The following is a 54,982-nucleotide window of genomic DNA, read 5'->3' on the forward strand; positions in this document are numbered from 1 at the left end:
GCGAGGATCGGCGTCTCGGTGAACGCGCGGGAGTCCAGCGCGCGGCGGATGGCCGCGACCTGCCCGTCCATCATCCCGCTGGGGGCGATGACGTGGGCCCCGGCCTGCGCCTGGGCGATCGCCACGGACGCGTAGCGGTCCAGCGTGGGGTCGTTGTCGACGACGCCGGCCGGCGTGACCACCCCGCAGTGCCCGTGGGAGGTGTACTCGCACAGGCACAGGTCGGCCATGAGCACCAGCTCGTCGCCGAGGTCGGCCCGCAGCTCGCGCAGCGCGACGTTGACGATCCCGTCGGCGGCGTCGGCCTGCGAGCCCACCTCGTCCTTCTCGGCCGGGACGCCGAACAGGATCAGCCCGCCGATGCCGGCCTCGGCCGCCTCGTGCGCGGCCTTGCGCAGCGAGTCGACCGTGTGCTGGACGACGCCGGGCATCGAGCCGATGGGCTGGGCCTCGGTGATGCCCTCCTTGACGAAGACCGGCAGCACCAGGTCGGCCGGGGCCACCCGCGTCTGCGCGGTGAGCCGGCGCAGCGCGGGCGTCGACCGCAGCCGGCGCCCGCGCGCGAAGCCGGGGTGCGACCCGCCCTGCGCCGGGGTCACTGCCCGGCCTCCGCCCGCTTGGCCTCGGCGTACTCGGCCAGCGCGTCGACCAGCGGGCCCACGGCGGCGGTCTCGGGCTGCACGTCCACCCGCAGCCCGAACTCCTGGGCGGTGGCCGCGGTGGCCGGGCCGATGACCGCGACGACGGTCTTGGCGTGCGGCTTGCCGGCGATGCCGACCAGGTTGCGCACGGTGCTCGACGAGGTGAAGCACACCGCGTCGAAGCCGCCCCCCTTGATCGCCTCGCGCACCGGCGCCGGCGGCGGGGCCGCCCGGACGGTCCGGTAGGCGGTCACGTCGTCGATCTCCCAGCCGCGCTCCTGCAGGCCCGCGGCGAGGGTCTCGGTGGCGATGTCGGCGCGGGGCAGCAGCACCCGGTTGATCGGGTCGAGGACGTCGTCGTACTCGGGGAAGTCGGCCAGCAGTCCCTCGCTCGACTGGGCGCCCGAGGGCACCAGCTCGGGCACGATGCCGAAGGCGCGCACCGACTCGGCGGTCTGCTCGCCGACGCAGGCCACCTTGACGCCGGCGAACGCGCGGGCGTCGAGGCCGAGCTCGGCGAACTTCTCGCGGACGGCCTTCACCGCGTTGGCCGAGGTGAACACGATCCAGCCGTAGCGGCCGGTGACCAGACCCTTGATCGCCCGGTCCATCTGGGCGGCGCTGCGCGGGGGCTCCACGGCGATGGTGGGCACCTCGACCGGCACCGCGCCGTAGGCCCGCAGCCGGTCGCTCATCTCACCGGCCTGGTCCTTGGTGCGCGGCACCAGCACCCGCCAGCCGAACAGCGGCCGGCTCTCCCACCAGGAGAGCTTCCCGCGCTTGTCGACGGCCGCGCCGACGGTGGCCACGACCGTGCCGGTGAGCGCGTCGACGCCCGCGGTCTTCTCGGCCACGGCCGACAGCTTCGCCACGACGCTCTTCTGGCCGGTGCCCGAGCCTGCCGCGGTGACCACGACGGGCGTGGCGGCGGACAGGCCGCCCTCGACCAGCCGGGCGGCGGCGTCGGGGAGCTGCTCGGCGCCGGCCTGCAGCACCACCGGGGCGCCCAGCGCGGCGGCCGCGCCGGCCAGCGCCGGCAGGTCGGCCGTGCCGTCGCGGAGGTCCGCGGTCAGCGAGGTGCCGCCGAGGGCGACCCCGGCGTAGGCGGGGACGGCGGTCGCGGGCGCGACGCCGGGGACGACGTCGAAGGCCACCGAGGTGCGGCCGACGGCGAGCACCTCCTTGACCGCGGCGTCGGAGGTGAACGGGTCTCCGGCGACCAGGCGGACGACGACGTCGCCGCCCTTCGCCGCGGCGACCGCACCCTTGGCGACGTCGGCCGGCTCCCCGCTGACGGGGGTGAGCTCGAGGCCGGGCCGGCTCTCGCGGACGGCGTCCTGCACGGCGGCGGGGACGTCGGGGTCGACGAGCACGACCGTGGCCTCGGCCAGCGCGGCCGTGGCCCGGGCGGTCAGCATGCCGGGGTCGCCGGGGCCGGCGCCGACGAAGACGACGCGGCCTGGGGTCTTGCGGAAGCGCGTCATCGCGTGCTCCTGGTCCTTGTGGGTGTCGTGCCCCTCGGGAGGGCGTGGGCGGGGGTCGTGGGGGCCGGGGCGGGCTGCCCGGCGGAGGGGGTCACCGGGACGCCGCCACCAGCTCGGCGGCGCCGCGGTCGAGCAGCTCGGCGGCGATCTCGCGGCCGAGCCGCTCGGCGTCGCCCACCGGGCCGGTGACCGAGCCGCGGACGCCGTCGCTGCCGTCGAGCGCGGTGACCGAGGCCCGCAGGTAGAGCTCGGGACCGTCGTCGCCCTCGGCCAGCTCCGCGTACGCGGCGACCGGCGCGCTGCACCCGGCCTCCAGCGCGGCGAGCGTGGTGCGCTCGGCGAGCACGCAGGCACGGGTGGCGGCGTCGTCGAGGGCGGCGAGCACCTCCAGTGTGCGCTCGTCGTCGACCCGGCACTCGACGGCCAGCGCGCCCTGGGCGGGGGCGGGCAGCACCTGCAGCGGGTCGAGGGTCTCGGTGATCGTGCCGAGCCGGCCCAGGCGGGCGAGCCCCGCGCGGGCGAGCACGACGGCGTCGAGGTCGCCGGGCACGACGCGGGCCATCCGGGTGTCGACGTTGCCGCGGATCGGCACGACGTCCAGGCCCAGGCCCAGGGCGCGCAGCTGGGCGACCCGGCGGGGGGCGCCGGTGCCCACCCGGGCGCCGGCGGGCAGCTCGCCGAGGGTGAGCCCGTCGCGGGCGACGAGCGCGTCGCGCGGGTCCTCGCGGGGCGGGACGGCGGCCAGCACCAGGCCGGCCTCCGGCGCGGTGGGCAGGTCCTTGTAGCTGTGCACGGCGACGTCGACGGTGCCCTCGAGCAGGGCTTGCCGGATGGCGGTGACGAAGACGCCGGTGCCGCCGAGCTGGGCGATGGCCGCGGCCGACCGGTCGCCCTCGGTGCTGATGTGCACGAGCTCGACCGGCAGCCCGCTGGCCGCGGTGATGGCGTCGGCGACGGCCTGCGACTGGGTGCGGGCCAGCTGGCTGGCGCGGGTGCCCAGCCGCAGCGTGCGGGTGGCGGTGGTCACGCGGCGCCGCCCGGGCGCAGCTCGTCGGGGTCGACGCCGACCGCCTCGGCCAGGTGCGACCCGTCGGCGGGCACCTCGGCGTCGATGCCCAGCCCGAACAGCGCGCGCAGCGCGTCGGCGTAGTCGACGCCGCCCGGGGTGCTGGCCAGCTCCTTGACCCGCACGGTCGGCTCGTGCAGGAGCTTGTCGACGACGCGGCGCACGGTGCGGGTGATCTCGCTGCGGGCGCGGGCGTCGAGGTCGGGCAGGCGGGTCGACAGCCGCAGCAGCTCGGCGTCGACGACCTCGGCGGCCTGGCTGCGCAGCGCCGACACCGTCGGGGCCACGGCGGCGGCCTGCCGCTCGGCGCGCAGCAGCGCGGTCTCGGCCTCGATGAGCGCGTGCGCCGCCGAGACGTCGTCGGCACCGACGGCGCCGGCCTCCGGGTCGGCGCCGGTCGCCGGGCGGTCGCCGTGCAGGAGGGCGCCGTTGCGCTCGCCCTGCAGCAGGGCCAGGTCGACGACGTGCACGCCGGGCAGCGCGGCCACGCCGGGGTCGACGTCGCGGGGCAGCGCCAGGTCGACGACGGCCAGCGGGCGGCCGGGGCGGCCGGCCATCGCGGTGGCGACGGCGTCGGTGGAGACGACCAGGCCGGTGGCGCCGGTGCAGGTGACCAGCACGTCGACGTCGGCGATGGCCTGCGGCAGGTCGGCGAGCTCGGCGGTGCCGCCGTCGACGGCCGCGGCCAGCCGGGCCGCCGACTCCGGGGAGCGGCTGGCGACGGTGACCAGCGCCCCGCGGCGGGAGAGCGTGGTGGCGGCGAGCGCGCCCATGGAGCCGGCGCCGACGACCAGCACCGGGCGGCCGGCCAGCGGGCCGACACGGGCCTCGGCGCGGTCGAGGGAGACGGTCACCAGCGACTGGCCGGCCCGGTCGATGCCGGTCTCGGCGTGCACCCGCTTGCCCACCCGCAGGGCGTGCTGGGCCACCGGGTGCAGGGCGCGGGCGACCGTGCCCTCCTCCTGGGCGAGGGCGTAGGCGGTGCGCAGCTGGCCGAGCACCTGGGTCTCGCCAACGACCATGGAGTCCAGGCCGGCGGCCACGGTGAACAGGTGGGCGACGGCCTGGTCCTCGTAGTGGACGGTGACGTAGGGCGAGAGCTCCTCGACGGTGGCGCCGGCCTGGCGGGCGAGCACCCGGCTGACCTCGGCGACGCCGCCGTGGAAGCGGTCGACCTCGGCGAAGACCTCCACCCGGTTGCAGGTGGCCAGCACCAGCGCCTCGCTGACGTGGTCGCTGCCGACCAGCTCGTGCAGCGCCTTGACCTGGTCGTCGCGGGTCATGGCGAACTGCTCGAGCAGCGCGACCGGCGCGGTCTGGTGGCTGATGCCGACGGCGAGCAGGCTCATGCCATCCCCCCGGCGGGGGTGAGGACGGTCGCGGCCGGGCCGCGCTGCTTGTCGAGGAACGCGAGGACCTGGAGCTCGACGGAGAGGTCGACCTGGCGGACGTCGACCCCCGCGGGCGCGGTGAGCGCCACCGGTGCGAAGTTCAAGATGCTCCTCACCCCGGCCGAGGTCAGCCGGTCGCAGACCCGCTGGGCCACCTCGGCCGGTGTCGCGATGACCCCGATCGTCGCCCGGGTGGCGGTGACGACCTCGTCGAGCTCCTCCATCGGGCGGACCACCCGGCCGCCGACCTCCTGGCCGACGCGGGCCGGCGAGGCGTCGAACAGGCCGACGAACTCGAACCCGCGGCTGCCGAAGCCGCCGTAGCCGGCCAGCGCCGAACCGAGGTTGCCCAGCCCGACCAGCACGCAGGCGTGCGCGGTCTCCATCCCGAGCACCCCGGCGATGCGGTCGCGCAGGGTGGCCACCTCGTAGCCCACCCCGCGGGTGCCGCAGGGCCCGAGGTGCGAGAGGTCCTTGCGCAGCCCCGCCGGGTTGACGCCGGCCGCCGAGGCCAGCTCACCGGAGGAGACGGTGCCGCGACCGCCGTCGGCGAGGCTGCTGAGCACCCGCAGGTACACGGCCAGGCGCGCGACGGTGGCCTCCGGGATCCGGGGCCGCGACTGCATCACGGGTCCACTCCACAGCGGTCGCGCCCGGACGACGGCGGGAGCCGAGGGGGGCGGACGACATCGGGGATCCGGGCGGACGACCGCCCGGCGTCTGCCACGGTAACCGCTTGTGAACGCAGGAACAAAGTCGCGGCGACCGCACCGGCCGCCTGGCCAGCAGGGACGCGCGGTGCTGTGTCCGACACCATAGCCGGACGGGACCGGGTCGGCGCGCGCCGGGCCTAGCCGAGCCCCAGGTCGCGGCGCAGCCGCGGGACGTCGACGGTGAAGTAGGAGTGCTCGCGGCCGTTGAGAAGCACCACCGGCACGCGGTCGCCGTACTCGGCGCGCAGGTCGGGGTCGGTGTCGACGTCGACCTCGCGACTGGCCACCCCCGCCTCGGCGGCGATCCGGGCCACCGTCTCGGCGGCGGCCACGCACAGGTGGCAGCCCTCGCGGGTGAGCAGCTCCAGCCTCGGCGGTGCCGCGCCCGTGGCGGCTGCGGACGTGTTCACGGCGCCTCCTCCCGGCCGCTGCACCCGCTTCCCGGGGGAGGCGCGGGAGCGACCGGCCGACGTGGACGGTTCGCAGTCATGTTGTCACCATGGGACACGACCCGCAGCAGCGCGGGCACCCGCCGAACCGGGAGCGACCCCCGTCGGGCGAGCCGCCGCGGCTCGGCTGGCCGACGAGGAGGTCGACGCCCGCATGCCGCAGCCGCGCCCGGTGGACGACGGCGCGCTCGCGGCCCTCGAGGAGGAGCTGCCGGCCGACGGGGTCGACGTCTGGGGCCTGGTCCGCCGCGCCCAGGACGGCGACGCCGAGGCGTTCGGGCAGCTCTACGACCACTACGTGACGGTGGTGCACCGCTACCTGCTGCACCGGGTGGGCGACCGGGCGCTGGCCGAGGACTTCACCAGCGAGACCTTCGTGCGGGCGCTGCGGCGCATCGACTCGCTGTCGTTCCAGGGCCGCGACGTCGGTGCCTGGCTGGTGACGATCGCCCGCAACATCGTCCGCGACCACGTGAAGAGCAGCCGCTTCCGGCTGGAGGTCACCACCGCCGACATGCGCGACGCCGACCGGGCCACCGACGGCGTCGAGGACGCCGTCGTCGCCCGGCTGACCACCGAGCAGCTGCTGGCCTGCGTCCGGCAGCTGGGCAGCGAGCAGCAGGAGTGCATCTCGCTGCGGTTCCTGCAGGGCCTGTCGGTGTCGGAGACCGCCGCGGTGATGGGCAAGAAGGACGGCGCGGTCAAGGCCCTGCAGCACCGGGCGGTGCGCCGCCTGGCGAGCCTGCTGCCGGAGGGGCTGCGGTGACGGTCGGGGATCCCGGGGTCGCCCCCGACAGGGACCCCGTATCGGCTCGGGAGCGGCCTCGTTGCTCCGGTCGACGACGTCCCGACCGACGCACCGGAGGACCCGGGTGAACCCCTCGCACGACGCCGCGGGCAGCCGCCGCGCGTCCGTGCGGGACCGCGAGGAGGCCCTGGAGACCCGCCTGCGGGCGCTGGCCGCCGACCTCGACACCGGGCCGGCACCGGACTTCCGCGCCGCCACGCGCGCCCGGCTGGTCGCGATGGCCGCCGTCCGCCCGCGCGGGCCCGTGCCGCGCCGCGGCCTGCGCGCCCTCCTCGGGCCGCGCCGCGCCGCCCGGCGCTCCCGGCTGACCGCCGCGGTGGCCGGCGCGGCGCTGGCGGCCACCGCGACGGGCGCGCTGGTCGCGCTGTCGGCCGACGCCCGGCCCGGGGACGCGCTCTACGGGCTCAAGCGCGGCACGGAGCAGACGGAGCTGGCGCTGGCCGGCGACGAGCGGGGCCCGACGCTGCTGGAGCTCGCCTCGACGCGGCTGCAGGAGCTCGACGGGCTGGTGGACGGCGGCGCCCCGGCCCCGGTCGTCCGCGACACGCTCGCCACGATGGACGCGCAGACCACCGAGGGCGCCGCGCTCGTGTCCACCGCCGCGCTGGACGCCCGGGACGCCGCGCCGCTGTCGGCGCTCGGCGACTGGGCACGGCAGCAGGGTGCCGGGCTCGCCGACCTGCGGCCCACGCTGCCCGGCGGCGCGGCCACCGACTCGATCGACCTGGTGGGCCGGATCGGGGCCCGCGCCCAACGGTTGCGGACGGCGCTGGCCTGCCCCGCCGGCCCGGCCATCAGTGGCCGCGACGAGCTGGGCCCGGTGCCCGCGCCGTGCGCCGCCCCCGAGGCGCCGGTGCCGACGACCCCGTCCGCGGTCCCGGCCGACCCCGGCACCCCGACCGGCGACTCCCCCGCGGGCGAGGTGTCCCCCGCCGCGCCACCCCCGGGGCCCGCGGCGCCCTCCGGTGGGAGCAGCGGCGGGGCGGCCGGCTCCGGGCCGGCACCGGACGGGTCGGCGCCCACGGGCAGCGCCCCGGCGCCGTCGACGACCACGCCCGACGGCGGTCCGGTGCCCTCCCTCCCGGTGCCCGGAGGGGGCGGCACGGCCCCGTCCCCGTCGCCGACCAGCACTCCCCCGCCGGTCCTCGACACCCCGCTGCCGACCTGCCTGCTGCCGCCGGTCCTCTGCTGAGGTCCCGCTCCGGAGGGGCCGCGCGCCCCCGCTAGGGTCGCGGGCGGTGTCCCCCCGCGGGGAGCGACGGACCAGGGAGGTGGCGGTGCCGCGACTGCCGTTCCGCAGGCGCGGTGCGCGGGCTGCCGACCCCCATGTCGAGGAGGAGATCCGGGCCCACGTCGCCGGCGTCGCCTCCGCGGCGGCCGCCGAGGTCGAGCCGATCCCCGCCGTCGTCCACGACCGCACCGCGGCCGCGTTCTTCGACGTCGACAACACGATGATGATGGGCGCCTCGCTGTTCTGGTTCGCCCGCGGCCTGGCCTCCCGCAAGTACCTGACCTCGCGGGACATCGCCCGCTTCGCGTGGCAGCAGGCCAAGTTCCGCGTGGCCGGCAACGAGAGCGCCGGCGACATGCTCACCATCCGCGAGACGGCCCTGGCCTTCGTCGCCGGCCGGGAGGTCGCCGAGATCGTCGACGCCGGCGAGGAGATCTACGACGAGCTGATGGCCGACCGGATCTGGTCGGGCACCCGCAACCTCGCCCAGCAGCACCTCGATGCCGGCCAGCGGGTGTGGCTGGTGACCGCGACGCCGGTCGAGCTGGCGCGGATCATCGCCCACCGGCTGGGTCTGACCGGCGCCCTGGGCACCGTGTCCGAGGTGGTGGAGGGCCGCTACACCGGCCGGCTCGTGGGCGAGCTCATGCACGGCGAGGCGAAGGCCGAGGCCGTGCGCGCGCTGGCCGAGCGCGAGGGCCTGGACCTGGGCCGCTGCACCGCGTACAGCGACTCGGCCAACGACCTGCCCATGCTGTCGCTCACCGGCACGGCGATCGCGGTCAACCCCGACACCGAGCTGCGCGCCGTCGCCCGCTCGCGCGGCTGGACGATCCGCGACTTCCGCACCGGACGCAAGGCCGCCCGGATCGGCGTGCCCACGGTGGCGGCCGCGGCCCTCACCGGCGGCGTCGTCGGTGGCGCCCTCGCCCTCCGCCGCCGCCGGCTCGTCTGAGGAGCGGCCCCGGCGGGAGTGCGCTCCTCGGGGTCACCCGGACCTCCGACGCCCCGGGGAGTGCCCGCTCGGCGGCCCCGCGGATCACGTCGGGTGCACGGGCGTCCGGCTCAGGAGAAGACGGAGCTCCGCTGGAGCAGCAGCTGGTAGATCGACTGCTGGATGGTCTCGCGGACCTGGTCGGTCAGGTTGAACACCAGCATCGGGTCCTCGGCGGCCGCGGGCCCGTAGGACGCCGTCTCGATCGGCTCACCGAACGCGATCAGCCACTTCGACGGCAGCGGCACCAGACCGAGCGGGCCCAGCGCCGGGAACGTCGGCGTGATCGGGAAGTAGGGCAGGCCGAGGAGCCGGGCGACGGTCCTGGCGTTGCCGACCATCGGGTAGATCTCCTCGGCGCCGACGATCGCGCAGGGGACGATCGGCTTGCCGGTGCGCAGTGCGGCCGTGACGAAACCACCGCGGCCGAAGCGCTGCAGGGTGTACCGGTCGCGGAACGGCTTGCCGATCCCCTTGAACCCCTCGGGGAAGACGCCGACCAGCTCGTCGCCGCACAGCAGCCGCTCGGCGTCCTCGCTGCAGGCCAGCGTGGCGCCGAACTTGCGGGCGAACTCGCCGACGATGGGCAGGTCGAACACCAGGTCGGCGCCCAGCAGCCGGAACCGCCGCTGTGCCGGGTGGTCGTCGTGCAGCGCGACGGTGGTCATCAGCGCGTCGACCGGCACCGTCCCGGAGTGGTTGGCCACCACCAGGGCGCCACCGGAGGTGGGGACGTTCTCGATCCCGTGGGTCTCCACCCGGAACCACCGGCGGAACAGCGGCCGCAGCAGCGGCAGCAGCACGTGGTCGGTGAGGTCGGGGTCGAAGCCGAACTCGTCGGTGGCGTACTCGCCGGTCAGCCGGCGCCGGAGGAACTCGACCCCGCCGACCACCTGCTCGTCCCAGCTCGGCTCCCCGGCCGGCGGGACGTGCGACTCGTCGTCGGGACGCAGCTGGATGACCCGGGCCTCAGGCATCGCGCACCGCCCGCAGGCCCGGCGCCGCCGGGGCCGGCCGCAACCGGCCGTGCACCGTCGAGCCGACCGAGGCGGCCACCGACCCGGCCCGGGAGACCACCTCCTCGACGCCGGCGGCGAGCTCGCCGATCAGGTCGGGCGGCACCACCGGCGACACCGTCTGGGCGTAGTCGGCCAGCGCCGCCTCGGTGGTGTAGCGCGGCGTGTAGCCGAACTCGGTGCGCAGCACGGTCGTGTCGACGACCCGGCCGAAGTTGAGGAAGCGCATCTGTTCCGGGGAGTAGTCGACGAAGCCGAACCGGCGGGTGAGCCGGCCCAGGGAGCCCAGCGCGGGCGAGGGTACGGGCAGCTGCAGGCGGCCCAGCCGGCGGATGACCTGCGAGAGCAGCAACGTGCCGGTCCCCCCGACGTTGACCGTGCCGGTGAAGTCACCGGTGGTGGCGCGGGTGAGCACGCCGAGCGCGTCGGCCTCGTGCAGCAGCTGCACGCGGGCGTCGTAGCCCAGCGCCGTGGGGACCACCGGCATGCGCAGGAACCCGGTGAGCACCGAGTCGATGCGCGGGCCGATGAAGTTGGTGAACCGCAGGGCGGCGACCCCGACGTCGGGACGGCGGCGCGAGAACGACCGCACGTAGCCCTCGATGTCGAGGCTGTCCTTGGCGAAACCGCCCGCGGGCACCCGCCGGGCCTGCATCGTCTCGGTGAAGACGGCCGGGTCGCGCGGCGAGGCGCCGTAGACGGCGCTGGTGGACTTGAGCACCAGCCGGCGCACCGAGGGGGCGCGCTGGCAGGCGGCCAGGAGCTGCATCGTGCCGATGACGTTGAGCTCCTTCATCGGCCCACGCCCGCCGGAGCCGGCGGGCGTGGAGCTGATGTTCATGTGCACGACGGTGTCGACCGCGGCGGTGCTGATGACCTTGCCGATCAGCGGGTTGCGGATGTCCGCGCGCACGAACTCGGTGCGACCGAGGCTGCGGAGCAGGTCCGCCGACGGGGGGACGGTGTCCACCCCGATCACCCGCTCGACGGCGGGGTCGCGAGCCAGCTCGGCCGCCAGGGCACCCCCCAGCCACCGGCTGACACCGGTGACCAGGACGACGGCAGGCGGCACGAGCGTCAGCTCACTTCTTGTTGCGACGCTGCACGCGGGTCTTCTTGAGCAGCTTGCGGTGCTTCTTCTTCGCCATCCGCTTGCGCCGCTTCTTGATGACCGAACCCATGTCCTGCTCCCGACGTCGTGGCCGCGGGGCGCCGGCCGGTGACCGCAGGGGGCGGAACCGGGCGCCACGCGAGTGTGGATCAGCTCGTGTGCGACGGCTCCGGCCGGGGCCGGGGTGTCGCTCGGCGCCCGAGCCTACCCGGCGCCCCCGTGGCGACGCTGCCACGGGAACCGGCCGGGTGGATCTCCCTCTGGCGAGGGGGTGGAACGGCCTCCCTGCAGGGGCCCGCGCCGAGCGGAGCGAGGCGTGCGGGCCAGGGAGCGGCCCCTCCGCAGGGTCCCGCCGCGAGCGTGCGAGCGGCGGGGGGCAGAGGATGGCCTCCCTGCAGGGGCCCGCGCCGAGCGGAGCGAGGCGTGGGGGGCAGGGAGGTCCTTTCTCAGGCGATGTCGGTGTAGGCGTCGCGCAGGTAGTCCTGGACGGCGCGCTCGGGCACCCGGAAGGAGCGGCCGACGCGGACGGCGGACAGCTCGCCGGCGTGGACGAGGCGGTACACGGTCATCTTCGAGACGCGCATCATGCTGGCGACCTCGGCGACGGTGAGGAAGGTGACGGCGGCGCGGGGCTGCGGGACGACCGCGCGGCCGACCGGGACGGCAGCCGGGTGCTGCGGGCCGACGGGGCGGGCCATGGCGGCGGCCGGGATCGGGCGGGCCATCGGACGCGGGCCGGGGACGGCCGGGCGGACGTAGGCGGCGTTGGTGCGCTGGGGCATGGTCATGATCAGTTCTCCGGACCTAGCACGCGTCGGGCGTCGGCTTCCCCACCGACTACGGGACACGCACGTGCTGATACAGAGAGTAGGGGGACCGGCGTGACAGAAGCGATGGAAGAAACGGACAGGGGGAACGGTCCGTCCTAGGCAGAACTACACCTAGGCAACTCGCTTCCCAGCCGTACCGGCGCGTCGGCAAGACATCGTGTCGACTTGGTGACGCTGCGTCCCCCCACCGGCCCCGCCGCCGCGTTACCGTCACCGGCTCCCGTCGGCCCGGCCGAGCTCGACCGAGCGCTGCGCCGCCGCCTCGATGGCGGCGATGAGTGCCGAGCGCACCGAGTGCCGCTCCAGCTCGCGGATCCCGGCGATCGTCGTCCCGCCCGGGCTGCTGACGGCGTCGCGCAGCTGGGCCGGGTGCTGACCGGACTCGCGCAGCATCACCGCCGAGCCCAGCGCCGTCTGCACCACCAGCTCCGTGGTGAGCGCCCGCGGCAGGCCCAGCAGCACGCCGGCGTCGACCATGGCCTCGACCAGGTAGAAGAAGTACGCCGGGCCGCTGCCCGACAGCGCCGTCACCGCGTCCTGCTGGTACTCGGGCACCCGGGCCACCCGGCCGACGGTGGCCAGCAGCGCCGCCGCCTCGTCGAGCTCCGGCTCACCGGCCGACGCCCCGGCCGACAGCACGCTCATCCCCTCGTCGACCAGCGCGGGCGTGTTGGGCATGACCCGCACCACCGGCACCCCCGACGGCAGCGCGGCCTCGATGGTGGCGGTGGAGATGCCCGCGGCGATGCTCACCACCAGGTGGCCGGTGTCCACCGACGGCGCCAGCAGGCCGAGCAGGCCGGGCAGGTCCTGCGGCTTGACCGCCAGCAGCAGCACCCGCGCCCGGGCCGCGGCCTCCGCCAGCCCGACGACGGCCACCCCGTAGCGCTCGGCGAGCTCGGCGCCCCGCTCGGGGTGCCGCTCGCAGACGACGACCCCCTCGGGACCCGACCGCCGCACCAACCCCGCCAGCAGCGCCTCGCCCATCTTGCCGCCGCCGAGGACCGCCAGTCCCTGCCGCTCTCCCACGTGGTCCTCCTCGCTCCCGGTGTCGCCCGGACCGTAGTGCCGGCGGGTGTGCCACCCGGACGCCCCGGGTAGCCGCCGCCGCATGGCAGGAGAACTGGACGGGATGAAGGTGGCCGTGCTCGCGACCGACGGCGTCGAGCAGGTCGAGCTCGAGCGGCCGTGGCAGACCCTGGAGGAGGCCGGGGCCGAGCCGGAGCTGGTGTCGCTCGAGAGCGGGACGATCACCGCTTTCCAGCACATCGACCGGGGCGAGGACAAGAAGGTCGACGCGGTGGTCAGCGTGGCCGACCCCGAGGACTACGCGGCGCTGGTCCTGCCCGGCGGCGTCATCAACGGCGACTTCATCCGGGCCGACGCCGACGCCGTCGCCTTCGTCAAGGCGTTCTTCGACGCGGACAAGCCGGTCGCCGCGATCTGTCACGCACCGTGGGTGCTCGCCGAGGCCGACGTCGTCCGCGGCCGGCGGATGACGTCGTGGCCCTCGCTGCAGACCGACCTGCGCAACGCCGGCGCCACGTGGGTCGACGAGGAGGTCGTCGTCGACGGCAACCTGGTCACCAGCCGCAACCCCGACGACCTCGACGCCTTCGGCGCCGCGATCGTCGAGCAGTTCGCCTCGGCGTCGTCCGACGGGGACGACGAGGACGAGTGAGCCGGCCGGGCTGCCCGTCCCGCCTCAGGTGGCGGCGGCGAGCAGCCCGGCGGCCGGGGCGATGGTGAGCAGCGTGCCGGCGAACACCAGGACGGCGACCAGGCGCACGCCGACGGGCTCGCGGCCGGTGCGCTGCCGCCAGGCGGCGACGCCGGCGACCAGGCCGGTGACCGCCAGCGGGACGAGCACCACCGCCACCTGGGGCACCTGCTCCCAGACGACCGTGGCCAGGAAGTAGATCCCCACGCCCGCGGCGAGGGCCAGCACCAGCTCGCCGGCGAAGCGCAGCCAGGCGACCACGCCCTCCTTGGCGCCGAGCGGCTCGTCCTCGAGCACCGCGGCCTCGTCCCCGCGGACGACCGGGATCGGGCCGGTGGCCGGCGCGGGGGCGCCGGGCACGCCGGGCTTGCCGCCGGTGGGCCGCAGCCCCGGGATGGCCGCCGTCGACGGCTCGACCGCGCCCGTGGCGGCGGCGGCACCGCGGCCGGTGACCCGTCCCGTGTCGCGGGACACCCGGCCGGTGTCCCGGGGGACGCGGCCGGTGTCGCGGTCGGTGCGGGCCGGGTGCGGCGCGTCGGCGACCCGGCCGGTGTCCCGCGACAGCCGGCCGGTCTCGGACACCCGCCCGGTGTCGCCGATCCGGCGGCCGGGGTTGGGCCGGTCGGCGCCGGCGTCGGTGTCGGCCTCGCGGCGGCGCTGCCGGATCGGCGTCTCGCCGGTCTCCTCCCCGCGGCGCCGGCGGACGCTGCGGGGGGCCTCGATGCCGGCCTCGCGCAGGATGTCGGCGAGCGGCCGGCCGCCGGTCTCGGGGTCGTTCCTGGGGTGGGCCATCACGCACTTCCCAACGAGTCGAGTCGCCGGAGGATGACGCCCTCCCGCAGCGCCCACGGGCAGATCCGCACGGAGGGTAGATCCAGGGCCTGCATCGCCGCCTGCGCCACGGCCGCGCCGGCCGGCACCTGGTGGGCGCGGTCGGGCGACACGCCGCGCAGCTCGGCCAGCGCCCGCGACTCGATCCGCGACACGAAGCCGATCAGCTGGCCCAGCCCGTCGGCGGTGAGCTCCCGCGGCACCCGCAGCCCCGCCGAGTAGGGCGCGGCGCCGGTCAGCCGGGCCAGCGTCCGGAAGGTCTTGCTGGTGGCCGCGACCAGGTCGGGCGGCCCGGCGTGCCGCAGCTTCTTGGCGGCGGGCCGGAGCACGTCTGCGGCGTGCTCGGTCAGCGCCTCGAGCGCGGCGAGGTCGGGGCGCCCGCCGGTGGCGGCCTCGGGCAGGAAGCGGCGGGTCATCCGGCCGGCGCCCAGCGGCACCGACAGCGCGACGTCGGGGTCCTCGTCCACGCCGCTGGCCAGCTCCAGCGAGCCGCCGCCGATGTCGAGCACGAGCAGCCGCCCGGCGCTCCAGCCGTACCACCGGCGGGCGGCGAGGAAGGTCAGCCGGGCCTCCTCCTCGCCGCTGGTCACCTGCAGCCGGACGCCGGTGCGCTGCCGGACCCGGTCGAGCACCTCCATGCCGTTGCGGGCCTCGCGGATGGCGGAGGTGACCAGCGCGAGGACCTCCTCGCAGCCGAGCTTCTCGGCCTGGTCGCAGGCCTTCTGCACGGCCTTGACGAGCGCCTTCTCCCCCTCCTTGGACAGCACGTCGTCGTCGCCGACGTGCTCGGCCAGGCGCAGCAGCCACCGGTCGTCGTGCTGCGCGGTGGGGTGACCGCCGCGGTGCGCGTCGACCACCAGCAGGTGGACGGTGTTCGAGCCGACGTCCAGCACCCCGAGCCGCATGCGGTCAGTCTGCCGGGCGGCCGACGCCCGGGCCGCACCGTCCCCGGACGAGGGCCTCCCTACCCTGGGGCGGTGCCGGACGTGCCCCCCGAGGTCGACCTCGACTTCGCCCGCGAGTGGGTGGAGTTCCCCGACCCCGCCGACCCGCGGCACGTCGTCCGCGCGGACCTGACCTGGCTGGCCTCGGCCTGGACCTGCGTGTTCGGCCGCGGCTGCGCCGGCGTCGTCCCCGGCCGGCCCGACGACGGCTGCTGCAGCCACGGGGCCTTCTTCAGCGACGAGGACGACCTGCTGCGGGTGACCGCCGCCGTCGCCGACCTCGCCGACGAGGACTGGCAGCTCGCCCCGGTCGGCCGCGGCGCCTGGACCGAGGAGGACTCCGCCGACGACGACTCCTCCGACGAGGGCGGCGTCCGCTCGCTGCGCACCCGCCTCGTCGACGGCGCCTGCGTCTTCCTCAACCGGCCCGGCTTCCCCGGCGGCACCGGGTGCGCGCTGCACCGGATGGCGCTGCGGGAGGAGCTGCACCCGCTGACCACGAAGCCCGACGTCTGCTGGCAGCTGCCGGTGCGCCGGGAGCAGGAGGAGGTCGAGCGGCCCGACGGCAGCACCGTGCTGGTCAGCACGGTCGGCGAGTTCGACCGCCGCGGGTGGGGCCCGGGCGGCGCGGACCTGCACTGGTGGTGCACCGGCTCCCCCGCCGCGCACGTGTCCCCCGAGCCGCTGGTGCTCACCTACGGGCCGGAGCTCACCGCGCTGCTCGGCCCGGCGGCGTACGACGAGCTGCGCCGGCTGACCGAGGCCCGGCTCGACCAGGGGCTCGTCGCCCCGCACCCCGCCAGCCCGGCGCCGGTGCCCCTGACGCTGTCCCGGCGCCGGCCCGCCGGCTGAGCGCGACGCCCCGGCGGGTGACGGGAGGGCCCTGCCGGACCGGTCCGGCCACTACCCTCCACCCGACGACCGCGACGACCGGACGGCGAGGACTGTGAGCGACCGACAGGCGGCGAGCGCGGGCGCACACCCGGCGGGGCCGTCGGCCGGCGACCGTGTCCCGGACAACGCGCTCCGCGCCCTGGTGCGGATCCCGGTCTTCCGGCGCCTGTGGGCGGCGGTCGCCGTCTCCAGCCTCGGCGACTGGCTCGGCCTGCTGGCCACGACCGCGATGGCCCAGCAGCTCACCGCGGACCAGTCGACGGCGGTGCAGGGTGCGGCGATCTCCGGCGTCATCCTCACCCGGCTGCTGCCCGACCTGCTCCTCGGCCCGCTCGCCGGAGCGCTCGCCGACCGGCTCGACCGGCGCACCACCGTCGTCGTCGGCGAGCTGCTGGCCGCGGGGCTGTACCTGTCCATCGCGGTCAGCTACGAGCTGACCTGGCTCTACGCCGCCCAGTTCCTCGTCGAGGCGGTCGGGCTGTTCACCAACCCGGCCAAGCAGGCGATCTGGGTGGCGATCGTCCCGCGGGAGCGGCTGGCGGTGGCCAACCAGGTGTCGCTGTTCAGCGTCTACGGCGCCGTCCCGGTCGCCGCGCTGCTGTTCGCGCTGCTGTCCACCGTCAGCCGGGTCTTCCCCGGCGCCGAGGACGGGGGCGACGCGCGGACGGCGATCGTCGTCGCGCTGGTGTTCAACGCCGCCAGCTTCCTCGTCTCGGCCACCACCGTGCTGCTCTCCCGGCAGCTGATCCCGCCCACGGCCACCGACCGCGAGGCGCCGGCCAACGTCTTCTCCCTGGTGGTCGAGGGCGTCTCGTTCCTCCGCGGCCAGCCGCTGATGCGCGCGCTGTACGTCGGGGTCATCGGCGCGTTCGGCGCCGGCGGGCTGATCATCGGCGTCGCCCAGCTCTACATCGCCACCCTCGACGCCGGTGCGGCCGGCTACGGCGTGGTCTTCGGCATCGTCTTCACCGGCCTGGCGCTGGGCATGCTGACCGGCCCGCGCATCCTGCCCACGGTGCCGCGGCGCACCCTGTTCGCCCGCTCGATCGGGCTGGCCGGGCTGGCGCTGCTGGCCATGTCGCTGCTGCAGGAGTTCGTCCTGGCCGCCGCGGCGGCCTTCCTCGTGGGCCTGTTCGCCGGGGTCTCCTGGATCATCGGCTACACGCTGATCGGCTTCGAGGTCGAGGACCGGCTGCGCGGGCGGGTGTTCGCCTTCGTCATCTCCTCGGTGCGCATCGTGCTGCTGCTCGCCGTCGCCGTCGGCCCGGGGCTGGCCGGCCTGCTCGGCACGCACGACCTGCGCGTCGGCCGGCTGGTGCTCACCCTCACCGGGCCGGGGCTGACGCTGCTCATCGGCGGCGTCCTCGCGCTGCTGGTCAGCGCCTACGCCGTCCGCCAGGTGGCGCCGCGCGGTCGCTCGCGCACCCGGCTGCGCGACGTGCTGCGGCTGCTGTGGGGCAGCTCGGACATCCTGTCGGCCTCCTCCAGCAGCACCGGCCTGTTCGTCGTCGTCGAGGGTGCCGACCGCGACCTCACCCGCCGCTACACCGCCGACCTGGCGCGGGTGCTGGGGGACGGCGGCCGCCCGGTCGTGGCCACCCACGAGCCCAGCGACACCGCCCTCGGCCGGCAGGTGCGCCAGCTGCTCTACCCCCCGGCGCCCGCGGCGGGCTCCTCGGTGACCGACGGCGAGGGCCACCCGGTGGCCGCCTACACCGCCGCGCTGCTGGCCGCGGCCGACCGCGCCGAGCACGTGGCCACGGTGATCCGGCCGGCGCTGCGGCGGCGCGAGGTCGTGGTGTGCAACCACTACGTGGACACCTCGATCGCCTTCCACGGCGCCGGGCAGGGCCTCGACGCCGACCGCATCTTCCGCACCTCGCTGTGGGCCACCCGCGGCCTCCTGCCCGACCTCACCGTCGTCGTCGACTCACCCGTCACGGTGGGTCCCGACGGCGCCGACGCCGACGCCGTCCGCGCGGCGTTCCTGGCGCAGGCCGAGGCCGCCCCCGACCGCTACGTCGTCGTCCCCGGCGAGCTGCTGGGCGACGACCCCGGCGGGCTGGTCTCCGACGTCGTCCGGCGGCGGCTCACCACGCTGCTGACCCAGCGCTACCCCGAGTCGGGCGAGACCCGGTCCGACGGCGCCGCCGGTGCGGCCGACCCGCCGGTGGGCGCTGCGCGCACGGGCGCCGGGGGCGGCTCCGTACGCTGACCGCCGTGACTGCCCCGGTGACCTGGACGTCCGAGGACACCGAGGAGGTCGACTGCTGCCTGTGCGGCGTGCGCGGCCGGCCGGTGCACGACCTGGCCCCCTTCGCCGTCGTCCGCTGCCCGCGGTGCGGCCTGGTCTTCGTCAGCCCCCGGCTGCGGCCGGAGGCGCTGCAGCGGCTCTACGACGACGTCGGCTACTTCGAGGGCGGCGTCTACGGCGGTGCCGTCGAGGGTGGCGCCGCGCAGGAGCCGCGCCGGCTCGACCCCGCGATGCTGCTGCAGCGCACCTGGACGGCCGGCCGGCTCGCGCTGCTCGACCGGGTGCGCGGCCGCGGCCCCGGCGGGCGGCTGCTGGAGGTCGGCGCCGGCTACGGCCTGTTCCTCGACGCCGCGCGCCGGGCCGGCTGGGAGGCCAGCGGGGTGGAGCTGTCCCGCACCGGTGCCCGGCACGCCCGCGAGGTGCTCGGCCTCGACGTCTTCTGCGGCCAGCTCGCCGACGCGCCGCTGCGGCCGGGCTTCGACGTCGTCTGCGCGTGGGACACCGTCGAGCACGTGCCCGACCCGCTGGAGTTCTGGCGCACGGCCCGCTCGCTGGTGGCCGACGACGGCGTCGTCCTCTTCTCCACGCCCTACGTCTCGTCGCTGCCGGCGCGGCTGCTGGGCACCCGCTGGTGGACGCTCAAGCCCGCCGAGCACATCTGGCACTTCACCCCGCGCACGCACGCGGTGCTGCTCGCCCGCGCCGGGCTGGCGCTCACCCGGGTGGTGCACAGCCCGCTGGCCGCGGCGAACGCGGGCCGGCTGGACAGCCTCGTCGGCGTGGCCCGGCCCGTGCCCCGCTAGGCGGCCGAGCCCTCGACCGGCACCGCGGCGGCGGTCCGGAAGGTCTGGCGGTAGGCCCGCGGGGAGACCCCGCGGCGGCGGGCGAACTGGTCGCGGAACCCGGCGGCCGTGCCGAAGCCGACCAGCCGGGCGATCTCCTCGACCGGGGCGTCGCTCTCCTCGAGCAGCGTCTCGGCGGCGGCCAGCCGCTGGCCGAGCAGCCACGCGTGCGGCGTCGTCCCGGTGGTGGCCTTGAAGCGGCGGGCGAAGCTGCGCGGGCTCATCAGCGCCCGGCGGGCCAGCACCTCGACGCTGATGTCCTCGGCCAGGTGCGCCCGGGCCCAGTCGAGCACGATGCCGAGCAGGTCGTCCTCGCAGCGGGCGACCGGGGTGTCGATGTACTGCGCCTGCCCGCCGTCGCGGTGCGGCGGGACCACCATCTCGCGGGCCAGCGCGTTGGCCGCCGCGGACCCCCACTCGCGGCGCACGAAGTGCAGCAGGGCATCGACGCCGCTCGCCGTCCCGGCGCCGGTGATGATCGTGCCCTCGTCGACGTAGAGGACCCGGGGGTCGACGTCGACCCGCGGGTACCGGGCGGCCAGCTCCCCGGCATAGCGCCAGTGGGTGGTGGCCCGCCGCCCGTCGAGCAGGCCGGCCGCCGCGACGACGAAGGCGCCGGTGCAGTGGCTGATCAGCTGCCCGCCGCGGGCGTGCACGGCCCGCAGCGCCTCGAGGACCGCCGGCGGGACGGGCGCGGACAACTTCTCCCACGCGGTCACCAGGACGACGTCGGAGGTGGCCAGCCGCTCGAGGCCGTGCTCGACGTGCAGCGCCAGGCCGGTGTCGGTGCGGACGATCCCCGGGCGGTCGGTGACCACGGCGAAGTCCACCCGCGGCATGCCGAGACGGCGGTAGTCGTAGCCGAAGACCTCGGCGGCGACGCCGAGGCCGAAGGCGCCCAGGACGCCGTCCCCGGCGAGCAGGCTGACGACGAGCGGGCGGTCGGTTCCGGTCACGCGGACATGATGGCAGGAAAGACGCGATCGGTGTCACCTCTGCCACTCGTCGCACCGCGGGCGGCGGAGCACGCTCGTCGCATGACGCTGATCACCTGCCCCGTGACCCGGACCGACGAGCTGGTCTCCGACCGGCGCATCCGATCGGTCACCAACCACCCGACCCACGTCGCCCTGGCCGTCGAGTGCCCCGCCTGCGGGAGCGTGCACGTGTACCGGACCGGGCGGCGCTGGGAGGCGACGCGGGCCGCCCGCGAGGCGGCCGCCGCCCGAGCTGCGGACCGGCTCGTGCGCGCCTAGTCTCGAACACATGAGCGAAGAGAACGTCAACACCGGCCAGGCCGGCGACCCCACCGCCGAGAAGGACCCGTCGGACTGGGTGACCGGCGGTGAGCCCGCCACCGGCGCGCAGAAGAGCTACTTGCACACGCTGGCCCGCCAGGCCGGCGAGGACGTGCCGGAGGACATCACCAAGGCCGACGCGTCGAAGAAGATCGACGAGCTCCAGGAGGAGACCGGCCGGGGTCAGTGACCCCGGCCGGCCCCTCAGGCCGGGTCTGTCGTGAGCGCGGCTCCAACCGGAGCCGCCCTGCGGAGGACGGCGGACCGGTCGCGGGGCGGGCGGCTCCACCCCGGTGACGTGCTGGAACGGCCCCTTCGCAGGGGCCCGCCCGGAGCCTGCGAAGGGTGGGGGGCGAAGGGGTCCTTCTACTGCTCGAACTTGTAGCCCAGCCCCCGCACGGTCACGAGGTGCTTGGGGTTGGCCGGGTCGGGCTCGATCTTGGCGCGCAGCCGCTTGACGTGGACGTCGAGCGTCTTGGTGTCGCCGACGTAGTCCGAGCCCCACACCCGGTCGATGAGCTGCCCGCGGGTGAGCACCCGGCCGGCGTTGCGCAGCAGCAGCTCGAGCAGGTCGAACTCCTTGAGCGGCAGCGCCACGGGCTCGCCGTCGACGGCGACCACGTGCCGCTCGACGTCCATCCGGACCGGGCCGGCCTCCAGCGCGCCGTCGGCCGGCGCCTCGACGTCGCCCCGTCGGCGCAGCACGGCGCGGATGCGGGCCACCAGCTCGCGGGCCGAGTAGGGCTTGGTCACGTAGTCGTCGGCGCCCAGCTCGAGGCCGACGACCTTGTCGACCTCGGAGTCCTTGGCGGTGAGCATGATGATCGGCACGTTGCTGCGGGAGCGCAGCTGCCGGCAGACCTCGGTGCCCGGCAGCCCCGGCAGCATGAGGTCGAGCAGCACGATGTCCGCGCCGGCCCGGTCGAACTCGGCGAGGGCCTCGGGCCCGGTGGGGGCCACGACCGCCTCGAAGCCCTCCCTGCCGAGCATGTAGGACAGCGCGTCGGAGAAGGACTCCTCGTCCTCCACCACCAGCACTCGGGTCATGACCGTCCTTCCTGGAGCTCCCCGGCGACGACGTCGGACGTCCCGCCTGCGGGGTCGGGGCGGTCGGAGGGGTCCTCGACCGCCAGCGGGATGCGCAGGGTGAAGGTGGAGCCGAGGCCCTCCTCGCTCCACACGCTGACCGAGCCGCCGTGGTTGCTGGCCACGTGCTTGACGATGGCCAGGCCCAGGCCGGTGCCCCCGGTCTTGCTGGCCCGGGACTGGTCGACGCGGTAGAAGCGCTCGAACACCCGCGCCCGGTCCTGCCGCGGGATGCCGATGCCGCTGTCGGTGACCGCGATCTCGGCGAAGCCGGAGCGGGCGCGCGCGCCGACGGCGATCCGGGTGTTCTCCGGGCTGTAGGCGACCGCGTTGGCGAGCAGGTTGGTCACCGCCGTCGCCAGCTGGGCCTCCACGCCGCGCACGACCAGCCCCTGCCGCCCGCCGACGGCGATGGTGATGCCCTTCGCCGCCGCGGCCAGGCCGGTGCGGTCCACGGCCTCGGCGAGCACGGTGTCGACGTCGACCGGCGCCAGCTCGGGCATCGGCTCGGCGCCCTGCAGCCGGGACAGGTCGATCAGCTCGCGCACCAGGCGGGCGAGCCGGTCGGCCTCGTGCGCCATGCGGGCGGCGAAGCGCTGCACCGTCTCGGGGTCGTCGGCCGCGCCCTGCATCGCCTCGGCGAGCAGGCCCAGCGCGCCCACCGGGGTCTTGAGCTCGTGGCCGACGTTGGCGACGAAGTCGCGGCGCACGGCCTCCACCCGGCGCGCCTCGGTGACGTCCTGCAGCACGAGGGCCACCGGGCCGGGCGCCGGCGCCGGGCCGCTCTCCAGGCGCACGCCGTGGACGCCGACCATCCGCGGGCCGGTGCCGACCAGGTCGCCGGGCAGCTGGACGTCGGCCCGGCGGCTGCCGCCGCCGCGCACGTCGCGGACCAGCCGCAGCAGCTCGGGCACCAGCAGCCGCCGGTCCCGGACGATGCCCAGCCCGCGGGCGGCGGGGTTGGCCAGCACCACGGCGTCGTCGACGTCGAGGACGAGCACCGCCGGGTCCATGAGGTCGAGCAGGCGGCGGGCCAGCTGCGCCTCCCGCACCGCGCCGTCGGGCTCACCGCTGCGCGGCGGCGGGACCGCGGCGGGACGGCGGACGAGCAGCACGACGGCGGCCGCGACGACGGCACCGACGACGAGGCCGCTCACGAGGGCGACCAGCGTGCTCACGCGGCCGATGCTAGGCCGCGGACGGATCCGGTCATCCCCCGCGCGGGTGGCGGCGCACCGGCCGGCGGGGACTGTTCACGCCGCCGTGGACGCGCGTTCACCGGCGCGGAGCCGCCACCCCGCGCAGACCTCCTACGCTCGGGTACCGGACGACGGCACCGGAGCAGTCGGTGCCGGTGCGGCGCAGCCGTCCGGGGGGCGGCCGGCCACGAGGAGGACCCGTGCGGGAGCACTACCGCGAAGAGCTCGAGGACATCAACACCTGCCTGGTGGAGATGGCGAACTCGGTCGGCTCGGCGATGAGCAAGGCGACGACCGCGCTGCTCGACGCCGACGTCGCGCTCGCCGACCTGGTCATCGCCGGGGACGAGCACGTGGACGCGGTGCGGGAGAGCATCGAGGAGCGCTGCTTCACGCTGCTGGCCCGCCAGCAGCCGGTGGCCACCGACCTGCGCACCATCACCACCGCGATGCGGATCGTCGCCGACCTGGAGCGGATGGGGGACCTCGCCGTCCACGTCGCCAAGCTGGCGCGGATGCGGTTCCCGGACTCGGCCGTCCCCGCCGAGGTGCGGCCGATCTTCCTCGAGGCCGGCCACGTCGCGCAGAGCCTGGTGGCCAAGACCGGCGCGGTCATCGCCCAGCTCGACGTGCAGGCCGCCGCCGAGCTGGAGAGCGACGACGACCTCATGGACGCGCTGCACCGCCAGCTGTTCACCGAGCTGCTCAGCCCCGGCTGGCCGCACGGCATGGAGTCGGCCATCGACATCACGCTGCTCGGGCGCTACTACGAGCGCTTCGCCGACCACGCCGTCAGCGTCGCCCGCCGCGTCGTCTACCTGGTCACCGGCGAGCGCCAGATGCAGGAGGCGGCGACGCCCTGACGCCCACCCGGGCGTCAGGGCGTCGGGCCCCTACTTCTTGCCCTGGTTCTTGACCGCCTCGATGGCCGCCGCGGCGGCCTCCGGGTCGAGGTACTCACCGCCCGGCTTGACCGGCTTGAGGTCGGCGTCGAGGTCGTAGCGCAGCGGCACGCCGGTGGGGATGTTCAGCCCGACGACCTCGTCCTCGCCCATGCCGTCGAGGTGCTTGACCAGCGCCCGCAGGCTGTTGCCGTGGGCGGCCACCAGCACGGTGCCGCCGCTGCGCAGGTCCGGGACGATCGCGTCGTACCAGTAGGGCAGCATCCGGACGACGACGTCGGCCAGGCACTCGGTGGCCGGGCGGACCTCCGGCGGCAGGAACGCGTAGCGCGGGTCGGCGTCCTGGGAGTACTCGCTGCCGGGCTCGATGGGCGGCGGCGGGGTGCTGTAGGAGCGGCGCCACACCATGAACTGCTCCTCGCCGTACTCGGCGAGCGTGGCGGCCTTGTCCTTGCCCTGCAGCGCGCCGTAGTGCCGCTCGTTGAGCCGCCACGACCGGCGCACCGGGATCCACTGCCGGTCGGCGGCGGCCAGCGCCAGCTCGGCGGTGGTGATGGCGCGCCGGAGCAGCGAGGTGTGCAGCACGTCGGGCAGCAGGCCGTGCTCGGCGAGCAGCTGCCCGCCGCGGGCGGCCTCGGCGCGGCCCTTCTCCGAGAGCTCGACGTCGACCCACCCGGTGAACAGGTTGGCCTTGTTCCACTCGCTCTCGCCGTGGCGGAGCAGGACCAGGGTGCCGGGCGCGTGTCCCGCAGGCGTCGTCACACCGGTCATCCTGCCAGCAGCGGCCAGAGCACCCACGCCTCGTAGAGCACCGGCGGCGCCAGCCCGGCCAGCAGCCACGGGCTGCGCACCGGCCGGGCCGCGCCCCAGCGCACCGCGGCGACCAGGGCCACGCAGCACCCGGCGGCCGCGGCCAGCCACAGCAGGGTCGCGGTGACGTCGACGACGAACAGCTGGGCCAGCACCAGCTGCACCGCGCACAGCAGCAGCGGGTAGACCAGGCCGGAGGCGGCGACCACGCCGATCAGGGCGCGGGCACGGCGCTGCTGCACGACCAGGTGCTCCTGCTGGGCGGGCGGGTCGGTCACCGGCCCCACGCTAGGCGCCGGGTCGGGCCGCCGCGCGCGTGTCCGGCACCGGCCGGCGCCGTCCGGGGAGCCACACCAGGACGACGACGGCGGCCACGGACGACGCGGCCGCGGTGCCCACGGCGGTGAGGTGCATGGCCGAGACGAACGCCTCGCGCGCCGGCTCGACCAGCGCGTCGGCCGCGGCGGCCGCCTCCTCGTCGCCGGCCGCGCGGGCCTGCTCGGCCGTCGCGCGGGCGATCTCGAGCGTGGCGATGACGGAGGTCCGCGCCTCGTCGCGCAGCGCGGCGGGCAGCACGTCCACCTGCCGGCCGAGGTCGGCGGCGTAGGCCGAGGCGAGCACCGAGCCGAGCAGTGCCACGCCGAGAGCACCGCCGACCTGGCGCACCGAGTTGTTCACCGCGGCCCCCGCGCCGGCCTTCTCCCGGGGCACGACCGACATGATCGACTCGGTGGCCGGCGCCATGACCGCGCCCATGCCGAGCCCCTGCACGGTGAGCGTGGTGACCAGCAGCCACAGCGGGGCGTCCTGGTCGAGCAGCTGGAAGCCCAGGAACGACAGCGTGATGAGGGCGAAGCCGCCGGCGCAGACGGCCTTGGCCCCGTACCGCTCGGCCAGCCGGGAGCTGCGGGAGGCCATGACCGCCATCCCCAGCGCGACCGGGACGAGCGCGGAGCCCGACTGCAGCGGGTCGTAGCCGCGGGCGCCCTGCAGGTAGTAGACGAGGTAGAACGTGGCGCCCATCAGGGCGAAGAAGTTCAGGCCCAGCGCCACGGCCGCCGCGGAGAACGCCGGCAGCCGGAACAGCGAGACGTCCAGCGCCGGGTGCGCCGAGCGCCGCTGCAGCCAGACGAACAACGCCATGAGCACCCCGCCGCCCAGCAGGGGCACCAGCACGCCCGGCGTCGTCCAGCCCACCCCCGAGCCGCCGTGGATGATCCCGTAGACCAGGCCCGCCAGGGCGGCGATCGACAGCAGCACGCCGAGGACGTCGAGCCGGCCGGGGTCGGGGTCGCGCGACTCCGGCACGAACGCCAGCGTGCCCAGGACGCCGAGCAGGGCGACCGGGACGCCGATGAGGAAGATCGCGCCCCACCAGAAGGTGGTGAGCACCGCGCCGCTGGCCAGTGGACCCCCGGCGACCGCCAGCCCGGCGGTGGCCGCCCAGATGCCGATGGCGCGGCCCCGCTCGGCCGGTGGGAAGACGTTGGTGATGACGGCGAGGGTGGTCGGCTGCACCGCCGCGCCGCCGACGCCCATGACCGCGCGCCAGGCGATGAGCTCCAGCGGGCTGTCGGAGAACGCGGCCAGCACCGAGCCCGCCGCGAAGACGCCCAGCCCGATGAGCAGCACCGTCCGGCGGCCGATGCGGTCGCCGACGACGCCCCAGGAGAACAGCAGCCCGGCGAACACGACGATGTAGGCGTCGACGGCCCACTGCAGCTCGCCCTGGGTGGCGCCCAGCTCCCGCTGCAGCGTCGGGATCGCCACGTTGAGCGTCGTGTTGCCGGTGATCACCACGAGCAGGCAGACGGTCATGGTGGCCAGCACCCACCACCGCCGGGCGTGGCCGGGGCGCTCGTCCTCGCCGACTGCGGCGGGGTCCCGGTCGGTGGCGGTCACGCCCCGCCGTCCGGGGTGCTCCCTCCCCCGTCACCCTGCCGGTCGGTGCGGCCGGCCTGCGCGAAGGCGGCGAAGGCCTCGAGGTTGCGCAGCGACTCCCCGCGCTTGACCCGCCACTCCCACTCGCGCCGGATCGAGGTGCCGAAGCCGATCTCCAGCATCGTGTTGAAGTGGTCGTCGGCGTAGCTGAGCACCGCACCGAGCACCCGGTCGAGCTCCTCGGGCGTGACCGCGGCGTGCGGCAGCCGGCCGGTCAGGTAGACGTCGCCGACCCGGTCGACCGACCACGCGACGCCGTACATGCGCGCGTTGTGCTGCAGCAGGTAGGTCCACAGCTGCTCGCGGTTCTCGTCGGGCTGGCGGCAGACGAAGGCCTCCACCCGCAGCGCGTGCTCCCCCACGACGAGCCCGCAGACGGTCTTGAGCTTCTTCGTGCCCGGCAGGTCGACCAGCCACCGCCCCGGCGCCGGGTGCTCGTGCACCAGCTCGGCGTCCCGCAGGGTCCGGTCGATCACCGCGTCGAGGGCCGCGACGACGTCGTCCCGCGCCGGGCGCTCCGCCTCGGTCACCAGGCCACCTGCGTGCCCACCACCGGCCGCAGCGCGCCCAGCGCCCGCTCCCGGCGGGCGGGGACCGCCCCGGCGGCCATCTCGGCGGCGGCGGAGGCGTAGGCGGCCACCAGCGCGTCGGCGGTGCGCTCCCAGGAGAAGGCGCCGGCGTGCCGGCGCGCGCCCGCGGCCAGCAGCGGCCGGCGGGCCAGCACCGAGCGGATCGCGGCGGCGTAGGCGGCGGGGTCGCGGCTGCCGACCAGCACCCCGGAGACGCCGTCGTCCACCGCCGTCGGCAGCCCGCCCACCTCGGCGGCGACCACCGGCGTCCCGCAGGCCTGCGCCTCGAGGGCGACCAGGCCGAAGGACTCGTTGTGGCTGGGCACGACGGCGACGTCGGCGGCCCGGTAGTGCAGGGCCAGCCGGTCGGGGGCCTGCGGCGGCAGGAAGCGGACGCGGTCGGCGATGCCGAGCCGCACGGCGAGCTCCTCGAGCCGGCGCGGCGCCTCCAGGCCCGAGCCGCTGGGCGCGCCGACCACGTGCACCTCGAGCCGGTCGCGCAGCGCGGGGTCGTCCTCGACCATCCGCGCGGCCGCCTCGAGCAGCAGGTCGGGCGCCTTGAGCGGCTGGATGCGGCCGACGAAGACCAGCACGACGGCGTCGGCGGGGACGCCCAGCGCGCGGCGCGCGGCGGCCCGGTCGCCGGGGCGGAAGCGGTCGAGGTCCACACCGGGCGGGACGACCAGGGTGCGGCGCGGGTCGGCGCCGTAGTGGTCGACGAGCTGGCGGGCCTCCTCCTCGGTGTTGGCCACCAGCCGGTCGGCCTCGGCCACGACCTGCTCCTCGCCGATGACGCGGGCGCGCGGCTCGGGCCGGTCGCCGTCGGCCAGCGCGGCGTTCTTCACCTTGGCCAGGGTGTGCGCGGTGTGGATGAGCGGCACGCTCCACCGGTCGCGCGCCAGCCAGCCGACCTGGCCGGAGAGCCAGTAGTGCGAGTGCACGACGTCGTAGTGCCCCGGCTCGTGCTGGGCCTCCTCGCGCAGCACGCCCGCGGTGAACGCGCACAGCTGGGCCGGCAGCTCCTCCTTGCCCAGCCCCTCGAACGGGCCGGCGCTGACGTGCCGCACCGTGACGCCGGGGCTCATCTCGACCACCGGCGGCAGGTCGCTGGACGTGGCCCGGGTGAACACGTCGACGGCGATGCCGCGGGCGGCCAGTCGGCGGGAGACCTCGACGATGTAGACGTTCATGCCCCCGGCGTCGCCGGCGCCGGGCTGGTCGAGCGGGCTGGTGTGCACCGAGACGGTCGCCACCCGCCGGGGCGCGCGCGGGGGGAGCAGGCGGCGAGCAGGCACCCCGACCTCCCGCCTCGCACCCGTGCCGGGCGCCCGGAGGGCACCCCTGTCGGTCCTCCATCCTGCAACAGCGTCAGGATGGCCACATGTCCGCCCCTCCCTCTCCCCCGCTGCCGGGGACCGGCCGCACCGCCGTCGTCACCGGCGCCTCCAGCGGCATCGGCGCCGCCACCGCGACCCGGCTGGCGGCCGAGGGCTTCGACGTCGTCCTCGGTGCGCGCCGCATGGACCGGCTGACCGAGCTGGCCGCCGCCCTCGGCGCCCGGGCGCTGCGGCTCGACGTCACCGACGCCGCCTCGGTCGACGCGTTCATGGCCCAGGTGCCGCGGGTCGACGTCCTGGTGAACAACGCCGGCGGCGCCTTCGACGCCAGGCCGGTGGCCGAGGCCGACCTGGACTCGTGGGTGCGCACCTTCGAGGTCAACGTGCTCGGCACCGTCCGGCTGACCAAGGCGCTGCTGCCCGCGCTGATCGCCTCCGGCGCCGGTGACGTGCTGTTCGTGGGGTCCACGGCCGGGCTGGTCAGCTACGAGGGTGGCGCCTCCTACACCGCGGCCAAGCACGGCGTGCACACGCTGGCCGAGACCCTGCGCCTGGAGCTGTTCGACCAGCCGGTGCGGGTGATCGAGATCGCGCCCGGGATGGTGCGGACCGACGAGTTCGCGCTCAACCGCACCGGCGACCGGGAGAAGGCCGACGCCGTCTACCGGGGCGTGCGCGCGCCGCTGGTGGCCGAGGACGTGGCCGACTGCATCGCCTGGGCGCTGACCCGCCCGCACCACGTCAACGTCGACCTGCTCGTCGTCCGCCCGCGCGCCCAGGCCGCCCAGCACAAGGTGCACCGGGAGGGCTGAGCCGCCGGGCCCGTCTCCCGCGCGAGATCTGCACGGTGGTCGCCATCAGCCGTCCGATGGCCACCGGTGTGCAGATCTCGCTCTACAGCCGGGTGGGCTCCGGGACCAGCGTGACGCCGAAGCGCTCGCGGACGGCGGTGACGACGCGGTCGGCGAAGGCCAGGAGCTCGGTTGCCGTCGCCCCGGGCTCGGTGGTCAGCGCGAGGCTGTGTCGCGACGACGTCCCGACCCGGCCCTCGCGCGTGCCCCGGCCGAACCCGGCGGACTGCACCAGCCAGGCGGCGCTGAGCTTGACCCGCCCGTTCCCGGCCGGCCAGCTCGGGCAGCCGGGCACCGCCTGCTCGGCGGGGACGACGGGGTTGGTGAAGAACGACCCGGCGCTGCGGGTGTCGGGGTCGGCCGGGTCGACGACCATGCCCTTGCCGCGGCGCAGCTCCAGCACGGCGGCGCGGACGTCGGCCAGCGGCGCCCGTCCGCCCAGGTCGACCCCCAGCCGCTTGGCGAGCTCCGCGTAGCCGACCGGGCGCGACAGCGGACCGGCGTCCAGCGCGAAGGTCACGGTGAGGACGACGAACCGCCCCGGCTCGCGCTTGAGGCGGCTGTCGCGGTAGCCGAACGCGCACTCGTCGTTCGACAGCGTCAGCTCCCGCTTCTCGGCCCGGTCGTACACGCGCACCCCGGTGATCGTCTGGGCGACCTCCTGGCCGTAGGCGCCGACGTTCTGCACCGGCGTCGCGCCCGTGGACCCGGGGATGCCCGAGAGCGCCTCCATGCCGGCCAGCTGCTCCCCGACGGTCAGCGCGACCAGGTCGTCCCAGTCCTCCCCGGCCTGCACCTCGAGGGTGTCGCCGCGCCGCTCGACGCCGCGGCTGCGGACGGCCACCACGTCGCCGTCCCACCCCTCGTCGGGCGCGACCAGGTTGGAGCCGCCGCCGAGCACCAGCAGCGGGCGGCCGGCCTCGTCGGCCTCGCGGACGGCGGCGACCAGCTCGGCGGCGTCGGTGACCTCGACCAGGCGCCCGACGGGGCCCCCGACGCCGAGGGTGGTCAGGTCGGCCAGGCGGGCGTCGGAACGGACGAGCACCGCCCCACGGTAGCCGCGGTGCGCCAGCCGCCCGCGGCGGCGGACTACCCTCCGGACCGGTGAGCGAGGCAGGCAGCGAACACAAGCGCCGGGCGAGCCTCACCCCCCGGCGGGCCACCCCCCGGCTGGCCGCCGGCCGGGCGCGCGCGCTGGGCCTGCCCACCCGGGGGACGACGAACGCCAACCGGCTGCGCCGGGTCGACCGGTGGATCCAGGCCACCCTGGTGCCGCGGCTGCGCGACGCGGCCCGGCCGCTGGTGGTCGACCTGGGCTACGGCTCCTCGGCGGTCACCACGCTGGAGCTGGCCGAGCGGCTGGCGCCGGAGGTCCCCGGCCTCGAGGTGGTCGGCCTGGAGATCGACCCCGCCCGGGTGGCCGCCGTCGCCGAGGACCGCGACCCGCCCCGCGTCGACTTCCGCGTGGGCGGCTTCGAGCTCGCCGGGCTGAGCCCGGTGCTGGTGCGGGCGTTCAACGTGCTGCGCCAGTACGACGAGGCGTCGGCGGCGCGGGCCTGGGAGACGATGTGCGCCGCCCTCGGTCCGGGCGGGGTGCTCGTCGAGGGCACCTGCGACGAGTGGGGACGGCGGGCCTCCTGGGTGGCGCTGGACGCCGACGGGCCGCTCACCCTCACCCTCGCCGCGCGGGTGGCCGACCTCGACCGGCCGTCCGACCTCGCCGAGCGGCTGCCCAAGGCGCTCATCCACCACAACGTCCCCGGCCGGCCGGTGCACGCCCTCCTGCAGGCCCTGGACGCCGCCTGGGCCGCCGCCGCGGGGCTGTCGACCTTCGGACCCCGGCAGCGGTGGACGGCGGCGGTGCAGGCGCTCGCCGACGACGGCTGGCCCCTCGTCGGGTCCACGCGGCGCTGGCGGCACGGGGAGCTGACCGTGCGCTGGTCCGCGGTCGCGCCCGCGTGAGGCGCGGCGAGCGGCCCGCGGTCGTCCCGCCCGGCCCGACGCCGGTCGACGGCGGCACCGCCGAGCTCCTGGGCGACGCCGACCGCGACGGGTCGTGGGTGCTCGTCGTCGACGGCACTCCCCAGTCGCACGTCGACCTCGACGACCCCACCCACCTGGAGTTCGAGTACGTCCGGCGGATGGGGCACGTGCTCGACCTGGCCGCGCCCGAGGGCGAGCCGGTCGACGCCGTCCACCTCGGCGGCGGCGCGCTCACCCTGGCCCGCTACCTGGCGGTGACCCGGCCGGGGTCGCGCCAGCGGGTCGTCGAGGTCGACGAGCGGCTCACCGACCTCGTCCGCGCCCACCTGCCCCTGCCGCGGGGCGCGCGCGTGCGCGTGCGGGCCGCGGACGCGCGCGCCGGGCTCGCCGCGCTCCCGACCGGCAGCGCGGACGTCGTCGTCAGCGACGTGTTCGCCGGCGCCCGGACGCCGGCCCACCTGACCACGGTGGAGTACGCCGCCGAGGCGCGGCGGGTGCTGCGGCCGGGCGGCGTGCTCACCGCCAACGTCGCCGACGGCCCGCCGCTGCGCTTCGCCCGCGGCCAGGTGGCCACGCTGCGGGCGGTGTTCGCGCACGTCTGCCTGCTGGCCGAGCCGGGCACGCTGCGCGGCCGGCGCTTCGGCAACCTGGTGGCGGTCGCCTCCGACGCGCCGCTGCCGGTGGCCGGGCTGACCCGGCGGTGCGCCGCCGACCCCATGCCCGCGCGGGTGGTCGCCGACGACGACCTCGCGCGGTTCGCGGGCAGCGCGGCGCCGGTGCACGACGCGGAGGCGCAGCCCTCCCCCGAGCCGCCTCCGGGTGTCTTCGCCCGCTGACCAGGGTCTTCCCCGATGCCGCCGGCGCTCTCCCGCGCCTAGGGTCGGGACATGACCTACCCCGCCCCGCACCGACTGGCCCGCGACACGCGCAACAGGGTGATCGCCGGCGTCTGCTCCGGCATCGCCCGCCGCTACGGCATCTCGACGGGTGCCCTGCGTCTGGCCTTCGTGATCTCCTGCGTCCTGCCCGGGCCGCAGTTCGTCGCGTACCTGGTCCTGTGGGTGCTCATGCCGCGCGACGACCGGTTCTGACCCGGCCGCCCGGGGTCACCAGGAGTTGTTGCCCCGCTGGACGCCGCGCACGGCCGGCCGCACGTCGACGAGGTAGACGACGACGGCGATGACCGCGGGCAGGCCGAGGAAGGTCATCGGCCCCTGGGAGTACAGGATCACGCCCGCCAGCGCGGTGATGGCGACCCAGGCCGGCTTGGTGAGCTTGCCCGCGGCGACGTAGCCGGCGGCGGGACGCACGACCGCGTCGACGAGCGCCCAGACGGCCACCGCCAGCAGCAGCCAGGACAAGCTCAGGAGCAGGAGCGCGTCGAACGCCATGCCGGGAGGGTACCCGCCCGACGGGTCCACCCCACCCCTCCGACGGGGCAGGTGGCCCGGACGGCACAGGGCCCCGGAGCGCGGGTGCAGCTCCGGGGCCCTGGGCCTGTGGTGTGCCGACTCAGGCGTCGGCCTTCTTGGTGGTGCGGGTGCGGGTCACGCGGGCCGAGGTGGCCGGGGTGCCGGTGCCCTTGGCGGCCGAGGTGGTGCGCTTGGCCGGCTTGCGGGCGGGCTTGGCCGGGGCCTCCTCCGCGGTCTCCTCGAGCGCGGCCTTGGCGCTGTCGGCGACCTCGTCGACGGCCTTCTCCGCCTTGGCGGTGGCCTTGGCGGTCTTCGAGGCGGCCTTCTGGACCAGCGAGGTGACCTCGTCGGAGGCCTCGCTCACGGTCTCGGCGGTCTCCTCGAGGACCTCCTCGACGACGTCCTCGACGCGGTCGACGGCCTGCTCGGTGCGGGCCACGAACCGGCGGAAGCCGGGCTGGCGGCGCAGCTCCTCGAGGACCTCGGCGCCGCGCTCGGCGAGCTGCTCGACGGTGGCGAGGGCCTGGACGCGGGCCTGCTCGACCAGCTCGGCCACGGTGCTCGCGACGGCGTCGGGGCGGACGGCGGTGGCCAGCTGACGGCTGGCTCCGCGGGCGCGGTCGGCGGCCTGCTCGGCGCGGGTGCGGGCCTCCTTGGCGGCCAGGTCGACCTGGACCTGGGCCTCGCCGGGGAGGGCCTCGGCGCGCGAGCGCAGCGAGGTCAGCACGGTGCGGGCCTGCTCGAGGGCGAGGTCACCGGCGCCGACGGCGGCCAGCAGCGGGGTGCGGCCGCGCTCGGCGACCTGCTTGAGGGTGTCGGTGGTGCTCATGCGGACTCCTTAGAGGGGTGCGGTGCCGGAGGCTCTCCGGCGGAGTGGTCCTGGGTGGTGCCGGGCGCGTCGGCCGCGGCCGTGCCGCGGGCGGCGGCGTGCTCGCGGACGTAGGTCTCGTACAGCTCGAGCAGCACGGCCCGGTGCCGCTCGGAGAGGTGCTCGTCGGAGCGGATCGCCGCGACGGTGTCGGGGTTGCCGGCGCGCCGGTCGAGGATCCCCGCCTGCTCGTACAGCGACTCGGCGGAGATCTTCAGGCCGCGGGCGATGGCGGCCAGGATCTCCGCCGACGGCTTGCGCAGCCCCCGCTCCACCTGCGACAGGTAGGGGTTGCTCACCCCCGCGGTGCGGGCGAGCTCGCGCAGGGACACCCGGGCGGCGCTGCGCTGCTCCCGGATGTACTCACCCACCTGCGAGCGCACCGCCGAGACCTGCTGGGCCTCGGCCGCGACGGTCTCGGCGAGCTGGTCCACCTTCTCGCGGACCGACCTCACCTGCCCGCTCACGAACTCGCCGGGGGTCTGCACGTACTCGACGGTAGGCAGGGGTGCTAGCAGTTGCAAGCGCAGGAGCAAGCACTCCTCCGTGAGACCCCTCACACCGGCGTGTCGGTGCTCAGCCGGTGAGCACCGCCGAGGGCGCGACCTCCCCGACGACGCCGTCGCCGCCGGTCACCGGCGTGACCGCCCAGCGCGCGAGGGCCTCCGCGGGCACGCCGAGGTGGTGCTGCAGCAGCGCGGCGAGCACCGGCGTCCGCCCGCGGTCGCCGCCGTCGTCGAGCTTGACCGCCACCGCGCCGCGCCCGGGCAGGGCCGCGACGTGCACGCCGTCGGCGCCACCCTTGACCAGCAGGCCGGGGACGGCGGTCATCAGGTCGGTGTCCTCGCGCCCGGTGCCGGCGACGTACCAGGGGTGGGCCCGCACCGCGTCGGCCACCGCGCGCCCGGGGCTGCCCTCGGGCGCGGCCACCAGCGAGCCCACGCCGCGCGCCAGCCCGGTGAGCGACAGGCCGTGCTGCGGGGCGCCGCACCCGTCGACGACGACCACGGCCACCGGCTCGCCGGCCGCCGCACCCAGCCGGTCCTCGATGTCCTGCTGCAGCGGGTGCGCGCGGTCCAGGTAGCCCTCGGTGGGCCACCCGGCGGCGACGCAGGCGGCGAGCATCGCGGAGTGCTTGCCGGAGCAGTTCATCGCCAGCCGCTCGGGGGCGCGACCGGCCACCAGCCAGGCGGCGCGGGTGTGCTCGTGCCCGGGCAGTGCCGGCGGGCAGCCCAGCGCCTCGGGACCGAGGCCCGCCGAGGCGAGCACGGCCGCGGCCAGGTCGCGATGGCCGTCCTCGCCGGCGTGCGAGCCGGCCGCGATGGCCAGCTCCTCGGCCGAACGGGGCCGCCAGCCGGCGGCGAGGTAGGCGGTCGCCTGCACCGGCTTGTTCGCCGAGCGGGGCAGCACCGGGCGGGCGACGTCCCCGGCCGACCAGCGCACCTCCCCCTCCGGGCCCACGACGACGGCGGCGCCGCGGTGCACGGACTCCAGGAACCCCGAGCGCCGCACCTCGACGAGCACCGGCGCGTCCGGCCACGGTGACGCGCTGGAACGGCCACGCTCCAGGGGCCCGCGCCGAGCCTGCGAGGCGTGGGCGGCCCCGTCCAGGGGCTCGTGCCGAGCCGGCGAGGCACGAGGAGGACGGGGTCCTTCCACCGTCACCGGCCCTCGTCGGCGAGCAGGGCGGCGACGTCGGCCTCGCCGTTGCGGTAGCGCCGGGCCAGCTCGCCGGCCAGGGCGTCCATGACCTGCTGCACGCCGCGGCGCCGCTCGGAGAGCTGGCCCTCGGCGGCGGCGAGCGCGCGGGCGGCCCGCTCCAGGGCGGCGTCGGCGAGACCCATGACGTCGGAGAGGTCGACGTCCGGGGTCAGGCCGTGCACCCAGGACTCGTACTCCTCGGGGGAGGCCGGCTGCACCGTCTGGTGCCGGCCCAGGCCGTGGGCGGGGCCGCGGCCCTTCTCGGCGAGGATCTCCGGCAGCAGGTCGACCAGCGAGCGGCCGTCGTGCTCGGCGCGCCGCTGGAGCTCGCGGCGGACGATGTCGAGCCGGCCCTGCAGCAGCCGCCGCGTGTAGGAGAGGTTGACCTCCTCCTGCTCGGCCCGGCGGCGCAGCACCCGCACGTCGGACATGGAGCGGTGCTCGACGTCCAGGAGGAACGCCGGGTCGAGCAGCTCGTCGACGGCCGCTCCGCCGGCGGGCGTCGGGTCAGGGATCGCGGAGGTCACCGCCCGATGGTGGCAGACCGCACCGCCCGGACCCGGTCGCGGGCGGCCGTCCGGGTGTCGTCGGTCTCCTCGGCCAGGTCGTCGGGGTCGAGCGCGGCGCGCGAGCCGCCCACGGCGAGCTCGGCGTCGGCGGCCACCGACCGCTTGACCAGGGCGAGGGCGACGGCACCGAGCTCGTGGTGGCGGACGACGCTGCCCACCCGGCCGACCTCGCGGGTGCCCGAGAGCACCGGCGTCCCGGGGGCGGGCAGCTCCTCGCTGACGCCGTCGAGGTGCAGCAGCGCCAGCCGCCGCGGCGGGCGGCCGAGGTTGTGCACCCGCGCGACCGTCTCCTGGCCGCGGTAGCACCCCTTCTCCAGGTGGACGGCGGTGCTCAGCCACTCCAGCTCGTTGGGGATGGTGCGGTGGTCGGTGTCCACGCCGTGGCGCGGGCGGCGGGCCTCGACGCGCAGCGCCTCGTAGGCGTCCAGCCCGGCGCTGCCGGCGCCGGCCGCGGTCAGCGCGTCGGCCCGGACGGCGAGCTCGGCGCGGGGCACGAGCAGGTCGAACGCGGTGGCGCCGCCGTCGCCGAGGGCCGGCATCCGGCGCACCCAGCCGCCGTCGGGCAGCGCGGCGACCGCGTACGCGTCCTCCGGCGCGGGCAGGCCGGCGGCGGCGAGCACCCCGGGCGCCCCCGGGCCGACGAGGGAGAGCAGCGCCCAGGCGTCGGTGACCAGCGCGGGCTCGACGCGGAGCATGAACACCATCCGCTGCAGGAAGGTGAGCAGCCCGGCGCCGGTGCCCGGCTCGACGTCGGCCCAGGTCGTGCCGCCGAGCTCGGCGAGGACGAGGTGGTGCTCGACGTGGCCGTGCGGGGAGAGGACCAGCGCCTCGGTGCCGGCGCCGTCGGGCAGCCGCTCGAGGTGCTGGCTGGTCAGGCTGTGCAGCCAGGTCAGCCGGTCGACCCCGGGGACGGTGAGCACGTCGCGGTCGCTGCGGTCGACGAGGCCGGCGCCCTCGGCCAGCAGCCGCTGCTCGCGCAGCGGGTCGCCGTGGTGGGCGGCGACGGTCATGCCCTCGGCGAGGACGGCGCCCGGTCGCCGGGCCAGCGGTGAGGTGATGGTCATGACGGCTGGTTCACTCCTGCGGGGTCCCGGACTCTCGGCAGCGGCGGCACGTCCCCGACAGCGCGACGTGCCCCACGTCCACGGTGAAACCCAGTTCGGCGGCCAGACGTTCCGCCGCCTCGTCGAGCAGCGCCGGGTCGGCCGAGGCGATGTCGCCGCACGAGGCACACACCACGTGCAGGTGCGGGTGCTCGGAGGCGTGGTAGACCGGCGCCCCCTTGCCCAGGTGGGTGTGCCAGACCAGACCGAGCTTCTCGAGCAGCTCGAGGGTCCGGTAGACGGTGGAGGTGTCGGGCGCCGCGCCGCCGGGGCCGGCCTGCTGCCGCAGCCGCGCGCCGATGGCCTCGGGCGTGGCGTGGTCGAGGTCGGAGACGGCGGCGAGCACCTGCTGGCGCTGGGGCGTCAGTCGCAGGCCCTGGGCCCGCAGCCGCTCGCCCAGCGGTGCGGGGCCGCGCTCGGATGCCACGACGTCGAGCGTAGTTCCGGCCGCCTCACGCAACGGCGCTGCGGGCGCCGGCGAGCACCCGCTGCAGCGCCTCGAGGTACCGCGGCGGGACGGCGTGCGCCCCGCGCGGGGCGAGGAACCGGGCCACGGTGGCGCCGGTGACCTCGGCGGCGTCCGCGGCCTCCGCGCCCAGGGCCCGCACCACCGGCGCGTCGCCCCACGAACGGCTGGCCGCCAGGTGCGCCATCGCCGCGGCGCTCTCCGCCCGCTCCCCCACGCAGTCGAACGGCTTCTCGGTGGCCCACAGCTTCCGGAACCCGTCGGCCAGCGACGCGTCGTCCAGGGGGTTGCCGCCGAACACCTCGACCGCCTCGGCCGGGCGGAGGAACACGGCGAAGCACAGGAAGGTGAACAGGCACTTGTCGCAGTGCAGGCACCAGCGCTGCTCGGCCTGCCCGCCCGTGTGGCGCTGGGTGTAGGAGCGGTTGCAGCTGAGGATGGACGTGCGCAGCGGCAGCGCGGCGACGGCGGCCACCGTGGCGAGCTCCGACAGCTGCCGGGTGAGGCTGAAGTACCCGACGCCGACCTCGGCGGCCGCCGCGGCGAACAGCTGCTCGAAGGCGAAGGACTTCGAGTACTGGTGGTTGACGCTCACGCCGCCGACGGTGAGCGTCTCCTCGTCGGCCGACCGCTCGTTGGCGAACACCACCGGGTCGTAGCCGCCGAGGACCGCGGCCAGCGTCGAGATCGCCGAGTTGATCGCGGTGACCGGCACGTGCCCGTTCAGGCCGCCCTGCGCCGTCCGCTCGGCCAGCAGCGGGTCCAGCCGGCGGCGCACCTCGACCAGCGGCGCCCCGGCGGCGCGGGCGACCTCGCGCTGCGCGCCGGTCGGGTTGACCGCCAGCGCCGTCCCGTCGGGGATGACGACCAGCGCCAGCGCGGAGTCCTTGCCGCCGCCCACCGGCAGCAGCGCGCCCCGCTCACCAGGGGCTGGCGGCGGGCCCGGCTCGCGCAGCTCGAGGTCGAACTCCACCCGGTGCGGCACCGGCAGCCGGTTGACCGCGGCGAACTCCCCGAGGCCGTGCGTGTACGCGGCCGCGGCGACGGCGGCCTGCGCGGCGGTCACCGGGCGCTCCACGGTCACCCGGCCCGGCGCGGCCAGCTTGTAGTAGCTGGTGCCCATGACCAGGTGCACGAGGTCCAGCGCGGCGTCGAGCGCGGCCGGGGCCGGGCCGCCGGCGAGCAGCGCCGGGTCCAGGGTCAGCCGCTCGGTGAACGCGTCGTCCCCGAGCCGGTAGGTGAAGGCGGCCTCGCCGGTCGCCGGGTCGAACGTGCGGTCGGCGACGACGAAGGTGCCGGCCTCAGAGCGCACGGACGCGCTCGGCGCCGGCACCGACGAGGATCTGCTCATAGGTGGCTGCCAACTCCTCGAAGTCGCGGAAGCGGTTGTAGCTGGGGGCGCCGGGCGAGAGCAGCACGACGCCACCGGTCGGGGTGGTCGCGATCGCACTCGCCACCGCCTCCTCCAGCGACGCCGTCTCGGTCACCGGCACCGGGACACCGGCGGCCTCCCGGCGGACGTCGGCGGCCAGCCGGGCCCCGGTGTCGGGGACGGTGACCAGCGCGACCTCCTCCCGCCGGGCCACCAACGCGCGGGCCAGGTCGGTGTAGTCCAGGCCGCGGTCCTGCCCGCCGGCGACCAGCGTGACCGGCCGGCCGGCCAGCGCGTCCAGTGCGGCCAGCACCGACACCGGCGTGGTGGACAGGGTGTCGTCGACGAAGGTGACGCCGCCGAGCGCCGCCACCGGCGAGAGCCGGTGCGGCAGCGCCCGGAACCCGGCGACCGCGCCGGTCACCGCGTCGGCGTGCGCGGCCAGGTCGGCCCCGCTCAGCGCGGCGGCCGCCAGCGCCACCTCGAGGTTGCTGCGGTTGTGCGCGCCGGGCAGGTGCACCGGGACGACGCGGCCGGCCAGGCCGGGCGGGACCACCTCGGCGGGGTCGACGAGCTGCGCGGGGTCGAGGTACCGCTCGGCCAGCGGCCGCGCCTGCGCGCTGACCACCACCGACCGCGGCGGGCAGGCGGCAAAGACCCGCAGCTTGTCGCGGTAGTAGGTCTGCACCGAGCCGTGCCAGTCGAGGTGCTCGGGCGCCAGGGAGGTGAGCGCGCCGCGGCCGGCGAAGTCGGGGACGGCGGCGGCCTGGTAGCTGGAGACCTCGACGACGAGGGTGGGGCCGGCCCCGTCGTCGTCGAGCAGGACGTCGAGCAGCGGCGTGCCGATGTTGCCCACGTGCACCGCCGGGTGGCCGGCCGCGGTGAGGACGGCGGCGGCCAGGGCGCTGGTGGTGCTCTTGCCCTTCGTCCCGGTGACGCAGAGGACCGCGACCCCGCGCGCCGCGGCCTCGGCCAGGGCGACGCCGGTCCCCGTGGTCACGGTGGTGCGCCCTGCCAGGTCCCGGGCGTCCTCGCGGTAGGGGCTGATGCCGGGCGAGCGGAACACCACGTCGCACCCGGCCAGGTCGGCGACGCCGGCCGCGGCGGTGACCCCGGCGGGCAGCGCCGCGGGGTCGAGCGGGCGGCTGTCGGCGACGAGCACCCCGGCCGCGCCGGCGGCGAGCGCCGCGCGGACGGCGGCACGGCCCTCGCGGCCGTGGCCCCAGACGCCCACCCGCCGTCCGGCCAGCTCGCCCAGCCGGAGGGACGCCTCCCGCGGCGGCGGGGCGGGGCGGTCGTCCACGGCGGCCACTCTACGGACCGGTCCGGTCCACGGACGGCGACGACGGGTGCGCGCCGCTAGGGTGGGTCCAGGTGTGCCGGGAAGTCTGGTCGGCGGTGCCGCACCCGACCCCTCCCCTGGAGCCGCCCCGTGACCACCCCCCATGGATCCACCCGGGTCTTCGCCCGCGGCTCCTGGGCCGAGGCCAGCCGGATCGCCGACGTGCTGCGCAAGGAGACCGTCGGCGGCGTCCTCCTGCTCGTCGGCACCGTCGTCGCCCTCGTCTGGGCCAACTCGCCGTGGGCGGGGTCCTACGAGGCGCTGCGCGACACCCGCGTCGGCCCGGCGTCGCTGCACCTGGACCTGACGCTGGGCACCTGGGCCGCCGACGGCCTGCTGGCGGTCTTCTTCTTCGTCGCGGGGCTGGAGCTCAAGCGGGAGTTCGTCGCCGGGGACCTGCGCGACCCCCGGCGGGCGGCCCTGCCGGTCGCCGCGGCCGTCGGCGGCATGGTGGTGCCGGCGGTGCTCTACACGCTGCTGAACCTCGGGGGCGACGGCGCGCTGCGCGGCTGGGCCATCCCCACCGCCACCGACATCGCCTTCGCGCTCGCCGTGCTGGCGGTCATCAGCACCCACCTGCCGAGCGCGCTGCGCACGTTCCTGCTGACCCTCGCCGTGGTCGACGACCTGCTGGCCATCACGATCATCGCGGTCTTCTACACGACGTCGCTGGCCGCGGGGTGGCTGGCGCTGGCCCTCGCGCCGCTGGCGGTCTTCGGGTTCCTCGTGCAGAAGCGCATCCGCTCGTGGTGGCTGCTGCTGCCGCTGGCGGCGCTGACCTGGGTGTGCGTGCACGAGTCGGGCGTGCACGCCACGGTGGCCGGGGTGCTGCTGGCCTTCACCGTGCCGGTCGTCCGCAGCGAGGCCGCCGGTGGCCCGGGGGCGGGCCCGGGCATGGCCGAGCACTTCGAGCACCGGTTCCGGCCCCTGTCCGCCGGCGTGGCGGTGCCGCTGTTCGCCTTCTTCGCCGCGGGGGTCACCGTCGGCGGGCTGTCGGGGCTGGTGGAGTCCCTCGGCGACCGCGTGGCGCTGGGCATCGTCGTCGGCCTGGTCGGGGGCAAGGTCCTCGGGATCGTCGGTGCGAGCTGGCTGGTCACCCGGTTCACCCGCGCCGAGTTCGCCGACGAGCTGGGCTGGCCCGACCTGGTGGGGGTCGCGCTGCTCGGCGGCATCGGGTTCACCGTCTCGCTGCTGATCGGCGAGCTGGCCTTCGGGGCCGGCAGCGAGCGCGACGACCACGTGAAGGTCGGCGTGCTGGTCGGGACGCTGCTCTCGGCGCTGCTGGCCACCGTCGCGCTGCGGCTGCGCAACCGCCGCTACCGGCGGATCGAGGAGCTCGAGACCGCCGATGCCGACTCCGACGGCATCCCCGACGTCTACCAGCGCAGCCCCGACACGCCCGGGGACGCCGGGGCACGCCGCGGTTCCGCCGACGGCTGAACAACGACGTTGCCGAACCTCCGGACGGCGACGTACCGTCGAGGTACACGAGAGGGGAGGTGGTCCGAACAATTGAATTCTTATCGGACTCGTGAGGTGGCTGTCCGCTAGCCGCCGTCCAGATGGGCCGCCCGTTCGGAGTGGAATCCGAACGCCGGCATCCTGATCGCCCGTCCGTCGCACGGCGGCGAGCGAGAACCGGACAGTCACCCGACCCCCGGGCCGCCGACCTCGTCCAGTCGGCCCGCGTGCAGCCTCCGCCCAGCGGTGGCGCCGCGGAACAGCCCGGGGGTCGTCCGTCCCTGGGTACGGATCGACCCAGCCGAGCACGCCGGAGGACCGCGCGGCCGTGGAGACCGTCGGGCGCACCGCGCAGGCCGGCCGCTGGGTCGCCGAGGCGGTCCGCGCCGCTCCCCCCGACACCGTCGCCGCCCTGGTGCCGGCCCGCTTCCCCGCCTACGCGCGGGTCTTCCACCCCGCCGTCCGCTACGACGGCGACGACGACGTCTTCGTCCGGTGGGACGAGGTGGCCGCGGCCAACGGCACCTCCCCGCACCGGCTCATGCAGTGGCCGGGCGTCACCGGGTCCTGGGACCACGTCAGCGAGGCCGACCAGCCGGGACTGTGGAACGACGCACCGGCCGAGGGGCACCTCGTCGAGCACGTGGCCCGCGAGCTCGCCGCCGTCCTCGCCGACCAGACCACCACCCCGGGCGAGTGCTGGTTCGGCTGGGACGACGACGGCGCCGCCGACCTGCCCCGGCTGCGCCTGCCCCGCGTCGACCTGCTGCTGGTCCGCGGCCCGGTGGAGCGCGCCGCGGTCAACTTCGCCGCCGAGCCGCGCGAGCAGAGCGCGGCCCTGTGGTGGCCGGCCGACCGGGCCTGGTGCGTGGCCACCGACCCCGCCCTGATGAGCACCTACGTCGGCGGCAGCGTCGACGCCGTCGACGAGCTGCTGGCCACCCGGCTGGAGGTCGCGCCCGCACTGCCCGGCGACGCCGTCACGCCCGACAGCGACCCGGTCAACCCCGTCGAGCCCCGCTAGAGCTGCGCCAGCTCGGCCTCGAGGTCGTCGAGGCCCAGCGACCCCTGCGACAGCGCGGCCATGTGCCAGGCCCGGAGGTCGAAGTCCGCCCCGCGCGCCCGCTGCGCCGCCGCCCGCCCGGCCAGCCACGCGCGCTCGCCGAGCTTGTAGCTGATCGCCTGGCCGGGCAGGCCCAGGTAGCGGACCAGCTCGCTGTCGAGGAAGGCCGGCTCGCTGCCCAGGTGCTCACCGGCGAAGGCGCGCGCCAGCTCCGGCGTCCAGGGCCGGCCCCGGTGCGCGGCCAGCACGCCCTCGGCGTCGTCGGGGACCGGCAGCCGCAGGTGCATGCCGATGTCGATGACGACGCGGGTCGCGCGCAGCTGCTGGGCGTCGAGGTAGCCCATCCGCGCGCCGGGCTCGGTGAGGTAGCCGAGCTCGTCCATGAGCCGCTCGGCGTAGAGCGCCCAGCCCTCGACGTTCGCGCTCACCGAGCCCAGTGACGTCTGGTAGGTGGACAGGTCGCCGGCGACGTGCACCCACTGCGCCAGCTGCAGGTGGTGGCCCGGGACGCCCTCGTGGTACCAGATCGAGACCAGGTCCCACAGCGGGAAGCGGGTGCGCCCGAGCGTCGGCAGCCAGGTGCGGCCGGGGCGGGAGAAGTCGTGCGACGGGCGCGTGTAGTACGGCGCGGCCGCGCTCCCGGGCGGGGCGATCACCGCCTCCACCCGGCGCACCGGCTCGGCGAGGTCGAAGTGCGTGCCGTCGAGGGCCTCGATCGCCTCGTCCATCATCGCCTGCAGCCGGCGGCGCACCTCCTCGACGCCCTCGACCGCCGGACCGTGCTCGCCCAGCCAGGCCATGGCCTCCTTCGGCGTCGACCCCGGCCGCAGCGCCCGCGCCTCGGCCTGCTGCTCGGCCAGGATCCGCCGGTGCTCCGCCCAGCCCCAGGCGTAGGCCTCCTCCAGGCCCTGCCCGGCACCGAGGTCCGAGCCGTTCCAGCGACGGGCGGCGACCGCGTACCGATCGCGGCCGACGGCGTCCGGGGTGCCCTCGGCCTGCGGGCCGTAGGTGTCGCGCAGGAAGTCGCGGACCTCGGCCACGGCGTCGTCGGCCGCCCGCGCGGCGGCGTCGAGCTCACCGCGCAGCGCGTCGGGGCCGGAGGCGGCCAGGCCGGCGAAGAACGGCCCGGACAGCCACTCGCCGAGCTGGCCGACGACGGTGGAGACCTGCCGGGGCGCGACGAACAGGCCGCGCCGGGCGCCCTCGGTCAGCGTCTGCACGTAGCCCCGGTAGGCCTCGGGCACGCGGGCCAGGCGGCGGGCGACGACCGCCCAGTCGTCCTCGGTCGCCGTCGGCATGAGCAGGAAGACCTGCCGGATCGAGTGCACCGGGCTGAACAGGTTCGACAGCGTCCGGAATCCCTCACCGGCCTCGTCCGCGGCCAGCTCGGCGCCCAGCCGCTCGCGCAGCAGCCGGGCGCAGCGGCGCTCGACGGGGTCGTCGGCCAGGGCGGGGTCGGCGGCGAGGACGGCGTCGAGCTCGGCGAGCGTGCGCCGGGTCAGCTCGACCTCGGCCTCCAGGCCCGCGGGGCTCGGGTCGGGCAGCCGGTCGTCGCCCGGGCGGGTGCCCAGGGAGGTGGCGACGATCGGGTCGAGGTCGCAGACGGCGTCGACGTAGCGGTCGGCCACCTGCCGGGGCGTGCGCACCGGGCCGGTCACCGGAGGCGCTCCAGCCGGGCCGACATGGTGGGCCGCAGCGGGGTGTCGGCGCCGGCGCGGTCGATCGCGTACATCAGCGCCCCCTCGACGATGCCGTAGAGCCGCACGGCGCGGGTGGTGTCGGGGGCGTCGGGGGTGCGGGCCACGACGTCGCTGGTGAGCTCCCAGCTGGTGGTGGTGCGCGCGGTCCCGACGTAGAGCTCGACGACACCCGTGGGGCTGGTGACCAGCAGCTCGACGTCGTCCTGGCCGCGCGGGCGCCAGAACCCCGACTCCCGGACGCCGGGCCCCTCGACCCGGCCGTCGTCGCCGATCAGCCAGCTGCGCGCCTCGTAGGCGAGGAAGTCGCGGCCGTCGTGGGCGAAGCGCACCCACTGGCCGAACCGGCGGTCCCCTGCCGCGCCGCCGGCGAGGACGCCCTCCCCGTGCCACTCCCCCAGCAGGGGCAGCACGGCGAGCAGCGCCGGGGACACCTCCGGCCCCGAGCGGACGTCGACGGTGTCGACGACGGGCAGTTCGGTCGGGCCGGTCACCGGCCGGCGTCCCGGGCAGACATGCCGGTCACGGTAGTCGGCGCGCCGCGGCGCCTCAGCGGCCGCGGGACGGGCGGCCCGGCGGGGACGGCGGCACGCGGGGGCCCTCCCGCCGCGCACCCCGCTCGGGGCGGGCCAGACGCCGTGCCGCGAGCAGGCAGGCGAGGGCGCCCAGCGCGGCGAGCGCGACGAGGACCCACGCGGCGACCACGCCGCCACGGTAGGCGGGCGGCCCCGCTCCCGGCGGCTGCCCCGCCGCTGCGCGCCCGGTCCGGACCCGCCCCGTGTGGGACGCACCGGGTGTGGGGCACCCTGGGGAGCCGGCACGCCCGCGACACACCGAGGAGGACGGCGTCATCGACGGCCGACGGACCGCTCCCGACGGCACCTCCCTGCGCGCGGTGGAGGCCGAGCTGACCCGGACGGCAGCCCGCTACGAGCGGCTGCTGACCACCGTCGCCGACGGCATCTACGGCCTCGACCGGGACGGGCGGGTGGAGTTCGCCAACCCCGCCGCCGAGCGGATCACCGGCCGCAGCGCCGCCGAGCAGCTGGGCCACGACCAGCACCGGCTCCTGCACGCGCACCGCCCCGACGGCTCCCCCTACCCGCGGGAGGAGTGCCCGGTGTGGCGCGCGCTGGTCACCGGCCGGACCGTCTCCGCCGACGACGAGGTGTTCTGGCACGCCGACGGCACGCCGGTGCCGGTCGAGCTCACCGCCGTCCCGGTGGTGGAGGACGGCGAGGTGACCGGCGTCGTCGTCTCCGTCCGCAACCTCACCGACCGGCTCGCCGCCCGCCGCCAGGCCGCGGAGCTGCAGCGGCTGGCCGCGGAGAACGCCGCCGAGCGGGCGCTGTCGGACCGGCTGCAGCGGGCGCTGCTCACCCCGCCCCCGGAGCCCGACCACCTGCACGTCGTCGTCCGCTACCGCCCGGCCGCGCACGGCGCCCGGGTCGGCGGCGACTGGTACGACGCGTTCCTCCAGCCCGACGGCGCCACGGTGCTGGTCATCGGCGACGTCGTCGGCCACGACAGCGCCGCCGCCGCGGCGATGGGCCAGCTGCGCGGCCTGGTGCGGGCCCTGGCCTGGGACAACGACGAGACGCCGGCGGAGACGCTCGTGCGGGTGGAGCGCGCCGCGCTCGGGCTGGCGGTGAGCACGCCGGCCACCGCCGTCCTCGCCCGCATCGAGCGGCTGCCCGACGTCCCGGTGGCCGGGGTGCGCCGGCTGCGGTGGAGCAACGCCGGCCACCTGCCGCCGCTGGTGCTCGCCCCCGACGGGTCGACGACGCTGCTGGAGACCCGTCCGGACCTGATGCTGGGCGTGGACCCCGACGCCCCGCGCCGCGACCACACCGCCGACCTGCCCGACCGCTCCACCCTGCTGCTGGTCACCGACGGCCTGGTCGAGCTGCCCGGGATGCACCTCGACGAGGGCCTCGCCGCGCTGCGGGAGGCGCTGCGCGACCTGGGCGAGGAGCCGCTGGACAGCCTCTGCGACACGCTGCTGGCGCGGCTGGTGCCCGGGCCGGGACGGGACGACGTGGCGCTGGTCGCCGTCCGCACCCACCCCGAGGACCGCCCGCGCCCGCCCGAGGCCGGCCCCAACCGGCTGCCGCCGGGCATGGACTGACCCGCCGCCCGGGCTCCGCTCAGACGCCCGGCCGCAGCAGCCGGAAGGCGTGCTCCCAGGTGCCGGTGCGCGCGCCGTGCGCGACCCAGGCCAGGCACATCGGCTCCAGCCAGCGGCTCGCCTCGATGCCGCCGAGGTCGACGACGTCCCAGCCGGTGTCCCGGAGCAGCGCGGTGACCGTGTCCTTGGCCGCCTGGTCGTCCCCGCCGATGAACATCGACGGCGGCCCACCGGGCAGCTGCGGGTCGACCATCAGCGCGTTGCCGACGGTGTTGTACGCCTTGACCACCCGGGCACCGGGAGCGGCCCGCTGCACCCGCTCGCCGAGGGAGTCGGTGTGGCCGACGAACAGCTGCGGGGTCCCGGTGGAGACGTCCAGCGGGTTGGTGGTGTCGACGAGCACCCGGCCGTCGAGCTCGTCGGCGAGGGAGCCCGCCAGCGCTTCCGCGGCCGAGCCCAGGACCGCCAGGACGACCAGCTCGGCGGCCGCGGCCACCTCCGCGGGCGGCCCGGTGGGCAGCCCGTCGACGTCGTCGCGCCGGGTGCCGATGCGCACCTCGTGCCCGTGCCGGGCGTAGCCGCGCGCGAGCGCCCGCCCGACCTGGCCGCTGCCCAGGATGCCGATCCGCACGGCGCACAGTGCACTCCGCGGACACCGCGGCGACAAGGCCCCCGGACGCACCGGTGCCCGCCCCGGCGACTGCCGGGACGGGCACGGGTGCGGACAGGCGCGCTCCGTCGTCCTCCCTCACCGCAGCGCGTCCTACCGGACCGCCCACGGTGAGGGAGGACGCGCGACGATCAGGTCACCTGATCGTCGCGCGGTCACTGGTCGAGGACGACCGTCGTCTCGTTCAGGCCGACCTCGGCGGAGACGGCGCGCTCGCCGCGGCCGGACGGCGCCAGCGAGCGCAGCTTCCACTCACCGGGGGCGGCGAAGAAGCGGAACTCGCCCTCCGGGCTGGTGACCACCTCGGCGGTGAACTCGTCGGTGGCGTCCAGCAGCCGGACGTAGGCACCGGCCACCGGGGCGCCGTCGCGCCAGACCTGACCCTGGATCACCGTCTGGGTGCTCAGGTCGATGCCGGCCAGGGCACCGCCCTGCTTCGGGGCTCCGCACATGTCAGCTCACTTCTCGATCGGGACGCCGACGAGCGAGCCGTACTCGACCCAGCTGCCGTCGTAGTTCTTGACGTCGGTCTTGCCGAGCAGCTCGCGCAGCACGAACCAGGTGTGGCTCGAGCGCTCGCCGATCCGGCAGTAGGCGATGGTGGCCTTGCCGTCGTCGAAGCCCTGCTCGGCGTAGAGCTTCTCGAGCTGCTCGTCGCTCTTGAAGGTGCCGTCCTCGTTGGCCGCCTTGCTCCACGGGATGTTCTTGGCGGTGGGGACGTGCCCGCCCTTCTGCGCCATCTCCTGGGGCAGGTGGGCGGGGGCGAGGATCTTGCCGGAGAACTCGTCGGGCGACCGGACGTCGATGATGTTCTTCGACCCGATCGAGGCGACGACCTCGTCGCGGAACGCGCGGATCGACAGGTCGGGGTCCTGGGCCACGTACTGGGTGGCGGGGCGCTCCACCGGGTCCTTGGACAGCGGGCGGCCGTCGAGCTCCCACTTCTTGCGGCCGCCGTCGATGAGCTTGACGTCCTGGTGGCCGTAGAGCTTGAAGTACCAGTAGGCGTAGGCCGCGAACCAGTTGTTGTTGCCGCCGTAGAGGATCACGGTGTCGTCGTTGCCGATGCCCCGCTCCGAGAGCAGCTTCTCGAAGCCGGACTTGTCGACGAAGTCGCGGCGCAGCGGGTCCTGCAGGTCCTTCTTCCAGTCCAGCTTGACGGCACCCTCGAGGTGACCGCCGTCGTAGGCGCTGGTGTCCTCGTCGACCTCGACGAAGACCAGACCGGGCTGGCCGAGGTGCTCCTGGGCCCAGTCGGCGGTGACGAGCACGTCGTTGCGGCTCATGGGGGGTGTTCCTCCCTGTGGTGGGTGTGCGGACGTTCAGGCGGTGCGGGCGCGGGCCCGCCGGACGGTCAGGTACAGCTCGCAGCCCAGGCAGAAGCCGGTGGCGGCGTTGAGCAGGGCCGCCACGAGAGCCGACCCCGTGGCCAGGGCACCGAGCAGCGGCGCGCCGAGCAGGTAGCCCGCCGCGCCCACGGCGGCGAAGACGAGGCCGACCAGCTGGGCGAAGCGCACCGGCGCCTCGGGCTCGCGTTCCCGCGCCGGCCCCAGCCGCGGGGCGACGAGGGTGCGGTACAGCACCGCGTACGGGGCGTGCCGCAGGCCGGCGGCGGCACCGACGGCGAAGACCGCCGCCTGCGCGGCGGCCAGCCAGCCGCTCGCGGTCAGCAGCACGGCGGCGAGGACGGCGCTGGTGACCCACGCGGCGAACCGGGGGCCGCGCACGTCGACCGTGCGGGCAGGACTGGAGGTCATGGAAGGGCTCTCCGGACGGCGGTCAGGGCACGTCTGGGCGGAGCGGGGCCGCCCTCAGGCGGCGCGACACAGGGCGCTGCCGACGCGGCACAGGTCGACTGTGCGGCGCGAGGTCAGCAGGGTGCCCACGCGGCGAGGGTAACCGATCACGATGGGGCCCCCGTGTGGGCGTCGACGACGGCGGTGAGCTCCTCGGGCCGGGGCGCGCCGCTGCTGCGGCCGAGCAGCCGGCCCTGGCGGTCCAGGTAGAACAGCGTCGGCGTGCGCCGGACGCCGAGCTCGCGGACGGCGTCGAGGTGGCTCTCCGCGTCGACGTGCACGTAGGCCAGGCCCGGCCGGGTCCCCTGCAGGTGCAGCAGCCGGGCCCGGGTGGTCCGGCACGGGCCGCAGAACGCGGTGGAGAACTGGACGACGGTGAGGTCGGCGTCCCCGGGCCGCACGCCGAGGCCCTCGAGCACGGCGGTCGGTCCGCCCACGGTCTCCTCCTCCACCGTCCGCACCCTGCCGTCGCGGGCGCGCAGCCACGCCGCCGCCGCGGCGGTCAGGACCAGCGCCACGGCGAGCACCAGCAGCCCGGTCCCGCTCATCCCCCGCCCCAACCGGGGCCGCCCGGGGGGCATTCCCCGGGTCACCCGGTCAGGCGGTGGCCGAGAAGACGACGTCGCTGCCCTCGACCGCGACCCGCACCCCGTCGTCCCCGGGCGTGACCCCGGTGAGCTGCAGGTCGTAGGGCAGCTCGACCGGGTAGCGCAGGTCGAGCAGCGCGACGGCCCGGTCGACGACGAAGCCGGGGACGCCGACACCGCCCGCGGCGGCGTCCTCCACCACGACGACGAGCTCGTCGCCCTCGAGGACGACGTCGCCGGTGGCGGTGAGCGGCACCGTGTAGCCGAGCACCTCGACCGTCCGGGTCACGCGCAGCCCGTCGCCGGCGCGCTCGAGGGTGGTGCCGGCGCCGAGCTCGCGCGAGAGCAGCGCGTAGGTGAGCGTCGCCGTCCCGTCCACCCGGTCCACCGGCACCCGCTCCACCGAGCCCGACAGCGCGTCGGACAGCGGCACGTGCACCCCGCGCAGCGTGACGTCGGCGCGGGTGCCCTCGGGCTGCCCCAGGTCGTCGGCGGTCAGCCCGATGCGCACCTCGTCGTAGCGCTCCTGCACCGCCTGGGTGAGGAACGGCCAGCCGGCGACGTCCACGTCGGGTGCGCCGGCCAGGCCGCCGGCCTCCTGCAGCGTCGCGGCAACCCGCTCCTCGGCGATCCCCTCGGCCACCGGGTCGGCGACCAGCGCGAGCAGGACCAGGACCACCAGGACGACCAGGAGTGCGCGCACGGTCAGACCACGGCGAGGGCGAGCAGCGCCGGGGCACAGACGGCGAGCGGCAGGACGGCGTCCCCCAGCACGCCGGCGGCCGGCCGGACCCCGTCGGCGGACGCGGCGTCGGCGAGGGCGAAGGAGGCGGCCAGCCCGGCGAGGGCGGCGACCAGCCCCAGGACCAGACCGGTGGTCACCCCGGTGACCACCTCGACCAGGTCGCCGGTGCCGCTGCTCCACAGCGCGACGGCGACGCCCGCCGCCACCGCCAGCAGCATCCCGGGCACGCCGCGGCCCACGCCCTCGGCGACCGCGGGCCGCGGCAGCACGGCGTCGACCAGGTGCCCGGCGGCCAGGGCCGCGCCGACGACGAGCAGCGGCGAGCCGGCCGGGTCGCCGTCGTCCCCCGCGACGTCGGGGAGCAGGAGCAGCGCGAGCGCGCACGCGGCGGCCACCAGCAGCGCGGTGGCGCCCAGCGAGCCGACGACGTCGCGGCGCGGCGGGCGGCGCAGCATCTGGTGCAGCACCGAGGCCAGCAGCGCCGGTCCGGCGACGGCGAGCACCGCGCCCGGGCCGGGGCGGTCGGCCGCGGTGACCAGCAGGTCGGCCACGACGCCGGCCGTCAGCGCGAGCACCGCGACCCCCACGGCGCCGGCCGGGGCGGTGGCCGCCACCCAGCCGACGGCCAGCGCGGCCTGCAGCACCACCACCGCGGCCGGCCGGCCCTGCTCACCCAGCACGGCGGGCGCTCCGACCAGCAGTGCGGTCGCGCCCGCCACGGCCACGGCGGCGGCCAGCTGCCGCGCGCGCGTGGACGGCCGGGACTCCAGCGCGGTGGTCACGCACCCCCCTCGCCGGGACCCGGCGGCGCCACGTCGGGCCGCGTCGCCTGCGATCGTGGCAGACACCCGCCGCCCCGGCGCCCGACGAACGGACCGGTCCGCGCTCCGGCGTGTCGCGGTGCGGTCACGGTCACCGGGAGTCGGACTCCGCGTCGGCTATCCTGCGATCTCGGTTCGACAGCGCCGTCGACAGCCTCCCCGAGGAGACGACATGCGACTCGTGCTCATGACCGCGGCGCGTCAGGCCACCACCGAGGTGCTGCCTGCCCTGGGCCTGCTCGGCCACCAGGTGCGCGTGGTGCCCCCGGAACTGTCCAGCCTGCTCGACGGCGACTCCGGCGACGTCGTGCTCGTCGACGCCCGCCACGACCTCATCCAGGCCCGCACGCTGTGCGGCCTGCTGTCCTCCACCGGGGTGGCCTCCGCGCTGGTCGCGGTGCTCTCCGAGGGCGGGCTGGTCGCGCTGTCGGCCGACTGGGGTGTCGACGACGTGCTGCTCGACACCGCCGGCCCCGCCGAGGTCGACGCCCGGCTGAAGTGGGCCACCGCGCGCCGGCTCGCCGCCACCACCCCGGCCGACGGCGCCGACGGCGGCGTCACCCAGGCCGGCGAGCTCGTCATCGACGAGCACAGCTACTCGGCCAAGCTGCGCGGGCGGCCGCTGGACCTCACCTACAAGGAGTTCGAGCTCCTCAAGTACCTCGCCCAGCACCCGGGCCGGGTCTTCTCCCGGGCCCAGCTGCTGCAGGAGATCTGGGGCTACGACTACTTCGGCGGCACCCGCACCGTCGACGTCCACGTCCGCCGGCTGCGCGCCAAGCTCGGCACCGAGCACGAGGCGCTGATCGGCACGGTGCGCAACGTGGGCTACAAGCTCGACCAGCAGGTCGCCGACGCCACCGCGGCCGCCGCGCGCGCCGAGGCGGAGGAGCGGGCCACGCCCGCGCCACTGCGCTGAGCACTCCCCCCGTCCGCGACGCCGGGCGACTCGACCCGGCCGCCACGGCGGCCGTCCTCGCGCTGCTGCGCGCGGCGGCGGCCGCCGACGGGGTGCGCCCGCTGTCGGAGGAGGCCGAGCTGCGGCTGCAGCACGGCGGTCCGCCCGGCGGCCGGGACGTCCTCGTGCTCGACGACGGCGGCGCCCCGGCCGGGTACGCCCGCCTGGAGCTCGGGCCGCCGGGCTCGGCGGACGACGCGGAGGCCGAGCTGGTCGTGGCGCCGGCCGCCCGCGGCCGCGGCGTCGGGGACACCCTGCTGACCCGCGTCGAGGAGCTGGCCGGCGACCGCCCGCTGCGGGTGTGGGCGCACGGCGACCTGCCTCCGGCCACCGCGCTGGCCACCGCCCACGGCTACACGCGGGCGCGGGTGCTGCTGCAGATGCGCCGCCCGCTCACCGACGACGACCTCGAGCCCCGTGCCGGGCTGCCCGCGGACGTGCGCGTGGCCGCCTACCGGCCCGGCCGCGACGGGCCGGCCTGGCTGCGGGTCAACGCCCGCGCCTTCGCCACCCACCCCGAGCAGGGTGCCTGGACGCCGGAGGACCTGCGGCTGCGCGAGGCCGAGCCCTGGTTCGACCCGGCCGGCTTCCTGCTGGCCTGGCGCGGCGACCCGGACGCCGGCGGCACGCTGCTCGGCTCGCACTGGACCAAGGTGCACCCGCCCGGCGACGCCGGCCCCGACCCCGTGGGCGAGGTGTACGTCCTCGGCATCGACCCCGACGCGCAGGGGCTGGGCCTGGGCCGCGCGCTGACCGACCTCGGCCTGGCGCACCTGCGCGCCCGCGGCCTGGAGCAGGTGCTGCTCTACGTCGAGGAGGACAACGTCGCGGCGGTGCGGCTCTACGAGGGCCGCGGCTTCACCCGGTACGCCGTCGACGTCTCCTGGCGGCGCGTGCCCTGAGGGGGCGCAAACGGCCCTTTGTGCCGCACCGCGCGTGTCGGCCGCCACCCGAATCGCAGCGGTTCACCTGCTGGACGTGACGCCGTTCTCACCCGGTCGGGAAAGGCTCGGTCGGCGTTCACCGGCCGTTCACCGATCCACCCGGGACCGGCCACCTGGGCTGCCTACCGTCCCTGACCGTTGGTCCCGCTCCGCCCGGCGACGAGGCCCGGGCCCCCTCTCCCGAAAGGCACTGAGTTGAAGCTCAGCACCAGGTCGCGTGCCGCCGTCCTCTCGACGGCACTGGCCAGCACCCTCGCCCTCGCCGCGTGCGGCGCCGCCAACGAGACCGAGGCCTCGTCGGGCGGCAGCGGCGGCGGCAGCGGCGAGAGCGCCGCCGAGCTCAGTGGTGACCTCGTCGGCGCCGGCGCGAGCAGCCAGCAGGCGGCCATGGAGGCCTGGCAGGCCGGGTTCGAGGGCGAGTACCCCGGCGTCCAGTTCAGCTACGACCCGGCCGGCTCCGGTGCCGGCCGCGAGCAGTTCATCGACGGTCGCGCCGACTTCGCCGGCTCCGACGCCGCGCTGGACGACGAGGAGCTGACCGCCGCCCGGGAGCGCTGCGGCGGCGGCGAGGTCTTCGAGCTGCCGAACTACATCTCGCCGATCGCGGTCATCTTCAACCTCGAGGGCGTCGACTCGCTCGACCTGTCGCCGGACCTCATCGCGCGCATCTTCACCGGCCAGATCACCACCTGGAACGACCCGGCCATCGCCGAGGCCAACCCGGACGCGCAGCTGCCCGACACGGCGATCACCCCGGTGCACCGCGGTGACGACTCCGGCACCACGGACAACTTCACCGACTACCTGTTCCAGACCGCGCCCGACGTGTGGACCTCCGAGCCCGACGGCGTCTGGCCGCTGCCCGGTGGCGAGGCCGCCAACGGCACGTCCGGCGTCGTGGGCGTCGTCGAGAGCACCGCCGGCGCCGTGACCTACGCCGACGCCAGCCGCGCCGGCGAGCTGGGTGTCGCGAGCGTCGCCGTCGGTGAGGAGTTCGTCGCCCCGTCGGCCGAGGCCGCCGCGACGATCGTGGAGAACTCCCCGCGCGTCGAGGGCCGCGGCGAGTACGACTTCGCCATCGAGCTCGACCGGCAGACCGAGGGCACCGGTGAGTACCCGATCGTCCTGGTCAGCTACCACGTCGGCTGCGTCCAGTACGACGACCAGGCGGCCGCCGACAACGTCAAGGCCTTCATGACCTACGTGATCAGCGAGGACGGCCAGTCGGCCGCGGCGGAGAACGCCGGCAGCGCGCCCATCTCCGACACCCTGCGCGAGCAGGCGCAGTCCGCGGTCGACGCCATCACCGCCGGCTGACCGGTACCACCCCGGTGGCCCGGTGCGTCGCGAGACGCCCCGGGCCACCGCCCCGCCCGGAGACGGGCTCCGACGCACCACCGCCGATCGACCACCCGGAGCAACGGTGACCGCCACGAAGACCCCGACCGAACGTCCGCCGGCGCAGCGCGTCGTCCGCCGGGCCGGTGATCGCCTCTTCGCCGGCAGCGCCAAGGGCTCGGGCATCTTCATCCTGGTCGTGCTCGCCGGCGTGGCCGCCTTCCTCATCGGCGAGGCGATCCCGGCGCTCACCGCGCCCGCGGAGGACGTGCCCGGCGGCGAGGGCCTGTCCGGCTACATCGCCCCCCTGGTCCTCGGGACCCTGCTCGGCGCCGTCCTGGCGCTGCTGGTGGCCACGCCGCTCGCGGTGGGGATCGCCCTGTTCGTCACTTACTACGCGCCCCGCCGCATCGCGGCCGGCCTGGGGTACGCCATCGACCTGCTGGCGGCCATCCCGAGCGTGGTCTACGGCTTCTGGGGGCTGGCGGTCCTCGCCCCGGCCCTCGTCCCGTTCCACGTGTGGGCCGCCGACCACCTCGGCTGGCTGCCGCTCTTCGCGGGCCCGGCCTCCACCAGCGGACGCACGATGCTCACCGTGGGTCTGGTGCTCGCGGTGATGATCCTGCCGATCATCTCGGCCATCGCCCGCGAGGTGTTCAGCCAGGCGCCGGCGCTGCACCGCGAGGCCGCCCTGGCCCTCGGCGCGACGCGCTGGGAGATGATCAAGATGGCCGTGCTGCCGTACG

At 76.4% G+C, this 54,982-nt stretch carries 62 protein-coding genes (2 of these 62 running past the window's edge); 21 read left to right on the top strand and 41 right to left on the bottom strand.

The window, feature by feature from the left end:
* From hemB to LY71_RS02480, 6 genes are all read right to left on the bottom strand, one after another.
* Positions 1 to 599 carry the 5' portion of a porphobilinogen synthase gene (gene hemB, locus LY71_RS02455; protein ID WP_106275343.1) on the bottom strand. The gene continues 400 nt to the left of window position 1, outside the view, so 599 of the gene's 999 nt are visible here — the first part of the coding sequence; its start codon is at positions 597 to 599; its stop codon lies off the left edge, out of view.
* Entirely contained in the window at positions 596 to 2,125 is a 1,530-nt protein-coding gene (locus tag LY71_RS02460; RefSeq protein WP_106275344.1) for a uroporphyrinogen-III synthase, read from the bottom strand. Before LY71_RS02460 ends, hemB begins: the two co-directional genes overlap by 4 nt.
* Before the next feature lie 91 nt (positions 2,126 to 2,216).
* Complete coding sequence (gene hemC / locus LY71_RS02465) at positions 2,217 to 3,152, bottom strand: hydroxymethylbilane synthase (protein ID WP_211297095.1); 936 nt, start codon at positions 3,150 to 3,152, stop codon at positions 2,217 to 2,219.
* Positions 3,149 to 4,540: a glutamyl-tRNA reductase gene (locus LY71_RS02470; RefSeq protein ID WP_106275345.1), complete on the bottom strand. Its 1,392-nt coding sequence runs from the start codon at positions 4,538 to 4,540 to the stop codon at positions 3,149 to 3,151. The genes hemC and LY71_RS02470 overlap by 4 nt, the downstream gene beginning before the upstream one ends.
* The gene (locus tag LY71_RS02475) at positions 4,537 to 5,208 is read right to left on the bottom strand and encodes a redox-sensing transcriptional repressor Rex (RefSeq protein WP_106275488.1); all 672 of its coding nucleotides are present in this window, start codon (positions 5,206 to 5,208) and stop codon (positions 4,537 to 4,539) included. Before LY71_RS02475 ends, LY71_RS02470 begins: the two co-directional genes overlap by 4 nt.
* A 224-nt stretch (positions 5,209 to 5,432) precedes the next feature.
* Entirely contained in the window at positions 5,433 to 5,705 is a 273-nt protein-coding gene (locus tag LY71_RS02480) for a glutaredoxin family protein (RefSeq protein ID WP_106275346.1), read from the bottom strand.
* 193 nt (positions 5,706 to 5,898) lie between these two features.
* Between LY71_RS02480 and LY71_RS02485 the strand changes: the two genes are divergently transcribed.
* From LY71_RS02485 to LY71_RS02495, 3 genes are all read left to right on the top strand, one after another.
* On the top strand, positions 5,899 to 6,510 hold the full coding sequence (locus LY71_RS02485; RefSeq protein WP_106275347.1) for a sigma-70 family RNA polymerase sigma factor: 612 nt from the start codon (positions 5,899 to 5,901) through the stop codon (positions 6,508 to 6,510).
* A gap of 106 nt (positions 6,511 to 6,616) precedes the next feature.
* Positions 6,617 to 7,744, top strand: coding sequence for a DUF5667 domain-containing protein (locus LY71_RS02490; protein ID WP_106275348.1), 1,128 nt, complete (start codon positions 6,617 to 6,619; stop codon positions 7,742 to 7,744).
* Between the two features lie 85 nt (positions 7,745 to 7,829).
* The gene (locus LY71_RS02495; RefSeq protein WP_106275489.1) at positions 7,830 to 8,738 is read left to right on the top strand and encodes an HAD family hydrolase; all 909 of its coding nucleotides are present in this window, start codon (positions 7,830 to 7,832) and stop codon (positions 8,736 to 8,738) included.
* Between the two features lie 110 nt (positions 8,739 to 8,848).
* Here the strand turns inward: LY71_RS02495 and LY71_RS02500 are convergent, their stop codons facing one another.
* The 5 genes from LY71_RS02500 to proC all read right to left on the bottom strand — a co-directional run bounded on the left by LY71_RS02500 (position 8,849) and on the right by proC (position 12,763).
* Positions 8,849 to 9,754 carry a lysophospholipid acyltransferase family protein gene (locus tag LY71_RS02500; protein ID WP_106275349.1) on the bottom strand — a complete coding sequence of 302 codons (906 nt, stop codon included), beginning with the start codon at positions 9,752 to 9,754 and terminating at the stop codon, positions 8,849 to 8,851.
* On the bottom strand, positions 9,747 to 10,865 hold the full coding sequence (locus LY71_RS02505; protein WP_106275350.1) for an NAD-dependent epimerase/dehydratase family protein: 1,119 nt from the start codon (positions 10,863 to 10,865) through the stop codon (positions 9,747 to 9,749). Before LY71_RS02505 ends, LY71_RS02500 begins: the two co-directional genes overlap by 8 nt.
* A 10-nt stretch (positions 10,866 to 10,875) precedes the next feature.
* Positions 10,876 to 10,974, bottom strand: coding sequence for a 30S ribosomal protein bS22 (locus LY71_RS02510; protein ID WP_012854759.1), 99 nt, complete (start codon positions 10,972 to 10,974; stop codon positions 10,876 to 10,878).
* A gap of 376 nt (positions 10,975 to 11,350) precedes the next feature.
* The gene (locus tag LY71_RS02515) at positions 11,351 to 11,692 is read right to left on the bottom strand and encodes a helix-turn-helix domain-containing protein (protein ID WP_245887606.1); all 342 of its coding nucleotides are present in this window, start codon (positions 11,690 to 11,692) and stop codon (positions 11,351 to 11,353) included.
* Between the two features lie 252 nt (positions 11,693 to 11,944).
* Positions 11,945 to 12,763, bottom strand: a complete 819-nt coding sequence (gene proC / locus LY71_RS02520; RefSeq protein ID WP_245887607.1) for a pyrroline-5-carboxylate reductase — start codon at positions 12,761 to 12,763, stop codon at positions 11,945 to 11,947.
* 82 nt (positions 12,764 to 12,845) lie between these two features.
* Here proC and LY71_RS02525 point away from each other — a divergent pair, with 82 nt between their 5' ends.
* Positions 12,846 to 13,415 (top strand): type 1 glutamine amidotransferase domain-containing protein, encoded by a 570-nt coding sequence (locus LY71_RS02525; protein WP_106275352.1) that lies wholly within the window; start codon positions 12,846 to 12,848, stop codon positions 13,413 to 13,415.
* Positions 13,416 to 13,439: 24 nt separating this feature from the next.
* On the opposite strand, the gene LY71_RS02530 is transcribed toward LY71_RS02525, so the two are convergent.
* On the bottom strand, positions 13,440 to 14,246 hold the full coding sequence (locus LY71_RS02530) for a hypothetical protein (RefSeq protein ID WP_106275491.1): 807 nt from the start codon (positions 14,244 to 14,246) through the stop codon (positions 13,440 to 13,442).
* Positions 14,246 to 15,190 carry a Ppx/GppA family phosphatase gene (locus tag LY71_RS02535; protein WP_106275353.1) on the bottom strand — a complete coding sequence of 315 codons (945 nt, stop codon included), beginning with the start codon at positions 15,188 to 15,190 and terminating at the stop codon, positions 14,246 to 14,248. Before LY71_RS02535 ends, LY71_RS02530 begins: the two co-directional genes overlap by 1 nt.
* A gap of 72 nt (positions 15,191 to 15,262) precedes the next feature.
* Between LY71_RS02535 and LY71_RS02540 the strand changes: the two genes are divergently transcribed.
* From LY71_RS02540 to LY71_RS02550, 3 genes are all read left to right on the top strand, one after another.
* Positions 15,263 to 16,081 (top strand): DUF3109 family protein, encoded by an 819-nt coding sequence (locus LY71_RS02540; RefSeq protein ID WP_106275354.1) that lies wholly within the window; start codon positions 15,263 to 15,265, stop codon positions 16,079 to 16,081.
* Between the two features lie 94 nt (positions 16,082 to 16,175).
* Positions 16,176 to 18,338, top strand: coding sequence for a bifunctional MFS transporter/dTMP kinase (locus LY71_RS02545; RefSeq protein WP_106275355.1), 2,163 nt, complete (start codon positions 16,176 to 16,178; stop codon positions 18,336 to 18,338).
* A 5-nt stretch (positions 18,339 to 18,343) separates the two neighbouring features.
* A complete protein-coding gene (locus tag LY71_RS02550) occupies positions 18,344 to 19,180 on the top strand; it encodes a class I SAM-dependent methyltransferase (protein WP_106275356.1) in 837 nt (278 codons plus the stop codon).
* Here the strand turns inward: LY71_RS02550 and LY71_RS02555 are convergent.
* A complete protein-coding gene (locus tag LY71_RS02555) occupies positions 19,177 to 20,175 on the bottom strand; it encodes a helix-turn-helix domain-containing protein (protein WP_106275357.1) in 999 nt (332 codons plus the stop codon). The two genes, LY71_RS02550 and LY71_RS02555, sit on opposite strands and share 4 nt — an antisense overlap.
* An 81-nt stretch (positions 20,176 to 20,256) precedes the next feature.
* Between LY71_RS02555 and LY71_RS02560 the strand changes: the two genes are divergently transcribed.
* Complete coding sequence (locus LY71_RS02560; RefSeq protein WP_106275358.1) at positions 20,257 to 20,475, top strand: hypothetical protein; 219 nt, start codon at positions 20,257 to 20,259, stop codon at positions 20,473 to 20,475.
* A gap of 10 nt (positions 20,476 to 20,485) precedes the next feature.
* On the top strand, positions 20,486 to 20,707 hold the full coding sequence (locus LY71_RS02565; RefSeq protein WP_091108744.1) for a DUF3072 domain-containing protein: 222 nt from the start codon (positions 20,486 to 20,488) through the stop codon (positions 20,705 to 20,707).
* A gap of 176 nt (positions 20,708 to 20,883) precedes the next feature.
* Here LY71_RS02565 and LY71_RS02570 read toward each other — a convergent pair whose 3' ends face one another.
* Both LY71_RS02570 and LY71_RS02575 read right to left on the bottom strand, forming a co-directional pair.
* Complete coding sequence (locus tag LY71_RS02570; RefSeq protein ID WP_106275359.1) at positions 20,884 to 21,564, bottom strand: response regulator transcription factor; 681 nt, start codon at positions 21,562 to 21,564, stop codon at positions 20,884 to 20,886.
* Complete coding sequence (locus LY71_RS02575; protein ID WP_106275360.1) at positions 21,561 to 22,781, bottom strand: sensor histidine kinase; 1,221 nt, start codon at positions 22,779 to 22,781, stop codon at positions 21,561 to 21,563. The genes LY71_RS02570 and LY71_RS02575 overlap by 4 nt, the downstream gene beginning before the upstream one ends.
* A 221-nt stretch (positions 22,782 to 23,002) precedes the next feature.
* On the opposite strand from LY71_RS02575, the gene phoU reads away from it, so the two are divergent.
* Entirely contained in the window at positions 23,003 to 23,665 is a 663-nt protein-coding gene (gene phoU, locus LY71_RS02580; RefSeq protein ID WP_106275361.1) for a phosphate signaling complex protein PhoU, read from the top strand.
* A gap of 30 nt (positions 23,666 to 23,695) precedes the next feature.
* Here phoU and LY71_RS02585 read toward each other — a convergent pair whose 3' ends face one another.
* Genes LY71_RS02585 through mshA form a run of 5 tightly spaced genes read right to left on the bottom strand, consistent with a single transcriptional unit; the run spans position 23,696 to position 28,319 of the window.
* Entirely contained in the window at positions 23,696 to 24,466 is a 771-nt protein-coding gene (locus LY71_RS02585; RefSeq protein WP_245887608.1) for a phosphoglyceromutase, read from the bottom strand.
* Positions 24,467 to 24,471: 5 nt separating this feature from the next.
* Positions 24,472 to 24,792 (bottom strand): hypothetical protein, encoded by a 321-nt coding sequence (locus LY71_RS02590; RefSeq protein ID WP_146146041.1) that lies wholly within the window; start codon positions 24,790 to 24,792, stop codon positions 24,472 to 24,474.
* Positions 24,793 to 24,802: 10 nt separating this feature from the next.
* Positions 24,803 to 26,416: an MFS transporter gene (locus LY71_RS02595; RefSeq protein ID WP_106275364.1), complete on the bottom strand. Its 1,614-nt coding sequence runs from the start codon at positions 26,414 to 26,416 to the stop codon at positions 24,803 to 24,805.
* Complete coding sequence (locus tag LY71_RS02600) at positions 26,413 to 26,985, bottom strand: YbjN domain-containing protein (protein WP_245887609.1); 573 nt, start codon at positions 26,983 to 26,985, stop codon at positions 26,413 to 26,415. The genes LY71_RS02595 and LY71_RS02600 overlap by 4 nt, the downstream gene beginning before the upstream one ends.
* Complete coding sequence (gene mshA, locus LY71_RS02605) at positions 26,982 to 28,319, bottom strand: D-inositol-3-phosphate glycosyltransferase (protein WP_106275365.1); 1,338 nt, start codon at positions 28,317 to 28,319, stop codon at positions 26,982 to 26,984. The genes LY71_RS02600 and mshA overlap by 4 nt, the downstream gene beginning before the upstream one ends.
* An 86-nt stretch (positions 28,320 to 28,405) precedes the next feature.
* Here mshA and LY71_RS02610 point away from each other — a divergent pair, with 86 nt between their 5' ends.
* Positions 28,406 to 29,173: an SDR family oxidoreductase gene (locus tag LY71_RS02610; protein WP_106275366.1), complete on the top strand. Its 768-nt coding sequence runs from the start codon at positions 28,406 to 28,408 to the stop codon at positions 29,171 to 29,173.
* A gap of 82 nt (positions 29,174 to 29,255) precedes the next feature.
* Here LY71_RS02610 and LY71_RS02615 read toward each other — a convergent pair whose 3' ends face one another.
* Positions 29,256 to 30,257, bottom strand: coding sequence for a UDP-N-acetylmuramate dehydrogenase (locus LY71_RS02615; RefSeq protein WP_106275367.1), 1,002 nt, complete (start codon positions 30,255 to 30,257; stop codon positions 29,256 to 29,258).
* A 59-nt stretch (positions 30,258 to 30,316) separates the two neighbouring features.
* Between LY71_RS02615 and LY71_RS02620 the strand changes: the two genes are divergently transcribed.
* Genes LY71_RS02620 through LY71_RS02630 form a run of 3 tightly spaced genes read left to right on the top strand, consistent with a single transcriptional unit; the run spans position 30,317 to position 32,286 of the window.
* Positions 30,317 to 31,174: a class I SAM-dependent methyltransferase gene (locus tag LY71_RS02620; RefSeq protein WP_211297097.1), complete on the top strand. Its 858-nt coding sequence runs from the start codon at positions 30,317 to 30,319 to the stop codon at positions 31,172 to 31,174.
* Complete coding sequence (locus tag LY71_RS02625; RefSeq protein ID WP_106275368.1) at positions 31,171 to 32,031, top strand: spermidine synthase; 861 nt, start codon at positions 31,171 to 31,173, stop codon at positions 32,029 to 32,031. Before LY71_RS02620 ends, LY71_RS02625 begins: the two co-directional genes overlap by 4 nt.
* 51 nt (positions 32,032 to 32,082) lie before the next feature.
* Positions 32,083 to 32,286, top strand: a complete 204-nt coding sequence (locus LY71_RS02630; protein WP_106275369.1) for a PspC domain-containing protein — start codon at positions 32,083 to 32,085, stop codon at positions 32,284 to 32,286.
* A gap of 15 nt (positions 32,287 to 32,301) precedes the next feature.
* Here the strand turns inward: LY71_RS02630 and LY71_RS02635 are convergent, their stop codons facing one another.
* The 9 genes from LY71_RS02635 to murD form a co-directional block, all read right to left on the bottom strand.
* Positions 32,302 to 32,586, bottom strand: a complete 285-nt coding sequence (locus LY71_RS02635) for a DUF2516 family protein (RefSeq protein WP_091108757.1) — start codon at positions 32,584 to 32,586, stop codon at positions 32,302 to 32,304.
* 121 nt (positions 32,587 to 32,707) lie between these two features.
* Positions 32,708 to 33,436 (bottom strand): hypothetical protein, encoded by a 729-nt coding sequence (locus LY71_RS02640; RefSeq protein ID WP_106275370.1) that lies wholly within the window; start codon positions 33,434 to 33,436, stop codon positions 32,708 to 32,710.
* Positions 33,433 to 33,963, bottom strand: a complete 531-nt coding sequence (locus LY71_RS02645; protein WP_106275371.1) for a helix-turn-helix domain-containing protein — start codon at positions 33,961 to 33,963, stop codon at positions 33,433 to 33,435. The genes LY71_RS02640 and LY71_RS02645 overlap by 4 nt, the downstream gene beginning before the upstream one ends.
* An 88-nt stretch (positions 33,964 to 34,051) precedes the next feature.
* Entirely contained in the window at positions 34,052 to 34,999 is a 948-nt protein-coding gene (locus LY71_RS02650) for an asparaginase (protein WP_106275372.1), read from the bottom strand.
* A 137-nt stretch (positions 35,000 to 35,136) separates the two neighbouring features.
* Positions 35,137 to 35,703, bottom strand: a complete 567-nt coding sequence (locus tag LY71_RS02655) for an RsiG family protein (protein ID WP_245887610.1) — start codon at positions 35,701 to 35,703, stop codon at positions 35,137 to 35,139.
* Positions 35,700 to 36,809 carry a CAF17-like 4Fe-4S cluster assembly/insertion protein YgfZ gene (ygfZ, locus tag LY71_RS02660; protein ID WP_106275373.1) on the bottom strand — a complete coding sequence of 370 codons (1,110 nt, stop codon included), beginning with the start codon at positions 36,807 to 36,809 and terminating at the stop codon, positions 35,700 to 35,702. Before ygfZ ends, LY71_RS02655 begins: the two co-directional genes overlap by 4 nt.
* Before the next feature lie 10 nt (positions 36,810 to 36,819).
* Positions 36,820 to 37,275 carry a Fur family transcriptional regulator gene (locus LY71_RS02665; RefSeq protein ID WP_106275374.1) on the bottom strand — a complete coding sequence of 152 codons (456 nt, stop codon included), beginning with the start codon at positions 37,273 to 37,275 and terminating at the stop codon, positions 36,820 to 36,822.
* A gap of 25 nt (positions 37,276 to 37,300) precedes the next feature.
* Positions 37,301 to 38,626: a MurL-like N-terminal domain-containing gene (locus LY71_RS02670; protein WP_146146042.1), complete on the bottom strand. Its 1,326-nt coding sequence runs from the start codon at positions 38,624 to 38,626 to the stop codon at positions 37,301 to 37,303.
* Complete coding sequence (murD, locus tag LY71_RS02675; protein ID WP_170121176.1) at positions 38,616 to 39,989, bottom strand: UDP-N-acetylmuramoyl-L-alanine--D-glutamate ligase; 1,374 nt, start codon at positions 39,987 to 39,989, stop codon at positions 38,616 to 38,618. Before murD ends, LY71_RS02670 begins: the two co-directional genes overlap by 11 nt.
* Before the next feature lie 129 nt (positions 39,990 to 40,118).
* Here murD and nhaA point away from each other — a divergent pair, with 129 nt between their 5' ends.
* On the top strand, positions 40,119 to 41,468 hold the full coding sequence (gene nhaA, locus LY71_RS02680) for a Na+/H+ antiporter NhaA (protein ID WP_106275376.1): 1,350 nt from the start codon (positions 40,119 to 40,121) through the stop codon (positions 41,466 to 41,468).
* Between the two features lie 349 nt (positions 41,469 to 41,817).
* Complete coding sequence (locus LY71_RS02685; RefSeq protein ID WP_106275377.1) at positions 41,818 to 42,513, top strand: hypothetical protein; 696 nt, start codon at positions 41,818 to 41,820, stop codon at positions 42,511 to 42,513.
* Here the strand turns inward: LY71_RS02685 and LY71_RS02690 are convergent.
* From LY71_RS02690 to LY71_RS23290, 3 genes are read right to left on the bottom strand one after another with little or no spacing between them, the layout of a single operon-like run.
* Positions 42,510 to 44,210, bottom strand: coding sequence for a DUF885 domain-containing protein (locus tag LY71_RS02690; protein ID WP_106275378.1), 1,701 nt, complete (start codon positions 44,208 to 44,210; stop codon positions 42,510 to 42,512). The two genes, LY71_RS02685 and LY71_RS02690, sit on opposite strands and share 4 nt — an antisense overlap.
* Positions 44,207 to 44,743: a heme-binding beta-barrel domain-containing protein gene (locus LY71_RS02695; protein ID WP_211297098.1), complete on the bottom strand. Its 537-nt coding sequence runs from the start codon at positions 44,741 to 44,743 to the stop codon at positions 44,207 to 44,209. Before LY71_RS02695 ends, LY71_RS02690 begins: the two co-directional genes overlap by 4 nt.
* Before the next feature lie 55 nt (positions 44,744 to 44,798).
* On the bottom strand, positions 44,799 to 44,954 hold the full coding sequence (locus LY71_RS23290; RefSeq protein ID WP_170121177.1) for a hypothetical protein: 156 nt from the start codon (positions 44,952 to 44,954) through the stop codon (positions 44,799 to 44,801).
* Between the two features lie 190 nt (positions 44,955 to 45,144).
* Here LY71_RS23290 and LY71_RS02700 point away from each other — a divergent pair, with 190 nt between their 5' ends.
* Positions 45,145 to 46,377 carry a PP2C family protein-serine/threonine phosphatase gene (locus tag LY71_RS02700; RefSeq protein ID WP_245887611.1) on the top strand — a complete coding sequence of 411 codons (1,233 nt, stop codon included), beginning with the start codon at positions 45,145 to 45,147 and terminating at the stop codon, positions 46,375 to 46,377.
* Between the two features lie 19 nt (positions 46,378 to 46,396).
* Here the strand turns inward: LY71_RS02700 and LY71_RS02705 are convergent, their stop codons facing one another.
* From LY71_RS02705 to LY71_RS02735, 7 genes are all read right to left on the bottom strand, one after another.
* Positions 46,397 to 47,008, bottom strand: coding sequence for an NADPH-dependent F420 reductase (locus LY71_RS02705; protein ID WP_170121178.1), 612 nt, complete (start codon positions 47,006 to 47,008; stop codon positions 46,397 to 46,399).
* A 194-nt stretch (positions 47,009 to 47,202) separates the two neighbouring features.
* Positions 47,203 to 47,499 carry a DUF1416 domain-containing protein gene (locus LY71_RS02710; protein ID WP_106275381.1) on the bottom strand — a complete coding sequence of 99 codons (297 nt, stop codon included), beginning with the start codon at positions 47,497 to 47,499 and terminating at the stop codon, positions 47,203 to 47,205.
* Positions 47,500 to 47,505: 6 nt separating this feature from the next.
* The gene (locus LY71_RS02715) at positions 47,506 to 48,333 is read right to left on the bottom strand and encodes a sulfurtransferase (protein ID WP_106275382.1); all 828 of its coding nucleotides are present in this window, start codon (positions 48,331 to 48,333) and stop codon (positions 47,506 to 47,508) included.
* Between the two features lie 36 nt (positions 48,334 to 48,369).
* Positions 48,370 to 48,804, bottom strand: a complete 435-nt coding sequence (locus LY71_RS02720; RefSeq protein WP_106275383.1) for a DUF4395 domain-containing protein — start codon at positions 48,802 to 48,804, stop codon at positions 48,370 to 48,372.
* A 146-nt stretch (positions 48,805 to 48,950) separates the two neighbouring features.
* Positions 48,951 to 49,391 (bottom strand): thioredoxin family protein, encoded by a 441-nt coding sequence (locus LY71_RS02725; RefSeq protein ID WP_106275384.1) that lies wholly within the window; start codon positions 49,389 to 49,391, stop codon positions 48,951 to 48,953.
* Positions 49,392 to 49,440: 49 nt separating this feature from the next.
* Complete coding sequence (locus LY71_RS02730) at positions 49,441 to 50,133, bottom strand: LmeA family phospholipid-binding protein (protein ID WP_106275385.1); 693 nt, start codon at positions 50,131 to 50,133, stop codon at positions 49,441 to 49,443.
* A gap of 2 nt (positions 50,134 to 50,135) precedes the next feature.
* A complete protein-coding gene (locus LY71_RS02735; RefSeq protein ID WP_106275386.1) occupies positions 50,136 to 50,957 on the bottom strand; it encodes a hypothetical protein in 822 nt (273 codons plus the stop codon).
* A 211-nt stretch (positions 50,958 to 51,168) separates the two neighbouring features.
* Between LY71_RS02735 and LY71_RS02740 the strand changes: the two genes are divergently transcribed.
* The 4 genes from LY71_RS02740 to pstC form a co-directional block, all read left to right on the top strand.
* Positions 51,169 to 51,915, top strand: a complete 747-nt coding sequence (locus LY71_RS02740; protein ID WP_106275387.1) for a winged helix-turn-helix transcriptional regulator — start codon at positions 51,169 to 51,171, stop codon at positions 51,913 to 51,915.
* Positions 51,912 to 52,856, top strand: coding sequence for a mycothiol synthase (gene mshD, locus LY71_RS02745; protein ID WP_106275497.1), 945 nt, complete (start codon positions 51,912 to 51,914; stop codon positions 52,854 to 52,856). The genes LY71_RS02740 and mshD overlap by 4 nt, the downstream gene beginning before the upstream one ends.
* 237 nt (positions 52,857 to 53,093) lie before the next feature.
* Entirely contained in the window at positions 53,094 to 54,215 is a 1,122-nt protein-coding gene (gene pstS / locus LY71_RS02750) for a phosphate ABC transporter substrate-binding protein PstS (protein ID WP_106275388.1), read from the top strand.
* Positions 54,216 to 54,321: 106 nt separating this feature from the next.
* Positions 54,322 to 54,982, top strand: partial view of a phosphate ABC transporter permease subunit PstC gene (gene pstC / locus LY71_RS02755; protein WP_106275389.1) — the 5' portion only. It continues 293 nt past the right edge of the window; the window shows 661 of its 954 coding nt (coding positions 1-661); the start codon lies at positions 54,322 to 54,324; its stop codon lies off the right edge, out of view.

Origin of the sequence: Geodermatophilus tzadiensis, assembly GCF_003002915.1 — a bacterium.
Classification (GTDB): Bacteria; Actinomycetota; Actinomycetes; order Mycobacteriales; family Geodermatophilaceae; genus Geodermatophilus; species Geodermatophilus tzadiensis.

What these genes read in the sequence shown, in the direction of transcription:
- LY71_RS02640 (WP_106275370.1), bottom strand. Translation starts at nt 33,436, where the DNA reads ATGAGCACCACCGACACCCTCAAGCAGGTCGCCGAGCGCGGCCGCACC.
- LY71_RS02740 (WP_106275387.1), top strand. Translation starts at nt 51,169, where the DNA reads ATGCGACTCGTGCTCATGACCGCGGCGCGTCAGGCCACCACCGAGGTG.
- LY71_RS02710 (WP_106275381.1), bottom strand. Translation starts at nt 47,499, where the DNA reads ATGTGCGGAGCCCCGAAGCAGGGCGGTGCCCTGGCCGGCATCGACCTG.
- LY71_RS02485 (WP_106275347.1), top strand. Translation starts at nt 5,899, where the DNA reads ATGCCGCAGCCGCGCCCGGTGGACGACGGCGCGCTCGCGGCCCTCGAG.
- LY71_RS02720 (WP_106275383.1), bottom strand. Translation starts at nt 48,804, where the DNA reads ATGACCTCCAGTCCTGCCCGCACGGTCGACGTGCGCGGCCCCCGGTTC.
- LY71_RS02535 (WP_106275353.1), bottom strand. Translation starts at nt 15,190, where the DNA reads ATGCGGCTCGGGGTGCTGGACGTCGGCTCGAACACCGTCCACCTGCTG.
- LY71_RS02570 (WP_106275359.1), bottom strand. Translation starts at nt 21,564, where the DNA reads ATGACCCGAGTGCTGGTGGTGGAGGACGAGGAGTCCTTCTCCGACGCG.
- LY71_RS02515 (WP_245887606.1), bottom strand. Translation starts at nt 11,692, where the DNA reads ATGACCATGCCCCAGCGCACCAACGCCGCCTACGTCCGCCCGGCCGTC.
- LY71_RS02500 (WP_106275349.1), bottom strand. Translation starts at nt 9,754, where the DNA reads ATGCCTGAGGCCCGGGTCATCCAGCTGCGTCCCGACGACGAGTCGCAC.
- LY71_RS02635 (WP_091108757.1), bottom strand. Translation starts at nt 32,586, where the DNA reads ATGGCGTTCGACGCGCTCCTGCTCCTGAGCTTGTCCTGGCTGCTGCTG.
- ygfZ (WP_106275373.1), bottom strand. Translation starts at nt 36,809, where the DNA reads ATGACCATCACCTCACCGCTGGCCCGGCGACCGGGCGCCGTCCTCGCC.
- LY71_RS02475 (WP_106275488.1), bottom strand. Translation starts at nt 5,208, where the DNA reads ATGCAGTCGCGGCCCCGGATCCCGGAGGCCACCGTCGCGCGCCTGGCC.
- LY71_RS02610 (WP_106275366.1), top strand. Translation starts at nt 28,406, where the DNA reads ATGTCCGCCCCTCCCTCTCCCCCGCTGCCGGGGACCGGCCGCACCGCC.
- LY71_RS02470 (WP_106275345.1), bottom strand. Translation starts at nt 4,540, where the DNA reads ATGAGCCTGCTCGCCGTCGGCATCAGCCACCAGACCGCGCCGGTCGCG.
- LY71_RS02630 (WP_106275369.1), top strand. Translation starts at nt 32,083, where the DNA reads ATGACCTACCCCGCCCCGCACCGACTGGCCCGCGACACGCGCAACAGG.
- LY71_RS02725 (WP_106275384.1), bottom strand. Translation starts at nt 49,391, where the DNA reads ATGAGCGGGACCGGGCTGCTGGTGCTCGCCGTGGCGCTGGTCCTGACC.
- LY71_RS02525 (WP_106275352.1), top strand. Translation starts at nt 12,846, where the DNA reads ATGGCAGGAGAACTGGACGGGATGAAGGTGGCCGTGCTCGCGACCGAC.
- LY71_RS02530 (WP_106275491.1), bottom strand. Translation starts at nt 14,246, where the DNA reads ATGGCCCACCCCAGGAACGACCCCGAGACCGGCGGCCGGCCGCTCGCC.
- LY71_RS02510 (WP_012854759.1), bottom strand. Translation starts at nt 10,974, where the DNA reads ATGGGTTCGGTCATCAAGAAGCGGCGCAAGCGGATGGCGAAGAAGAAG.
- LY71_RS02560 (WP_106275358.1), top strand. Translation starts at nt 20,257, where the DNA reads ATGACGCTGATCACCTGCCCCGTGACCCGGACCGACGAGCTGGTCTCC.
- LY71_RS02565 (WP_091108744.1), top strand. Translation starts at nt 20,486, where the DNA reads ATGAGCGAAGAGAACGTCAACACCGGCCAGGCCGGCGACCCCACCGCC.
- LY71_RS02460 (WP_106275344.1), bottom strand. Translation starts at nt 2,125, where the DNA reads ATGACGCGCTTCCGCAAGACCCCAGGCCGCGTCGTCTTCGTCGGCGCC.
- LY71_RS02715 (WP_106275382.1), bottom strand. Translation starts at nt 48,333, where the DNA reads ATGAGCCGCAACGACGTGCTCGTCACCGCCGACTGGGCCCAGGAGCAC.